The following is a 57,671-nucleotide window of genomic DNA, read 5'->3' on the forward strand; positions in this document are numbered from 1 at the left end:
TTTAAGCACAAAATATAAATCGGAATTCCTCGCAAATATGTCTCATGAATTGCGTACCCCGCTTAATTCAATCCTTCTTTTATCGCGTCTGATGGCTGAAAATCCGGAAGAAAATCTAAGTGAAGATCAGATCGAGTCAGCCAAAGTAATTCAGAGTTCAGGAAGCAGTCTGCTTACCTTAATTGATGAAATTCTTGATCTCGCCAAAATAGAATCCGGGAAAATGACACTGGAATATCAGGATGTAGAAATCAATGATATTGTAAAAGATTTGAAAAATCTTTTTAATCCGGTATTCCAGGAAAAAAGACTTCAGTTTAACCTGCAGATTGATAATGAGCTGAACAGCACAATTGAAACCGATCGTTTAAGAGTAGACCAGGTTTTGAGAAACTTATTATCAAATGCTTTGAAATTTACCACCGAAGGAAGCATTGATTTACATATCAGAAAGGATGGGAAGAAGAAAGACTTTATTGTATTCTCTGTAAAAGATACAGGAATCGGTATTGCGGAAGACAAGCAGAGAATTATTTTCGAAGCATTCCAGCAGGCAGACGGTTCTACCAGAAGAAAATTTGGCGGCACCGGTTTGGGGTTATCTATCAGCAGGGAAATCGCAAGGCTTCTGGGTGGTGAGCTTACTTTGGAAAGTAAAGTGAATGAAGGAAGCGAATTCTGTCTTAGTATTCCGGTAAGAGCAATTACTGAATCTGAAATCGCACCAATGGAAACCGATCAGGATCTCGTGGAAATCATCCGCGAAGATGTTGAGGAAATAAAAAATATCCTCGATGATGGGGAAGAAGAGTATTATAATACAATCAATTCTCTTGAAATTCCAGACGATGTAGATGATGACAGGGAAAATATTAAAGATGGCGACAGAGTAATCCTTATCATTGAAGATGATACCAATTTTGCTAAAGCGCTTTTAAAATATGCCCGTATGCAGAATTATAAGGCTGTAGTGGCTGTAAGAGGTGATCATGGTATTTCTGCTGCATTACAATACCGTCCTCTTGCTATTTTACTGGATGTGCAGCTCCCGGTAAAAGACGGGTGGCAGGTAATGGATGAACTTAAATCAAATCCTGAAACCAAACATATTCCGGTGCATATGATGTCGGTACTGCATGTTAAAAAAGAAAGCCTCATGAAGGGAGCTATTGACTTTATTAATAAGCCGGTAGCCCTGGACCAGATGACCGAAGTTTTCAGAAAAATTGAAGAAGTGCTCAGCAAGTCTCCGCAGAAAGTACTCATTGTTGAAGAAAATGAGAAACATGCCAGTGCGCTTTCTTATTTCCTTGGTAATTTCAACATCTCGTTATCGGTGCAGAACAATGTAGAGGACAGTGTGAAAGCATTGACTACCGATCATGTAGACTGTGTGATTCTTGATATCGGATCTTCAAAAGGAAATGAATACGAAATCATTGAGTCCATAAAGAGTTATGAAGGCCTGGAAAACTTACCGATCATCATATTTACGGAACGGAATTTGTCTAAATCAGAAGAATTGAAAATAAAGCAGTATGCAGATTCTATCGTAGTAAAAACGGCACATTCTTATCAGAGAATTCTGGATGAAGTAGGCTTGTTCCTTCATTTGGTTGAAGAAAAAAACAATTCTCTTGAAACCGTAAGAAGTAAAACCCTGGGATCTTTAACCGAAGTATTAAGCGGTAAAAAAATACTGATCACCGATGATGATGTAAGGAATATATTTTCACTCACAAAAGCACTCGAAAAATATAAAGTAGAAGTAGTGGTGGCCATGGACGGAAAGCATGCCTTGCAGCAAATTAAAGAACATCCGGACGTAGACGTTATCCTGATGGATATGATGATGCCGGAAATGGATGGCTACGAAACCATAAAGCAGATCAGAAAAATGCCGATGTTTACAAGACTTCCGATTATTGCCATCACTGCAAAATCAATGATCGGGGAACGTGAAAAGTGCATTACTGCCGGAGCCTCGGATTATATTTCGAAACCGGTGGATATCGATCAGCTATTATCTTTACTTAGAGTTTGGTTATATGAAATGTAAACAGCTAAAATTCTGATGAATAAAAAAGTTTTAATTGTGGACGACGATCCGCGAAATATATTTGCCTTAAGGCTCACCCTGAAATCCCGTGGATATCGGATTGAAAGCTGTACAATGGCTCAGGAAGCTATTGATATCCTGAACAAAGACAATCAGTTTACCGTCGTCCTCATGGATATGATGATGCCGGAGATGGACGGTTATGAAGCCATCAGGATTATAAAAAGTACCCCTTCTATCAGTGAAATCCCTGTAATTGCCGTTACGGCACAGGCTATGCCGGAAGACCGCCAGAAATGCCTGGATGCCGGAGCATACGACTATGTATCAAAACCGATAGATGTGGATCAGTTAATCAATGCCATAGAAAAATTACCGTAAATGCTGGAACCTAGTATCATAAAAGATGAAGAGGTAGAATACTTGATTAAAGATGTTTATGATATGTATGGCTACGATTTTTCCGAATACAGCAGAGCGTCTTTTAAACGCAGGGTAAATCGTATCTGCCTCATAGATCGCTTCACCAGCTTTGCAGAGCTGCGGTACACCATTCTTAATGACCCGGAATATCTGAAGCGTTTTATAGAAGAAATTACAGTGAACGTTACCGAAATGTTCCGCGATCCGTTATTCTTTAAAGCCTTAAGAGAAAAGATACTGCCCCAGCTGGGAACGTATCCGTTGATAAGAATCTGGGTGGCCGGATGCTCTACCGGAGAGGAAGCGTATTCCATAGCTATTCTCCTCAAAGAAGCCAATCTTTATCATAAATCACTCATCTACGGAACAGATTTGAACCCTTCGGTGCTGGAAACGGCAAGATCCGGTGTTTTCCCATTGCAACAGATGAAATTATACTCGGAAAATTATATTTTATCCGGCGGAAAAAAAGACTTTTCGGATTATTATACGGCCAATTATGACAGCGTGAGATTTGATAAAAGCTTACAGGAAAAGTTGATTCTATCTACACATAACCTTGTTTCAGACAGCTCTTTCAACAGTTTTCAGCTGATTGTATGCAGGAATGTACTGATCTATTTTGACCGTGGCCTGCAGGAAAGAGTGTTCCGTTTATTTGATAACAGTCTGGAAAATTTAGGTTTTTTAGCATTAGGTGCGAAAGAAACACTAAGATTTTCTAAATTAGATGAAAATTATCATCAGGTTGATGATCAGAGGATCTGGAAAAAATTGGATCACAATTAATGATATCGAACAAAGAAAATAGTAAAGCAGAATTAATAGTTATCGGCGGCTCCGCAGGAAGTCTTAAGGTTATTCTTGAAATGATTAAAAACTTAAATGATCATATCAATGTTTCTGTATTGCTGGTGCTGCACAGAAAAGCACATTCTACCAATATCCTTCAGGCGCTCCTTCAGCAGCTGTCACCTTTGGAAGTTGTGGAAATAGATGATAAAACGGAAATTGAAAGCAATAAAATATACATTACCCCCGCAGATTATCATCTTCTTTTCGAAAATAAAAAAGTAATGTCACTGGACAGTTCTGAAAAAATGAACTATTCCCGTCCGTCGATTGATGTTACCTTCAAGTCGGCTGCTGAGATATATGGCGAAAGCCTTATTGGCGTACTTTTGTCCGGTGCTAATGCAGACGGCGTTGAAGGCCTGGAATACATCAAAAAAAATAATGGAAGGGTATGGATTCAGGATCCTGAAACGGCAGAAGTAGATTATATGCCCCGCCATGCTGTAGAAGCAGTAAAATATGACAAGATCATTAAGCCCCATGAACTCGCCGCATATATTAATCAATTATAAATAAAAGTAAATCCCTAACAACTAAGTAAAAATATGAACAAAAAGAAAATCCTGATTTTTGATGACGACACTACGATTCTTGAAGTGATCAGCATCATTTTTGAAGAAAATGGTTATCAGGTGGAAATTTCGGAAACTTCGCACGATATTCTGGAAAGAGTGGCTCAATATAAGCCCGATGTTATTCTTATGGATAACTGGATTCCTAAAATCGGCGGGGTAGAAGCAACAAAACTTCTGAAAAATCATGAAGACTTCAAACACATTCCAGTCATTTATGTAACGGCAAATAACGACATTGTAGCGCTTGCCAAGCAGGCTCAGGCAGATGATTATGTCGCTAAACCATTCAATCTTGAAGATCTTGAAGAAAAGGTGGCCAATTTTTTACAGTAAAAAATGACAAAAATCTACACTATTCAGTAAAAAATAATCCCGGTATCAGATACCGGGATGTTCTTATTTATACCATTTGAATTTGCTGGGAGTCATTTCCTCTTAAAGATTTTATCCTTTCCAAAATAAAGTCCATACTGCATTTCTCATTGTTGATCTCAGTAATTATTGAGGTCAGAAACAATTTCAACCCCGGTTTCGATAATATTTTTTTAGTAAAAGTAGGAGCAACAATTGTTTTCTTAGAAACTAAATTTTCTGTGAGGGCATATTCTTTTTCCAGATCGATGTCTATATCAAACTGAGATTTAACAGATATCGTTAAATATTTTTTGATCATCCTTTTTATTTCCGGGTTTTGTGTCATCTTAGTATTTTTTTTATATCATATAAAATATCTGTGCCACAAATCATCATATAATCATATTTAGCATTTTATTATGATAAATGATATAATGCTTAAAATGAAAAACGGATAATGAGCATTATGCTTCATTATCCGCCAGCTAAAATAAGGATTATGATTATTTTCCGCCGCCACCGTTTTTCTCAACATCGGTTTTGGTATTTTCTTTTACTTTCTGATTTCCGAAACGCTTTACAAACGAAATAGATGCACCGTACCAGTCCCATTTAGAAGAGCTTCTTACAAAGCCCTGCTGGTTGTAGGTAGTGGCATCATAATTCGGACGCTGGAAAATATTCATCAGCTGAAGGCTGACTTCCATCTGTGTTTTCGGGAATATTTTGGTTGCTGAAATATTATGAAACACATTCGCTCTGTTAGTGGTGGAATTCCCATTATTCTGGTTTGATATTTCCACCCAGGCACTCAGGTTAATATTTTTATTAAAAAGATTAGTATACGACAGGTTGGTAGAAGCACTCAGATAACTTATGTACGCATTGCTTTTGATCCCGTTTTTTGCGTTAAAATCGCTGTTGTCTATATAATACCATCCGAGTCCGAGATTTACGGTAAATTTATTCTTAAAAAACGTCTGGTTGGTATTTGCATAAAGATAATATTTATGAACTTTCCCGGTAAAGTTGGAAGGTTGGGTAATATTAATTGTTTTCTCTTTGCCATCCACAAGAATATTTTCTTTAAGATAATCTGTCCAGTAATCCTGATCCGTAAACATATACCTTGCAGAGATAAAATATTTCTTCAGGATTCCGAGTTTCATATAAAGCCTGTCACTGGGATTAGGATTCAGCTCAATATTTCCCCTGCTGTAAATTCCGTCTGTATTTGGGGTCATAAACGGGTTGAATTCTGCGTACCATGGTCTCCAGATATTTCGGTTATAGGTTAAACTTAGATCATATTTGTCGGAGAATGTATATTTCACCAAAATATTAGGAAGAAAACTTCCGTATCCGTCTTTTCTGGAGGCACCTCCGATATCCTGACGAATTCTGTAATCAATATATTCATAACGAAGCCCGATTCTGGTTTCCAGCTTTTTAAAAAATGTTCTGCTATAGTTGGCGTATAGCGAGGTAATCTGATCTTCATAATGAAAAACGTCATTAGAGCTTAGACCGCTCAGCATACTGCCGTATAAATTATTAGGAATTACATTATTATTGAAATTTACTTTACCGCCGACTTCAAAACTGGCACCGCTTTTTCCTAGGGGCTGTGTATAGTCGATCTTTGCATAATAATTCCTGTTTTCAGTGTCTGTGATTACTCCAAGATCCTTTGTAGATGATCCGTCTGCAACGGAGAAAATATTATTGATAAAGTAGCTGTCTTCAGATTGGCCGTAGTAATTGGTACCCAGGTTCACATCCAGAATCTTATTCTTTTCTTTGTCATACCATTTGTAAAATATATTGGTTCCTAAATTACGGTTGAGCCCGATTGAGTTTTGATTTTGCTCATATGAACTGTCAAAAATATTGTTGATAAAATCTTTTCTGTCTGCTTCGGAATTGGAAGTAGAATTACTCTGATAATATTCAAGGATAACGCCCACGGTATTTTTGTTGTCAATCTCAAATTCTGAGGTGGAAGAAACCGAAGGGCTTTTGCTTCTGCCGATCATATAGCTGTCGATCTGGTTGGTAGAATTGTCATCATACCAGGTATAAAAGCTGGAGTTCTTCTGAACGTAGGTATTGTCACTATAGCTCCCGATAAGAGTCTGCGTAAAGTTTTTCTTGTGATAATTCAGGTTAAAATTGGTGTACTGGGAATTTTTTGTGTTCTGCCTGTTATTCAGCGTTATGCTTCCTTTCATCCCTTCATCATCGCGCTTTTTAAGAACAATGTTAATAACGGTTCCGGTTGCCTCATAACGGGAAGACGGGCTTGTAATTACCTCTATCTTCATGAGATTATCTGCCGGAATGGTTTTTAAATATTCTTTCAGCTCCTTTCCTGTAAATACAGATTTCCTGTCGTTGATATATACTGTTACAGATTCTCCTTCCGCCTTTATTGCATCATTATTGTCAATACTTACCAGTGGGGTCATTCTCAGGACATCCCAGGTTGTATTTCCCGCAAGAATCGAACTGTTGGCAACATTGAAAACAGTACGGTCTACCTTAGATTCCACAGTGGGTTTTCTTACCGTTACGGTTACTCCTTCGATTTCCTTTTCATTCGTTTTTATCGTGTCTTTTTCTGTTTGTGCAAATGTAAAAATGCCTGCCAGTAAGGCGATCGGTATTAAAATGGTTTTCATTTAAAACTAGGTTTTACATATAAGACACCTTAGTGTGGGTTATTGTTACATCGCTAGAATTAATTCTACCACATATTTTATAAAAAATTAAAGATGTAAAAGATCCAGAACGATTGATGTTATGTGTATTAAAATAAGGATTCTTATTAAACATCTCATTACATACTTGTTATAGTAATAAAATAATAACCTCAAAAAAATGATGTTTCAAAGGTATTGAAGAAAAGTTTGAATTAAATTTTTGAATAATTTAAAATAAAATTAAAGACAGATGAATTGCAGTAAAAACATCGGTCGAAATATCATCCATTGTTTTTATAAAAAGTTTTTGAATAACACTTACATGAATCATCATTAAAAAATATCTTATTTTTGCTGAAATTAGGATGGCCATGAAGAACGCGATCAGCTGGACTCTCGTTTTATTTCTTCTCATATCAGTTTTAAACAATTGTCTCAACAATTCGGTGAAAAAAGAAGTCCGGGAACATACTGTTTTTATGGATAATCTGAGAAAGTTGTATTCCTCAGGAGACCCTTCAAAATGGCCAAAACCGATTCTTGATCCCGAGTCTGTTCCTACGTTTGCTGAGATCGGCCATCTGCCGGAAACTCCTTTTCCTTCCGACAATCCTTATTCTGCTGAAAAAGAATTATTGGGTAAAACATTGTTCTTTGACCCCCGTCTTTCCAGGTCGGAGCAGATTGCCTGTGCTTCATGCCACGATCCGGAATTGGGATGGTGCGACAGCAGAACGCTCTCCTTTGGCCACGACCGGCAGTTGGGAGTACGGAATGCAATGAGTATTATTAATACGGCTTATGCTAAAAATTTGTTTTGGGATGGACGCGCCGGTTCGTTGGAGGTGCAATCTAAAATGCCGATCGAAGACCAGCGGGAAATGAATGGCCATATGGATCTGGCGGCCGGTAAAATTGCTGCGGTAAAAGGATATCAGATCTTATTTGAAAAAGCCTTTGGCGATAAAACCGTTACAAAAGAACGTATTGCAAAAGCAATTGCTACCTTCGAAAGAACAGTAAAAAGTTCTGCCAGTAAATTTGATCAGTTTATTGACGGCAAAGCAGATGTTTATAGTGACGATGAACTCATGGGACTTCATCTTTTCAGGACGAAAGCACAATGTATCAATTGTCACAATTCTGGATATTTTTCCAATAATACATTTGAAAATATAGGAACAGCTTTATTAGGCGAAAAAGGGGAGGACCTCGGGAGATATCTGGTAACAAAAAATGCTGATGATGCCGGAAGATTCCGTGTTCCGGGACTGCGCGAAGTATCCCGTACGGGGCCTTACTTGCATAACGGATCAATGACTACATTACAGGAAGTCATACAGTTTTACAGCAAAGGAAATCCTGAATATTCCCAAAAACGCGCTACAGTACATGAAGGTATACTGCTGAAATCTGAAAAATCCGGAATGGTGCGGATGCTTGAGTTATCTGACAGGGAAGTCGCACAACTGGAAGCCTTTCTGAAAACTTTATCTTCTAAACCCGAAAAGGTAACCCTCCCGGAATTGCCAAAATAAAAAAGCAGCCGTACAAAATTGTAAAGCTGCCTCCCCTAAGATTAATTTACTAATTGTAATTTTTTAACTATATATATTTTGCTTCTTCTTTGAGAAAAGAGAGCACTCCCCGAAGAGGGAGCGTCTCTCACATAAAATATTCCCTTTACTTTTTATTGATGCCATTCAGCATGTCACTGCTAATGGATGATTGTCTTGAGTAAAATTAATTATTAAGAATAATATATTAGTTAGATTGATTTAATTAAGCAAAAAATACTTTTAATTAAACTAACTAAAGAATAAAATTCTTTATATTTGATACTGTAACTCTATTTAAAGAATATTATTCTATGGACCATCTCGACGATAAGGATTTGCAGCTGCTCAGATTGCTTCAAAACGATTCAAAACTGACTGTAAAAGAACTTGCAAAAGAAGTCAATCTTTCACCATCTCCTGTTTTTGAAAGAGTAAAGAGGCTTGAGCAGGAAGGGTATATTAAAAAATATGCGGCCATCCTTGATGCCGAAAAGCTTAATCTAGGCTTCACAGTATATTGTCAGCTAAAATTAAAAAGCAATGACAGTTATCTTGCCGTGGAATTTGAAAGAGAAATCTTGGAAATCGAAGAAGTGGCAGAATGCTACAGTATTTCAGGAGATTTTGATTTCCTGCTCAAAGTATATGTAAAAGATATGAAGCAGTATCAAAATTTTGTTTTCAATATTCTTGGAGCCGTGCCTTCCATCGGAAGTACACACAGTACTTTTGTGATGGCTCAGGTAAAAAATACGCACGGACTGACGATTTAAAACAATTCACCATAATGCCAAGAATTACCGCAAAAATAAAGAGACTCCAATTTTGAAGTCTCTTCATCGTATCATATGAAAAAGTAATGTTATCTCAAATAAGAAAATTTTAATAAAAGATTTTTCTGTTTTCTATTCTCACAAGGTTGCTGTTGTGCATTTTTTTTATGGTTCTTATCACCGTTTCCACACGGAGGCCGGTAAGATTGGCAAGCTGCTGCCTGGTAAGCGGGACCTGAAAAGAATATTTATGGTCGTTACTGCTGCCTTTCAGGCAATCCATCACGGTTTTGATCTTAAATATAGGATCGGAAGAAGAAATATTGAAAAGCATAATATACTTGTTGTACAGAATATCCGCAAGACACTGGAACATCTTTGAAGAAACATCCGGATTATTCTTCAGAAGATTGATAAAATCCCGTTTGGGCAGCTTCAGGATTTTGCACGGTGTTTTGGCAGTAGCATTGGTAGGATAAAGTTTGTCATCAAATAAAAATGATTCTCCGAAGCTCTGACCCTCTGTAAGAATGTTTTGGGTAAATTCTTTGCCGTCTTCATGATAATTGTTAAGCTCTACAATACCGCTGGCAATCTGATAATAAAACTTAGGCATATTTCCTTCATGAAAAATCGTTTCGTTGATTTCATAGGTTTCGTAAAACCCTCCGTATGCTCGTAATAAATCTTCACTAATTATCATATATTAAATATTATAGTTCAACAATGAATTTTAGTTGAATGCGTTTTAATAAAATCAAATAACAAACCACAAATGAGAAACATTGGTAAAAAAAATACCACATTTATGCGCTTTTTTCAAAGTTTTCAGGATAAATGATAAAAAAAAAAAGAGGCCTTTAAAAAAGACCTCCTGATAATATCTGAACTTTGCGTTTACATTGCTTTGCTGTTAAGGTTGGTATCGGCCACCTTAGTCAACAGTTCATCACATTTTTTTTCTTCATTTAATGTTTCAAGAAGATTTTTAAGGCAATCTTCTTCCTGCAGTACTTTTGCAAATGCAGCAAGCGTTCCGTATGTTGCAATTTCATAGTGTTCTACTTTTTGTGCTGCAGCAATGATTCCGGCATCTCTTACAGTTCCGGGTTCAGTTTCTTCGATAATGCTTTTTGCCTCATCAAGAAGTCCCTGCATAGCATCACACTTTTTAGCCTGCGCTTTTTTGCCCAGTGCCTTAAAACATTCTTCAAGTCTTACTACCTGATTTTCTGTTTCTGCCAAATGATTTTCGATAGATGTTTTCAGCTGTTCATCTGTAGCATTTTTCATCATTGTAGGTAAAGCTTTTACCAATGCTTTCTCTGCCCAGTAAATATCTTTTAACGAATCTTCAAAAAGATCTTTTAGTTCTTTAGCTGCACTTTTTTTAGCCGGAGTTTTTGACGCTGATCTTGCAGATGCTTTAGAAGCCGTTGTTTTAGAAGAAGTGGTTTTGGAAGGAGTTGTTTTAGAAGCCGTAGCCTTTGCCGCTGTTTTTTTAGCTGCTGTTTTAGTTTCCATAATAAATTATTTAGTGATTATTGATTGGTGATGAATCTGCAACTATAAGACCATCTTTGTACAAAACGCTTTTGTGTGGTATCTAAATATTTTTGAATAAATGAAAAAGGTGTTGAAACAACGATGTTATAAGTATGTATTAAACAGCGAAATAAAAAATATTTGTGGCTATAAGACCTAAATGACAGACTTATATTAATATAAAGAATCTGACTCATCAATATTGAAGAGCCAGGAAATGTAAACGAAGCGGAGAACAATTAACATTGACTTAGTCATTAAAAATCAAGAAGGCCTTCGGCAAGCAGCTTCCACTGTATCTTTGAAATACCGAGCATTCCACCTGCGGCAATCATTAAATTTCTTACTTTATCAAAAAAACCGGCGTTAAAATTTGGTTTTTCATTCCTGGCGTAAACTCCTACTTTTAAGATATTGCCTTCTTTAGCGATCATAATATTTGATGTTGCCGAACGGCTGTAAAAATGGGCGATTTGTCCCTTTGGCTGATTAGGATCTTTTGAAGGTCTGCACGAAATGATATACGATTCGAAATGGTTTATTTCTCTGTGGGCAATATTGGCAATTTCTACCCAGTCATAACCATCCGCCTCCTGACTGCCCGGGCCAGGAATGCCGATTCTTATGAAATCTCCCCGTTGAGGCATCCTATCAACCGGCTGCCCGGATTCACTAAAATGTTTAAATTCAGCTGATGCCTTCCCGCAATAGTCTTTCCATTTATTAATAGAGAAAAAACGTTTTTTGAGAATTTCAAATTGGGCATCCGTTTCGGTATCTTTATATTGTTTTGTACTTTCAGTATCATGAAATCCGCCGCTTTTCTGGACGGGAACTCCCGGAATATTTTTCGCTTTCATACGATCATCTTGTTGGTGTTTAACAAATATAATATTTATAACATAAAAATCTTATGAGCATAATCACAATAACACGATTTCACAGTTGAGTGTAATCATAGTTTTTATTAATTTTATTTTCGATATTCGTTCAGATCAAACGAATAAGCGTAAAGTTTTATAAATTATGAATGGAGTAATCATACAGTATTTCCATTGGTATTACCATGGTAAACTTTGGAATGAATTTACAGAAAATGCCGAATATTTAAAAAGCCTCGGAATTACGGCAGCATGGCTTCCGCCGGCTACAAAATGTAACCTGGGGCTGGAAGGAAGAGGCTACGATGTGTACGACCTGTATGACCTGGGTGAGTTTGATCAGAAAGGCGGAATACCTACACGATACGGAACAAAGGAAGAATATATAAATGCTATTGAAAAAGCGCATGAGCAGGGAATTGCAGTATATGCCGACATTGTTCTCAATCACAGAATGGGAGCTGATGAAAAGGAGAATATCAAAGTTCATCAGGTTGATGAGGATGACCGTAACAAAATTATTTCTGATACGTTTGAAGTAACGGCACAGACAAAATTTACCTTTCCGGGAAGACAGGGAAAATACTCGGATTTTATATGGGATTACCAATGTTTCTCAGGTATAGATATCGTTGAGAAAGACGGTAAAGAAATAACCGGCATTTTTAAAATTCATAACGAATATGGTACCGATTGGACAGATGCCGTAAGCCATCAGTTGGGAAATTACGATTATCTTATGGGAGCGGATGTAGAATACCGGAATCCTCATGTAATCCAGGAAATGAAAAACTGGATCAAGTGGTATCTGGAAACTACCAAAGCAGACGGATTGCGCCTTGATGCACTGAAACATCTGTCATCTGATTTTCTGAAAGAATGGATAACCTATATAAAAACAGAATTAAATCCTGACTGCTACGTTTTAGGTGAATTCTGGAAAGATGATGCCGAAAAGATCATTCGCTTTTCTGATAAAATGAATGATCTCATTTCCTGTTTTGACGCGCCTTTGCATTATAATTTTTTCAAAGCTTCGGAAGAAGGAAAAGACTATGATCTGAGCCGTATTTTAGAAGGCAGTTTCTTACAGGAAAGACCGGTTTTTTCGGTTTCCTTTGTCGAAAATCATGATACCCAGAAGCTGCAGGCTTTGGAGTCTACTGTCCTTGATTGGTTCAAACCGCTCGCCTATGCCATTATTTTACTGTCCGAAGATGCTTACCCATGCATATTCTATCCAGATCTTTTCGGAGCAGAATATACCGATACCGTAGACGGAAAAGAAGTGCATATTGTGATGCCTAAGATTGAAGCCCTTCCGAAGCTGCTTCTGGCCAGACAGCAGTTTGCAACAGGTGAGGAGATTAAATATTTTGATCATCCCAACTGTATTGCGTGGGTGAGAAAAGGCACCGGTCAAAAATTCGGCTGTGTGACCGTCATTTCAAACGGCGATGAAGGTTTTAAGGAAATAGATCTCGGAAAAGAAAATGCTGATGCAAAGTTTAAAGATTTTCTCGGTCACAGAAAAGAAGAAATAACGACAGATGAAAACGGAAAGGCTGTATTTTATGCAGATCCCGGTTCAGTAAGTGTTTGGGTAAAAGCAGAGGAAATATAGAATTTCAAAAATGAATATCAAATTTAAAATAATGCTTTCATCCCATAATAACCGGTTCTTCGTTACAATCATCACAGGCCATTAAAAATATAAATAATATATTTGTAAGAAATAGACACTGAAAAATATTTTTATGGATGATATCAGGATGATTGTAACGGATATGGACGGTACTTTTCTCAACTCCGAACATAAAGTAAGCCCCGACTTTCCGGAAGTATATGAAGAGCTTAAAAAAAGAAATATTTTATTTGTGCCGGCCAGCGGAAGACAGATGATGGGAATTACCAAATATTTTGGAAACCTTGAAAGTGAAATGGCCTTTATTGCAGAAAACGGCGGTTACGTGATATACAGAAATGAGGAACTTTTTGCTGATAAAATGGAGCAGGAGCACATCACTGAAATTATAAAGTCCATCCGCAATATTCCCGGAGCAAGAGCCGTTTTATCGGGGAAGAAAAAAGCCTATGTAGAAACCGATGAAACTGATTTCATTGAATATATCTCGCAATTTTATACTAACAATGAAAGGGTAGAAGATCTTACCTCAGAAAGTGATGACAGCATCTTTAAGATTGCCATATATCATCCCGAAGGTTCCGAATTAAACGTTTATCCTTTTGTAAAACATTTTGAAAAGTATGATTTGGAAGTTGTGGTTTCAGGTAAATTCTGGCTCGATATCATGAACAAGAATATCAATAAAGGAAATGCATTGGAGAAACTTCAGAGCGCACTGGATATATCACCTCAGCAAACCATGGCGTTCGGAGACTATATGAATGATATTGAAATGCTGAAGAACTCGAAATATTCTTACGCCATGAAGAATGCCCATCCTTCGGTAAAGGAAGCTGCCAGTTTTGAAGCGTGTTCCAATGATAATTTTGGAGTACTCAAGATCATCAAAAATTATTTGAATAAAAATTAATAAATAAAAAGAAGCTGTTTCAAATTTGAAACAGCTTCTTTTCTGATTGGAAAATATATTATAATTAAGATTCGGTGCCTACTAATCCGTAGTTCATTGTTGCCGGCTCTTTACCGAACAGACACGAGAAGATATTCTGAAATTCATGAATATACTTACATCTGATCGAATTTCCGTAGATTTTCAATCCGTCTACGATTTTTCTTGAGCTAAGGTCAAAATCGTATTTGATAAAAGCTTCCGGTCTTTCGTATCTGATGCACTGATCGGAGCTGTAGGTTCTTGAAAAACCGAATTTTTCAAGCCACTCCTCAGTAATCTGGATCGGCTTTATAGATTTTGCCGGAACAGAGAAACTGTGAATGTCATTTTCTATTTTCACAAAATAATCTTTTTCATTATCCTGGAAGATCTCAGTAATATTATAAATCTGATTTCTGTACTCTACTAAGTTTTTGATTTTTAGATCTGCAACGTTCATGATATTTTGTGTGTTTGAGTTATTATTCAAAATTGGGTGAATGTGTTGTTTTAATATTTACAAATACTATGCCTTATGTTTTGAATAATATTTCATTATAGCATTCATCTAATATTTTTTTATCTTAAAACAGCCGTACAACTCCCTTCTACAGGCAGATTAACAATATAAATATTAATTCCTTAAAGTTAAAAACGTGGTACATGTGTGGTACATGAAAATTTATTGTTTTTTTAATTTGTCAAATTTAGGTGATATATAAATTTACGATATATAAAGCTCTTCGCATATTTATATTTTTCTTAATGCAAATTTTTACAGGAAATCAGTAAATTTATTTCTTAAAATCGTTGAATGATACAAAACTTTCCATTTTATCTGGTACTGATTATTATTATTGTCCTTCTAATAATGCTGGCTAATAAAATCAAGGTAGCCTATCCTGTTCTGCTTGTCATAGCAGGCCTTATTATAAGCTCCATACCAAATATTCCTGTTATAAAAATTGATCCCGAACTTATATTCATCATTTTTCTTCCGCCTTTACTGTATGAGGCGGCATGGGCAATTTCCTGGAAAGAACTGTGGAAGTGGCGCAGAATTGTAGGAAGTTTTGCATTTCTTGTGGTTTTTCTTACTGCAACTACAGTAGCTTTTGTAGCCAATCATTTTATTCCTGGGTTTTCTCTCGCTCTAGGCTTTTTATTGGGCGGAATCGTCTCGCCGCCGGACGCGGTGAGCGCAGGTGCGATCCTTAAATTTGTGAAGGTTCCAAATAGAATGTCTTCAATCCTTGAGGGCGAAAGTCTTTTGAATGATGCTTCCTCACTGATCATTTTTCGTTTCGCCATGATTGCTGTTGCAACCGGTCAGTTCATCTGGCACGAAGCCGCACTCAGCTTTTTGTGGATGCTGATTGGAGGAATCGGTATTGGGATATTAATCGGATGGCTGTTTATGAAAGGTCATAAATTTCTTCCTACGGATGCCAATATGGATACTATTCTTACCATCGTAGCACCTTATCTAATGTACATTGCTGCCGAGGAAGTTCATAGTTCCGGTGTATTGGCGGTAGTGAGCGGCGGACTTTTATTATCAAATAACCGTCACCGGTTTCTTAGTACTTCCTCACGGCTTCGCGGCATCAATGTTTGGGAAAGTCTCGCTTTCGCTTTAAACGGAATTGTTTTCATTTTAATAGGCCTGGATCTTCCCGAGATTGTCTCCGGACTGGAAGGTGTCAGTATTTCATCAGCTATCGGATACGGCTTGCTGGTTACGGCTGTTCTTGTTCTCGTAAGGCTTTTATCTGCCTACGGGGCTGTAGTGGTAACTCTCATTGCAAGAAATTTTATTACTGTTGCCGATGACAGGAATCCGGGTTTTAAAGTTCCTGCTATTTTGGGATGGACGGGGATGAGAGGAGTGGTATCTTTAGCAGCAGCTCTTTCTATTCCTGTAAAGTTATATGAAGGCGGGCCGGATTTTCCTCAGAGAAATCTCATTCTCTTTATTACATTCATTGTTATTCTTACTACCTTGGTTGTTCAGGGTCTTACGTTACCGCTTATTATCAGAAAAGTTGATCTTCCTGAATATGACGACCATCTTCCTGATGAAGAAGCAGAAGATATGATCCGGCGGGAACTGGCTAAACTGACTGTTCAGCATTTAAGTGATAATTATACCGAGCTGCTTGATAAAAGTGTATTCCTGCAGCAGGTTCATGAAAAGTGGAAAGGTAAAATTGAAAAAGAATCGGATATTAAACTTTCCTCCGAGACCAAAAATGCTTATCTGAAACTTCTTGATGCCCAAAGAGCATGGCTTATTGAGCAGAATCATGATGAAAAGCAATATTTTGATGAAGATCTTATCAGGAAGCACCTCATGAAAATAGATCTGGAGGAGGAAAGGATTTTATTGATTCATTAAAAACATCAAAACTTTTTGCAGGTACTCATCTTCTTTAAGTACTTTATTGTACGATTGTCTTGCATATACCGGAGAAAGTTCATAATTGCCGGGTTTGGAATTGATATCTTCATTCTCAATATAATTAAGATGGCGGGTATAATCTTTAATAAGTTTATTAATAGTTCTTCTTTTTATTTTACATAAGGTATTGTTCTTTATCTTCTGCAAAGAATTAAGAATAAAAGATTTGTCACCGTGGAAGTTTACAACGTTTTTCACAAAGGAAAGATTGTGATTATCCTGCATTACAGAATGTTCATCTTCAAAAATCATTTCGTTAAAGGTGTTAATGGTTTAAAAATAGTTCAAAACACTTAAGGTCTGATTATAAAAAATCAATTGACGGGAATGGAAAAAGACTTCCACAGCACCTTGATAAGGCCGTCTTTCGGATAGGTAAAGTGAGTTGACATCATGTTAATTTTTAATGTTGGTGTGTAATGGTAAGATAGTTCTTGGTTAAAATTTCATATTCAAATATCTAACCAAAAAGTATTTTATTTTTAAAAATATTAAATATTTGTAAGAAATCCACTCAAAATTGTAACAATTAACATTATAAATACAACTTTGTGGTATTTATCTTCATGAATAGCTAAATATTAGAAATAAAAAACCTCTCTGATCAGGAGAGGTTAGAATAAAATTGACTATGTATTGAGTGTACTCAATCTATTTGTTGTTTTCCAGCCATTGAAGACGTCGCTGATCGGGTAAATGTTTAACACTGAAATTTTCAAAAACAGCATTAAATCCGTTTCCGTCCGGACAGGCTGCCATAAGTCCCACCATTACAGGAGAATTATCCTGAAGGTGGGCATTACGCATCATGATATAGTTTTTATCATCAAAAGAGTAGAATATTTCAACGGCGTCAAGCCTTCTTACGGCTTTTATCCAAACCTCCGAAGGTATTTTATCAAGTGTTATTACACTCCAGTCGCTGGTGGTATGTGTTACTACGGTACTCAGATTATATTTTCCGTCTACATATTCAATTCCTGCTTTAATATAATTTTCCTTATCAACTCTCAACATGAGTCCTGCCTGGTCGAATCTGGCTTTGTAATTTCCTTTTATTTTTACTTTCGCTTCAAACTCTCCTCCGTAAATAGTGTATAAAAAGGGTGCATCATCAACGGTAAAACCGTAATGTGAAATCCTCCAGTAATCGCTTTGCGGCGTCACAGACATATTCAGCATATTATTCTTAATTTCCCATTTCGCAGGTTCATTGAACCATATCATCTTCTCCAGTGTCTGGGCAACCGCTTTATTCATTGCGCACAATACAAAAAAACTTAAAAATATTCTCTTCATTCTCTTTAGGATAATTTCCGTAGCTGTAATTATTATTAATTTAGCAAAATTATCATTTAAAGGTATTGTGCTCAATACTGAAAAATAACCATTTTATGGAGATTGTAAAAAAACTTAATCAGGTTTTGCTTCAAAAACAAAACAGCGGTAAACAATGTTTGATGGATCCTGAAATATATAAAGCTATTGCTGAAGCCTATACCAAAACCGAAAAGTCAGTTGCAGTACTCAGTGATATGCAGCTCAATAAAAGCTATATCTTCAGTTCAGGAACAGCGCTGGAGCTGGGTCTCAATTTTCCACAATATCCTACAATTATAGATTCTATCTGGGAAGAAGAGATACTTAAAAAAATTCATCCTGATGATAAGCTTAAAAAATATGTTCATGAACTTAGATTCTTTACATTTTCAGAGTCAATGGAACCTGATCACCGTTCGGATTTCAGTGTATTTTCCAGACTCAGAATGAGAGATAAAAACGATACATATAAATTCGTTACCCATAGAATGTTTTACTTTTTCTCACCATTTAATGGAATGCTGCGATTCGCTCTTTGCCTTTACAATATTGATTTTGATCAGCAGCACCTCTCATCATCTTCATTTTTCATCATCAATTCTGTAAAAGGGGAAATAACAATAGAAGACAAAATGAATTATAATAATATTCTTTCGCAACGCGAAATGGAGGTTCTCAAATATGTTGGCGAAGGATTTACAAGTAAAGAAATTGCAGGGATTCTCTCAATAAGCGCCAACACAGTCAACAGGCACCGGCAGAATATTCTTGAAAAACTCAATGTGAAAAATTCTGTAAGCGCCTTTAATGAAAGCATTATTAAATCATCTGATAAAATTTAAAACACTTAAAATCAGTGTATTAAATAAAAATAATGGTATTGTGATTTTTGTCTTTTTCATTGTATTTATGGGTATCTCTTGAAGATAAACACTGTTATTATGATTTTTTAATAGAAATTTTTTATTGGAGTTAAAATTTCCCGATGAAATAAAGATTTTTTTTTAAATTAATGTTATATTTGTTATAACAACTACTAACATTACAAGGATGAACATTAATTTTTTAACAGCGACTTTCAAAGATTTTGAAAATATCCCGGGCATGAATATGATGGAACGGGCAGACATTTATTATGACTTTCTAGAGTACATGAAAAAAAACGGACACCGCTACAGACTGCAGAATAATACAGGATGTAGCTCTGTTATGAGTGTAGGCGCGGAAGAAGTAACAAAAGAATTCGTAAGTTTTGTCACCAGTGACTATTTAGGATTCACCCAGCATCCCAAAGTAAAACAGGCAGCTATTGAAGGCATAGAAAAATATGGCACCGGTACTGCAGCGACACCGCTTATCGGAGGCTACTATTCGTATCATAATGATTTGGAAGAAAAAATATCCTCATTTTTTGGAAGAACACGGGACGAAGCAGTAATATTTACCACAGGATATACAACAAACAGTGCAACTTTACAGATTCTGCTCCAGAAAGAAGATATCGCTATTCTGGATATGGCAGTCCACGCCAGTGTTTATGAAGGATGTATTCTTACCAACAGAAAAACGTTCCCTCACAATAATATGGATGCCCTCGAGCAGATTTTGAAAAAATCTGAAAATCAGTTTCGTACAAAATTGGTGGTCATTGATGGTGTCTATTCTCAGGATGGAGACATTGCACCTATTGAAGAAATTTATAAATTAGTAAAAAAATATAATGCCTATCTGATGATTGATGACGTGCATGGTGTAGGGATTTTGGGAGAAACAGGAAGAGGGACAATTGAAAATACGGGGCTGCTTGATAAGATCGACATCATTACAGGAACATTCAGTAAAACATTCGGCAATCTTGGAGGATATGTTATCACCAATAAAACACTGGCCAATTTTATAAGATTCCAGTCCCGTCAGCAGATATTCTCTGCAACAACACCTCCCGGAACGGCAACAGGAATTATTAAAGCTATAGAATTAATAGATGAAGAACCGCATTGGCGTGCAAAACTTTGGGAAAATATCAATTATTTTAAAAAAGGGCTGGACGATTTGGGATTGGATACGGGAACTACATGTTCGGCAGTTATACCTGTGAAAATAGGCGATCCTCATATTACTGGAGATGTCGGTAAAATGCTGCTGGATCGAGGGATTTATACAAACCCTATTATTTATCCTGCTGTTGCAAGAAAAGATGCACGGATAAGGATGAGTATGACGGCAACACATGAACGCGAACATCTTGATAAAACACTCAATGCATTTGAGGATATCAATAAAAAATTGCATATTGCGAAAAAATAATAACAAATGGCAAGAAAAGTTGTACAAGGCCCTATTAGGGATAAAGAAAAGACAAAACAAAAACTGCTCGGGGCAGTCGGAAAAATTTTAAGAACAAAAGGATATTCAGGATTAAAAGTAAGTAAAATAGCTGCTGTAGCAGGTTTTGATAAAAAATTGATTTATGAGTATTTTGGGAGTACCGAAAAACTGATTGACGAATATATCAGAACCCAGGATTACTGGAGCAAGATGAACCAGGATAATATTGAAGTTGACATATCAGACGGAGGAAGAGAACTTTCCAAAATGGCTATTCTCAACCAATATGAGCATATCAAGAAGAACAAAGAGCTTCAGAAAATTATCCTTTGGGGACTTTCGGAAAGCAAGCCTATCCTTAAGAAGATAGCAGACGAAAGAGAAGAGATGGGAGAAATGCTTTTTAAAAATATTGTAGATCCGTATTTTAAGGAAAAGTCGACAAGATACCGTGCCATTGCAGCCCTTCTGGTATCAGGAGCATATTATCTAAATCTTTACACAGCACATAATGCCAGTATGTTTTGTGGTATCGATCTGAAGTCTGAAGAAGGAAGAAAAGAAATCGAAAAAGCAATTGCCGAAATCATTGATTTCGCGTACGATGAAAAATAATGATGAGAAAAAATTTCCCATTGACCAATAATAAGTTTTTGTGGATAACTTGAAATTGAAAATTTTCAAATTACAACTATATTTCTTACTTTTGGCCAATGGAAAATTTTATCGTATCTGCACGAAAATATCGCCCACAACAATTTGATACTGTTGTCGGGCAATCTCATATTACGGATACTTTAGAACATGCAATCGGAGAAAATCAGCTTGCTCAGGCTTTATTATTCTGTGGACCAAGAGGGGTAGGAAAAACGACCTGCGCGAGAATTCTGGCAAGAAAAATCAACGAAAAAGATGGTTCTGTTTCAGATGACGGCTTTGCTTATAATATCTATGAGCTCGATGCTGCCTCAAACAACTCGGTAGATGATATCAGGGAACTGATAGATCAGGTACGTTTTGCACCTCAGGTTGGCAAATACAAAGTATACATTATCGACGAGGTGCATATGCTGTCTTCTGCAGCTTTCAATGCTTTCCTTAAAACCCTTGAAGAACCACCGGCTCACGCCATCTTTATCCTGGCAACAACCGAAAAGCATAAGATTATTCCTACAATTTTATCACGATGTCAGATTTATGATTTCAAAAGAATTACTATTGAAGACATCCAGGGGCATCTCAGAAATATCGCTCAAAAAGAGAATATTCAATACGAGGATGATGCGCTTTATCTTATTGCCCAGAAAGCGGATGGCGCACTGAGAGATGCACTTTCTATTTTTGACAGACTTTCCACTTTTTCACAGAAAAATATCACTTTGGCAAAAGCTGCCGAAGTACTGAATATCCTGGATTACGATCAATATCTTAAAATCGTTGATCTGGCTAAAGACGGTAAAATTCCTGAAGTACTTTCTGCATTTAATGAGATCGTAAAAAAAGGATTTGATCCGCATATCTTTATTGCAGGACTTGGAAATCATTTCAGAGATCTTATGATGGCCCAGAATGCTTCTACCATCGACCTTATTGAAGTTGGCGAACAGACGAAAACAAAGTTTGTACAGCAGGCTCAAAACTGGAATGCACAACAGCTTATTGATGCGATAGAAATCTGCAATCACGCAGATATCAATTACAAAAATTCCAAAAACCCTAGGCTTACGGTAGAAATTGCCCTCATGCAATTGGCTTCCATTACTGCCGGCGTGGATATTTCAAAAAAAAAAAGTTTATAATATTAGCACCTTTTCTCAATGAAAAGCAGGAAATAAAAACTCCTGCCAAAATCATTGAGAAAAAGGAAGAGCCTGCTCAGGTTCAGGATATTATTAAGCCCCAGGAAACTGAAATAAAGAAAACTACAAAGCCTTTAACAAAACAGGTAATTGCTTCAGGATTCAGCATTAATGCTCTTTTAAACAAGGAAGACAAAACTGAAGAAGAAGAAACCGTTGTCGTAAAGACGGAAACCCTTCCACAAAACCATTTTACAGAAACAGATCTGCAGGCAGAATGGAACTTATTGCTGAAACAATTACAGAAGAAAGATACATTTGTATTCAATGCCATCAAATCATTCAAGCTAATAAAATCAGGCGAAAATCAGATTACCGTTTTATTTCCATCCGATTCTGCAAAGGTGGAATTTGATAAGGTAAGCAGGGAGTTTTTTAATCATTTTAAAACAAAGGTTCATAACTTTTCCATTGAAATCATTTACCAGCGTGATGTTGAAAACCTGAAAATAGAAGTAATGACCAAAAGGAAAATCTTTGAAAAATTCGCTCAGAAAAATCCTCTGCTCAAAGATCTTGACGACCTCATGAGATTTGACCTTACCTAATTATGTAGATTTTATAATTTCAAGTATCCTATTTAAATAAATTTTATATATTTGTCAAATATTTGACCTGAAAATAATTTTTCAACAAAAGCAAGATTGCAGAAAAGCTTACAAATAAACGATCAGCATTGGAAAATACAGTAAAACCATTTCTATCTGTTCTCATGCCCGCTATTTTTTTTAGCGGTCATTTCTGCTTTTCCCCATCTTATTACAGAAATTCAGAGAAAAAATATCGATTTTACTATTGGTATTGCTAGCTGAATTTCTTTCCAAAAAATAACAGGAGTACGATAGCCTGATTTCCTGGTCCCATTAAATTTTTTAACGGCGTTTTTTAGAAAGAATTATAAAGTAAATTTATAATGCAATTGCTATGGCTATATATCAACAAAAAGGATAAAATAAATAAGAATAATGAATTTAAAAGAATTAAAGAACGACTGGATTAATGATTTCTCGCAGCCTTTAATGATTGCAGGGCCATGCAGTGCGGAAAGCGAATCCCAGATGCTGGAGACCGCAAGAAGAATCAGAGAGACACAAGCTAATGTGCCTATTTTTCGTGCAGGAATATGGAAACCCCGAACAAAACCGAACGGATTTGAAGGTGTAGGAGTAATAGGGCTCAACTGGCTTAAAAAAGTAAAAGAAGAATACGGATTTAAAACAGCTACTGAAGTGGCCAATGCACACCATGTTTTTGCTGCTCTTGAAGCTGATGTGGATATTTTATGGATTGGAGCACGTTCTACCGTAAACCCTTTCACGGTACAGGAAATTGCAATGGCACTGAAAGGAACAGAGAAAACGGTTCTTGTCAAAAATCCTGTAAATCCTGATCTTGCCCTGTGGATAGGCGCCTTGGAAAGACTTTTAGGCCAGGATATTAAAAACCTTGGGGTTATTCACAGAGGATTTTCAACCTACCAAAAAACAAAATACAGAAACAATCCCAACTGGCAGATTGCTTTGGACTTTAAAAGCCAGTTTCCGGATATTCCAATGTTGATCGATCCTTCACACATTTGCGGAAACAGGACCGGTCTAGCAGATATTACCCAGGAAGCGCTTAACGTAGGCTATCAGGGTGCTATTATTGAAACTCACGCTCACCCGGACGAAGCATGGAGTGATGCAGCACAGCAGATTACACCGGAAGTTTTGGCAGAACTTATCGGTAATCTCAAAGTAAGAAGTACGGACCTTGCAGGTTTTGAAGGGGAAATGGGAAGACACAGAACCTTAATTTCCGATATCGATTTTCAATTGATTGAACTGCTTTCCCAGAGAATGAAAATTTCAGAGAAAATAGGAAAACTGAAAAAAGAAAACGACATTGCTATTTTCCAGCCGGAGCGTTGGAAAGTCATTACGGAATATGCAACTCAAAAAGCTGTTGAAACTGGTATGTCTAAAGAATTTATTGAAAAAGTATTTAAAACCATCCATGAAGAATCAATAGAGGTTCAGAATAGTATCATGATTGACAGGTAGTCATTTACACATATATATTTAGTGATTCAGGGGCTGGGAATTCAGGTGATGTTGCAAAACATTAGCCTTAATTCTTAGCCCTAATTTCATATATTTGCATTAAGTTATAATATGAAAGGAAAAATCATTAAATCTACAGGAAGCTGGTATCAGGTTCTGGAAATGGAAACCGGCAGAATCTTCGAAGCAAGAATCCGCGGTAAATTTAAGCTTATAAAAACCAGGCTTACCAATCCGCTGGCTGTTGGAGATTTTGTGGAATTTCAGCTGGAGCAGGATGATATTGCATGGATCACAAAGATTGAATCCCGCAGAAATTACCTGATCAGAAAATCCGTCAACCTTTCAAAAGAAGCTCATATTATTGCTTCCAATATTGATCTGGCCTGTTTTATTTTTACTTTAAAACACCCGGAAACCTCTCTGGGATTTCTGGACAGGTTCCTTGCCTGCTGCGAAGCTTATAATATTACGCCGCTCATTCTATTTAATAAAATTGATGTTCTTCATGAGGAAGAGATCGAAATTGTGAAAGATGTGGAATTCCTGTATAATGAAATCGGGTATGAAACGCTTGAGATCTCATCGTATTCCAGATTGAATCTCGATCAGCTGCAGGAAATACTACAAGACAAGACTTCTGTATTCTTCGGTCATTCCGGCTGTGGAAAATCTACTTTGGTTAATGCCTTACAGCCAGGACTTAATTTAAAAACATCAGAAATATCTGATACCCATCTTAAAGGAAAACACACCACTACCTTTGCGCAAATGCATTTTTGGGATTTTGGCGGAAATGTGATCGATACACCGGGTGTCCGCGAATTTGCCATGATCGACATCGAAAAAGAGGAGGTACAGCATTACTTTCCTGAAATTTTCAAAAAAAGGGAGCAGTGCAAGTTTCACAACTGTCTTCATATCAATGAGCCAAAATGTGCCGTAATTGACGGTCTCGAAACAGGAGAAATTCAGCATTCGAGATATGCGACTTATATTAAACTCATGGAAGAAGCAGAAGAAGCAGTTCAGAAATAATTCATTTTAATTTTAAAAATAATTGATATTTGCCGGTTATTGATTCAAAATGAAGCAATAAAGATCTGGTTATGTATCGTTTGTGATTTATTCATGATTTTTTATGATAAGAATCTCGTGAAAGTACGGTCAATAAAAAACCCAGCCGAAGCTGGGTAAAAACTAATAACCATGAAAACTCAAATTAAACATGAGAATCGGAATATAAGAAACAATTACTGTGCCAAAGTTTTGTTTACGATTTCTTAACAAATGTTATTTTAATGTTAAAATTTGTTTAAAATTTAACTAACGAATTTTTTTTGTATTTTTGCGCCATTAAAAAAATATACATATATGTCTAACATTACATTCACCATGATTAAGCCTGATGCTGTTGCAGACGGACATATCGGTGCTATATTGGGTAAAATTGCTGAAGGAGGTTTCAAAATTAAAGCTTTAAAACTTACACAGCTTACCGTAGCTGATGCTAAAAAATTCTATGAAGTACATGCTGAAAGACCATTCTATGGAGAATTGGTTGAATTCATGAGCTCAGGACCAATCGTTGCTGCAGTTCTTGAGAAAGAAAATGCCGTAGAAGATTTCAGAACATTAATCGGCGCTACCAATCCTGCTGAAGCTGCAGAAGGTACGATCAGAAAAATGTTTGCAAGAAGCATCGGAGAAAATGCGGTACACGGCTCAGATTCTGACGAGAATGCTCTTATCGAGGCAAGATTTCACTTTTCAGGAAGAGAGATTTTTTAATTAAAAGAAATTACTTGAAATAAGAATCCGGAGAATGTTGTTCTCCGGATTTTTTTGTTCTAAAAGCAGGGGGTCTGATAATCAGCTTCAAACCATGATCAGTAAAAGAAATTAAGTATAAATACGCAATGGTAAATTACGTATTTATACGGATGGCTTCTTCATAATTTTTCACGAATTTTACATCATAATTCAATAGGGAGTTACATAGTAAAAAAGTCTTAAAATTAATAACCATTAAAGACTCCGATTTCAGCAAAGAAGAAAGGCAGCCTGTAAGGACTGCCTTTTTGTCATATTCTTTTAAAAAAAAATTAAATCTTTAGAAGTTCTATAGTTCTTTCCGGACTTTCTGCCGAAAAAACGGCATTCCCTGCCACAAGAACATCTGCTCCTGCTTCAAAAAGTTTTGAAGCATTGTCAATATTTACACCACCATCGATTTCAATAAGAGCGGTAGAATTGTTACTCAGAATGAGGTCTTTTGTTTCTGCAATCTTTTTATAAGTATTTTCAATGAATTTTTGTCCGCCAAATCCTGGATTTACGCTCATCAGTAATACCAGATCAACATCTGCAATAATGTCTTCCAACATAAGCACCGGAGTAGAAGGATTGAGCACAACACCTGCTTTTGCGCCCAGACTCTGAATGTGATGAATGGTTCTGTGAAGATGGGTACACGCTTCATAATGTACAGATACAAGATCAGCACCCTGATCGATAAACTCTTCAACATATTTTTCCGGTTCCACAATCATAAGATGTACGTCTATAAATTTTTTGGCGTACTGCTGAACAGTTTTCATAACGGGAAATCCGAATGAAATGTTAGGAACGAACCTTCCGTCCATTACATCTACGTGGAACCAGTCGGCCTGTGAATTGTTTATCATTTCAATATCTCTCTGTAAGTTTCCGAAATCTGCGGCCAACAGGGAAGGAGCAATAAGCTTAGTTTTCATTTTTACTTTTTTACTTCCTGCAAATATAATTATAATCAAAAAAATACAGTTAAATCTTATCCGTGTCTTTATAAGATACAGATTAAATCTGACTGTACTTCATATTTTAATCAAAAGATTCTGACCCGTAAAGTAATTATTTATTTTTTCTGAACAGAATATGGTCTAAACTTATTCTTCCTGACCCGTAAACGATAAGGGTAAATAACAAAATCAAATAATAGAGAGGAATTTCAAAGCCATTATCGCCGGCTTCGAAACCATTTCCCCAGTGTACGGTAACGATTGCAACAACCATGGTAACCATTAACGGAATAGAAATTATCCGTGTAAACAGCCCCAGTGTAAGAAGAACAACACCTGAAATCTCTGTTCCGGCAGCAAGGTAAGCATTGACAAGCGGAAAAGGGATATTGATACTGCTGAACCAATCTGCAATAGAATTGATATCTCGAAGTTTCATCATGGCCGGATTATAAAAGCCATAGGCTAAAATTAGCCGGATTAATAATAAAGGCAAATCACTTAATTTACCTGCTGCCTGGTAATATTTTTCTATCATAATGTTTTTTTAATTGTTTTTAAATCCAAGAATGAGATTGTTCCGTAAAGCAAAATCAATAAATGTATCAATTACTTTTTCAGTTTTCCCGGTATCATTCTCATATTTAGAAAAGAGATTTTCAAGATCAAAAATGCTTGTTTCCTCTTCGTTTATTCTGATCAGCATTTCTACTAATGCAAAAGATAAATCATTGAATTTAACCTGTTTTGTATAATAATCCCTGTGGATAGATACAAAATACTGTTCTTTATCTTCCTGAGTAATTTGTTTAATCTTTTTAATGTGTACAGGGTACTGCAAAGGCAATATTCTGATTTCGGGATTAGGTATCAAAATATCTTTTTTGGATAAACGCGTTGTTTTAAATTTCTCTACCGGCAGGTCTTCCATCATAAAAACATCAATTTCCAGCCATTCATATTGCAATAGTTCTTTGAGAAAAGGAAATTCTTTTTTAAAAGGGAAAGGATTTTTTTCATAAAATTCGCAAAACTCCGAAGGTAGCTTCCAGATTTGTGGTGTTTCGCATTTGTGATTTTCAAAAAAATAAGCAACAGATTTTTTCCACCGTTTTTTACCGATAAGCTTTCGGGCAATAGGAAAAGCTGTTTTCATGGTATCTTTTATAATATTGTAAACCAATCTCCTGTAATGAAAAGTATGCTCCTGAATACTTGTTTCAGGCTGGTCTCTTCCTGTTCTGCAATACAAACCCAAATCTGTCTGTAAAGCAAAAGTTTTATTGGGTATCAGTTGCATAATTGAGTGGTTTTAATGCACTTTTTTTAATTCGCTGCAGGTTTTCAATTTCATTCTGAAGTTCTGACAGCTCAGGAATATTAAAATCACGCTCCAGCAATACCGGTACGTCCCGCTGCAATTGCTGCATGGTAAAATCAAAGAGATCATACACAGGATCAATGATTTCGGCGCCATGGGTGTCAATTATTAACTGTGGGTTTACCTGGTAATGTCCCGCCATGTGAATATATTTCACCTTATTCAAAGGCATTTTTTGTATAAAATCTTTGGCATCATAATGATGGTTAAAAGCATTTACATACACATTATTTACATCCAGTAGCATTTCACAGTCTGCTTTTCTTACAATTTCATTAATAAAATCAGCCTCTGTCATTTCTGCCTCCAAAACAGTGTAATAGCTTCCGTTTTCAAGAATTAACCGTCTTCCTAATATATCCTGAACCTGCACGATGTTTTCTGTCACACGATCAATGGCATCCTGCGTAAACGGTATAGGCAAAAGATCATACAAGTGGGCATTGTCAACCTTTGAAAATGTTAAATGTTCTGAATACAAAACAGCCTGAGTTTCTTCCAGGAATTGTTTTACCTTTTTTACAAATGAAACATCAATACCTTCCGGACTACCGATGGATAAAGATAAGCCGTGGCAATACAAAGGGTATTTTTCCAACACCTTATTAAGTTCCTGTTTCCAGTATCCTCCAATACCAATCCAGTTTTCGGGAGCAACTTCTACAAACCCGGGTTTTAAAATTTCTCCTGATAAAAATTCTTTGGAAAATTCTTTTCGATAACCGATTCCTACCATATTAATGAATTAAAAAAAACCGGTATCATTGCAGATACCGATTTTTTAATGAAAAATTATTTAGCAGCCTTTTTTTCTGCTTTTGCTTTTGCTTTAGCTTCTTTTTTCATTTTTTTGTCACCACATTTTCCTTCGCCGCATTTTCCTTCTTTTGTTTTGGCGTCAGCTTTTTTGTCTCCACAAGTAGCCTCTTTGGTTTTGCTGTCTGCTTTTTTGTTTCCGCAGGCTGCTTCAATACTTGTAGCTGTTGTAGTTTTTACTGTTGCGAAAGTTGTAGTGGTTCCTGTAACCATTGCACCTAATGTAAGTACACCTACCAAAATTGATTTGTTTTTCATACTGTATAATTTTATTTAATTGAGATTATATTCATAGCAATCTCTGTATATTAATACCAGAATAGAAAAAAAATCACCCTGTGAGGAGTGATTTTTTTTAATAATTTATGTAAATTATTGATTTTCAATATGAAAAATTACCATTATTTTTTTTAATCAGAGATTTAATCTGCTCAATACACTTGTATTTTTGATTTTGTGCATTGTGTTTTGTAGTATATCCGTATTCTTTCTGAATTTGAGAAATCGTTTTATTTTTAAGATATACATCATGAATGAACTTTTGACAGTGCAAACTTATCTGGTCAATATATTCTTCCAGTTTTTCAACCTTCGATATTTCTTCTTCTACGGTATCATCAATTTCCAAAAGAAAATCGGTACTCAGAATATAATCTAGAGAGGTACGTTGACCGTCAGTTTTTTTAGTCTTCAATACTAAATTTTTAGTGACTGCATAGATGTATGTTTTTATAGATGCGGAAAGGATGAAATTTTCCTGCCTCAACTTTTCTAAAAATACAATCATAACATCCTGAAAGACATCTTTGGCATCATCCAAACTTCCTTTATGGGAAAGTACCATTTTTTTTACAGTAGGGAAGTAGTATTGATAGAGCTGCATAAAAGCCGAGTTGTTTTCAACCTTTAATTCATCAACAAAATTCAAGTAGACATCACTGCCACTTATTTGATTATTTTTTTCCATGTAAGTATTTGTGTTTTTTATGCAGTTGGATTTATTTCACTGAATAATTATTTTAAATGAATAGATAATTTTAAATTTTCAACTTTTTAATGATATTTCAGTTTCATTTCCGGCTGAATCTTGAGGAGCGTTTCATAGATAAGACTGATAACATTTCCTACATCTTCTTTGGAAACCATCTCTACCGTCGTATGCATATAACGTAAAGGCAATGAAATCAAAGCACTCGGAACTCCGCCGTTGGAATGGGCAAAGGCATCCGTATCGGTACCTGTCATTCTGCTTGCTGCCGCCCTCTGATAAGGAATTTGCTTTGTTTTTGCCGTTTCAATGATCAGTTCACGGATCGTATGATGAACGCTTGGTGCAAAAAATACTACCGGGCCCGCACCGCACTTTTGGTCACCCTCCTTTTTCTTTTCAATCATCGGGGTGGTGGTGTCGTGGGTAACATCTGTCACAATGGCAATATTAGGCTTTATAGTGTCAGCAATCATATCAGCACCATAAAGGCCTACTTCTTCCTGTACAGAATTGGTAATATATAAACCAAAAGGAAGCGTTTTTTTATTTTCCTTTAAAAGTCGCGCCACTTCAGCAATCATAAATCCGCCGATTCTGTTGTCTAAAGCCCTGCATACAAAATAACGGTCATTCATTTCGAAGAACTCATCTGGATAGGTAATCATACAACCTACATAAATTCCCATTTCTTCCACTTCCTTTTTGGAAGTGGCTCCACAATCGATGAATATATTTTCAATTTTCGGTGTCGGTTCATTCTGGTTGGTTCTTGTATGAATAGCCGGCCACCCGAAAACTCCTTTTACAATTCCGTTTTCTCCGTGAATGTGTACGACTTTGGAAGGAGCAATGGTCTGATCTGAACCTCCGTTACGGATCACATAAATAAGTCCGTCATCGGTAATATAATTTACATACCAGGAAATTTCATCAGCATGGGCTTCTATGACTACTTTAAATTCTGCTTCAGGATTGATAATACCGTAACAGGTACCGTAATGATCCACCTCGATTTTATCAACATACGGTTTGATATAATCCATCCATACTTTCTGTCCTTCATGCTCATAACCGGTGGGAGAAGAGGTGTTTAAATATTTTTCTAAAAATTTCAGAGATTTCTTATCAAATTTCATAAAAAAGGAATGATTTTTGCGTTTTAATTTTTTTCTAATAGGTGTAAAAATAATGAAATTTAGCAAGATTATTTGTCTTTATCTTTTAATTTTTAGCGTGAGTGTTTTTGGACAGAAAGACTCTGTTATTGCAAAGCCGTTAAGCCAATATCCTCAAGAACTTTTAAAGGTAGACGAATTTGGAAATAAATATTTTTATGATGAAAGGCAGAAGGCAAAGATTTACGAGATCAATGGCGAAACGGTAGTAGTGATGGATGAGCTTATTTTGCTCAATAAGCCTCGTTTTAATAATCAGTTAGACAGAAATTATTATTATTTTCTTAATAAAAAATTATACCGGGTTTATCCTTTATTTTTAACCGCACTGCAGCAGTACAGGGATATTCAGGGCGAAATGAATAATCTCGACAGTAAAGCAAAAAGAAAATACATCAAAGACCGGCAGAATATCCTTGCCGACCAGTATGAAAAGCAGCTCAGGGATCTTACAACAACGGAAGGACAGGTTTTTGCAAAGCTTATGAACAGGGCTACCGGCAAAAACGTCTATGAAATTATAAAAGAACTGAGAGGAGGATGGAGCGCATTCTGGTGGAATGTAAAAGGTAAAATGGCAGATATCGACCTTAAAGATAAATATGATCCCCACGCCAACAGAACCGATGAGTATCTCGAATCACTGCTTCAATCGAACTGGAATTCGGGCTATTTGCAGCCTTATCCCGGAGCAGCCAATTTTAAAGTCTACAAATAATAATCAATATAAAAAATTCCTGTAAAAAAAGATTTACAGGAATTTTTCTTTCAGTTTGTCAAAAACAATTTTATCAATGGGGAGCACAAAAGGATTGTCGGCTCTTTCGATATCGATCCATTCTGTTTTTTCAATGCACGGATCCAAAATAAGAAAATCTTCTTCATTGATGATATTCACAATATAGTAAACGGTAAACAACTGCTCATTCTCTCTGAACCGCGAAACCAGGAAGTTTTCCTGCGTGTAAAAATGTTCTACTATTTCAATTTTTACGTTCAGCTCCTCATCAAATTCACGGTGCAGGCAATCTAATAATCCTTCCCCAAACTCAAGCCCGCCACCCGGAAATTTCATTAAAGGTTCACCTGCATATTCTTCAAATAAAGTCAAAACTTTTTTATCCTTTACTGCACAGGCATACACCCTAATGTTTATCTTGTCTATCATATATCATAATTTGTAAAGCTAATGTAAGAAATTATGCGTAAAAGGGCAATATGAAAATAGGTTATGGCTTATAGAATCCATCTTGATCCGTGTTTTAGGTATAAATACCCTAACCGTTTGAATTAATTCAGATTTTGATTATGTTTTAAGAATAAACGTTAAACCAAAATAGCCGTTACAACAGACAATATTAAACTGACATTTAAGAAAAAACACCAAATACAATTTAAACTATTTGTTAAATTATTATTAATCAGAAGTTTGTATTGCTTATTAATTATCGTTTAAAAAACCGCGAAACTACAATTATTTTTCAAACGACCAAAAAATAAAGCTATTGCATTTTATCTCTATTATAGAATATTTTTGCCATAAAGCCAACAATAATGAAACGAGCTTCTATAAAAGATATCGCGAGAATTGCAGGAGTTTCCGTAGCTACGGTATCATATGTCCTTAACAAAAAAGAAGGAAGCCGGATCAGCGAAGCTACCCAGAAAAAAATACTGGAAGTTGCACAAAGCATCAATTATACGCCCAATAAGATTGCGAAAAGTCTTAAAATGAGCAAAAGCAAACTGATCGGCCTTATCGTAGCAGATATTTCCAACGACTTTTATTCTAATATTGCGCGCAGTATTGAAGATGAAGCCATGAAACTCGGATATACGCTTCTGATTGGCAGCTGCGATGAAAATCCTGAAAAATTTGCAAAGCTTACCGAACTATTTTCAGAACAGCAGGTAGACGGAATGATTGTAGCTCCTGTGGTAGATTCTGATGACGCAATCAACAAGCTGATAAGAGAAGAATATCCTATTGTAACGATTGACAGATACCTGAAAAATATAGATCTTCCTGGTGTTATGATCAATAATTTTGAAATTTCTGAACAGATCTGCAATCATTTGCTTTTAAAAAATTTTGATGAACTAATATATGTGGGATACGATACCGAACTTCCACATCTTCTTGACCGACAGGATGGCTTTGATAAAAGAGCCGAAAAATCCGGAACCTCTATCAAACGGATTTTAACAGGAATTCATCACATTACGGAGGAAGTTCACCAACAGCTCAGGGATAATCTTGACCTTTCAAAAAAAACAGCTATTTATTTTTCAAGCAATAAACTGGGAATTGCGGGGTTACGGTACCTTATCGATAATAATATTAAAGTTCCGGAAAATGTTTCCCTTGTTGCTTTTGACGAGACGGAAGCCTATTATCTTTTTCCAACAGAAGTAAGCTTTGTAAGGCAGCCGTTGGAAGAACTGGCCCGGGAATCCGTAAAGTTGCTGGACAACCAGATTAACAGCTATGCAAAAGAAGGCAGAAGAGTAACCTTTAAGGCAGAATTTATTGAGCGCAGTTCTGTAGAGTAATAAAAAATAATGATGACAGATAAAAAACCTTATATATTGTGTTTCGGAGAGGTATTGTGGGATATCTTTCCGGAAGGTTCCAAAGCAGGTGGAGCGCCATTTAATGTGGCTTATAATGTCCACAAAACGCGTGTTGACGTACAGGTGCTCAGTAAAACAGGAAATGATGATCTTGGCAAGAAACTACGTGAGCAAATCCGCAATTGGGGGATTTCTACACAGCTGATCCAGGTCGACGAAAATCATCCCACCAGTACGGTAATCGCGAAAATAGACGAACATAACGAAGCAACCTACGAAATCATCAACGATGTAGCATGGGATCATATTCAATATTTTCCTGAATATAATGAATTGGTTTCGAATGCCGAAGCTTTTGTATTCGGAAGTCTTTCTTCAAGAAACGAAACGACAAGAAATACATTACTGAAGCTTCTTGATCATGCAAAGCTTAAGATTTTTGACGTTAATTTAAGGCCGCCATTTATTGATGGAGAATTAATTAAAACGCTTCTGCATAAAGCGGATGTCGTTAAAATAAATAAATCTGAACTGCAACAGATTCTGGAACTTACGGAAGAACAATACTCAACGGAAGAAGACGCTGTGAAAGCAATTCAGAGACATTTTGCTGTTGACGAAATTGTCTTAACCAAAGGCAGTGAAGGAGCAAGATATTTTGTTGGCTACAAAAGCTATACGCTCCCGGCTGTTCCGATTACAGTTGCTGATACAGTAGGAAGCGGGGATGCCTTTCTTTCAGGATTTATTGCGAAAAGAATTTTTAATGAAACACCGGAAGAGATCCTGAAAAATGCCGTTTCTCTGGGTGCATTCATCACTTCAAAATATGGTGCATGTCCCGATTACGATTACTCTGAATTTGAAGAGTTTAAAGCAAGGCATTTTAATTAAATATTTACGGTCTAAAAATGTAAATCATGAAAAATTTAAATAAAAAACTGTAATAATTAAGAGTAATATTCGTTATATATTGAACCAACAAAATTAAAACGATATGAAAAATTTAAAGAAACTAACAAAGACAGAGCTTAAATCAGTATATGGCGGAAAGCCAAGAGAGTACTGTGTTTACTGCGAAAGATTAAACAAAACAGTCTGCAGTACGGTGCCAATCGCACAATGTCCTTAACAGTCAAGCCGCTTTACAGCGGTTTTTTTATTTTATCATTAAGCAAAACTCACAGGAATTTTATTTCAAAAATTAATACATTTGATATCTAATTAAAACTATAGTGAATCCTATTTTAGATGTCGTTGTACGGTCACTTTGTGTCTATCTTTTCATGGTAATTGCCATTCGTCTTTTTGGCAAAAATCAGCTTTCACAGCTCAATGCAGGAGATGTTGTTCTGCTGTTACTTATTTCCAACGCGGTTCAGAATGCCATGGTTGGCGAGAATACCTCACTGCAGGGAGGTCTTATAGCAGCACTCGTTCTTTTTATTGCCAATTTTATTGTTAAAAGATTAATGTTTTCGAACAAAAAATTCAGCAGTTTTCTCGAAGACGATCCTGTTATTTTAATAAAAGACGGAAAAGTAGAACAAGAAGCCTTAGATAAAGTAAAAATCAGCAGGGATGAGCTTGATGAGGCGGTAAGGGAACATGGCGTAAACGGAATAAAAAATGTAAAATTATCTGTTCTTGAAGTAGACGGAAATATCAGTGTAATATCTGAAGATGAACAAAGTAAACAGACTCATTATACAAGAATAAAAAGAAAATATAAACGCAAATATCATTAATCATCAGTTTTATTAATTCAAATTTAAATATCATCTGTACAGCTTAAAAATTGCCTTTGGCACCAACATTGTTGCTTCAATCAGGAATTTGAAAAGTGAAAAAAATGAAAGGATTGATTAAAATTGTTGGGATTACAGCAGTTATGATGATGATGACTTCATGTATTGTTCATGAACATCACGGAAGAAGGGGGATGCCTCCGGGACAAGCAAAGAAAGTCTATATTTATGAAAAAAGAGGGCCGGGTCACGGTCATGGGCATCACAGAGGACATGGACGTCACAGGTGAAAATTGAAAAAAAATAATAAGCATCGGATTTTCCGGTGCTTTTGCTTTTATATTTAAAATTAAAGTTGATTTTAATTGCAGTACACGAAAGTAGAGACAGATCTTCAAAATAATTTGGCATCCGGCTTGTAAGTTATACATCAATCACAAATACCGTTTTTATGAAAAATTTATCCAAAATGTTATTGGCGCTGGCTCTGTTTGCTGCGGTTTCATCATGTCTGCCAAGACCTCCGGCTCCGCCAAGGCCTCCGGAACCACCGCACAGAAGATAGAAAGAAGCCCGGAAATTTTCCGGGCTTTATTATATATTTACAGTCTTGTTTTCTTAGGATTTAAAAGAGTATTAAAAATCATCACTTCCGTTCCGAATTTTGCTTCTACACGTTCTGCAATATTCTTCAGCTCACTCTGTACAAAATCTTCCCGCAGTTGATCACTGTCAAAAACCAACAAAAGATTGTAATTCTTTCCTTCATCAATATAATCACTATGCACTTCAGAAAGGATGTATTTATTAACGTCCATTAAGTTTTCAGTCATGAGTACCAATGTTTCGTCGATATAATTTTCCCATTCTTCCAGATTGTTTTTCGTACAGTGGAAAGTTATGCTTAATACACTCATATTTTATGATTTTTTTAATATTTTGAGTAAAATTCTACAGCAAAAATCGGCAAATTTTTCGTAAATTAGCCCGTTAATAAAAATTCAAAAAAAATAATTTTCAGACATACAGCTAAGGGTCTGACTGTCATTATAATAAAATTTGTTTATGCAAAAAGAAGGAGAAAGACTGATTCCCATCAACATTGTTGATGAAATGAAGTCGTCTTATATCGATTATTCGATGTCTGTTATTGTTTCAAGGGCGTTACCTGATGTAAGAGACGGCTTAAAACCCGTTCATAGGAGAGTACTTTACGGTATGTATGGATTAGGGGTTTTTTCTAATAGAAAATATTTGAAATCTGCTAGAATTGTTGGAGACGTTTTAGGTAAATACCACCCTCACGGAGATTCTTCTGTATACGATGCAATGGTAAGAATGGCTCAGGACTGGAGCCTACGTTATCCTCAGGTAGACGGCCAGGGTAACTTCGGTTCTATGGACGGAGATCCGCCGGCAGCAATGCGTTACACCGAGGCAAGATTAAAAAAGATTTCTGATGAAGTACTTTCAGACCTGGACAAAGAAACGGTAGATTTCCAGAATAACTTTGACGACAGCTTACAGGAGCCTACAGTTTTACCTTCAAAAATTCCTAACCTTTTAGTAAACGGAACTTCCGGTATTGCAGTGGGGATGGCCACCAATATGGCACCGCACAACTTATCGGAATCTGTAGATGCCATCTGTGCTTATATTGACAACCGGGAAATTACTATTGATGAATTGATGCAGCATATTATTGCTCCGGATTTTCCTACAGGAGGTATCATCTACGGATATGATGGTGTAAGAGATGCTTTCCATACAGGAAGAGGAAGAGTAGTTCTTCGAGCCAAGGTTGCTTTTGAAGAAATTGGGAACAGAAATGCCATTATTGTAAATGAAGTTCCTTATCAGGTAAATAAAGCTGAAATGATTGCCAGAACGGCAGAGCTCGTAAAAGAAGAAAAGATTCCGGGAATCTATGAAATCAGGGACGAATCGGACAGAAGAGGTCTTCGTATTGTATACGAGCTTAAAAATGATGCGATTCCGAATGTCGTTTTAAATCTATTATATAAATATACTTCGCTTCAGACATCTTTCAGTGTTAATAATATTGCTTTGGTACATGGAAGACCGGAACAATTAAACCTGAAAAACATTATCCACCATTTTGTGGAGCACCGTCACGAGGTTATCGTTAGAAGAACCCAATTTGAGCTTAGAAAAGCAAAAGAAAGAGCTCATATTTTGGAAGGTTTCATGAAGGTAATCGGAACGCAGGATTCATTAGATAAAGCCATTTCCATCATCCGTCACTCTGCAAATCCGCAGGGCGCAAAAGAAGGATTAATTGAAGCATTTGAGCTTTCTGAGATCCAGGCTCAGGCCATCCTTGATTTACGTCTTGCCCGCCTTACAGGAATGGAGCTCGACAAAATCCGTGATGAGTACGATGCCATTATGAAAGAAATTGCAGATCTTGAAGATATTTTAGCGAATGAACCTAGAAGATTCCAGATTATTAAAGATGAATTAATAGAGGTAAAAGAAAAATACGGCGACGAAAGAAGAACGGAAATCGACTATTCAGGAGGTGAAATGTCTATTGAAGATATTATCCCGAACGAATCTGTGGTACTTACCATTTCTCACGCCGGATATATCAAGAGAACTTCACTTTCGGAATACAAAATCCAGAGCAGAGGAGGAGTAGGCAACAAAGCCGCAACCACCAGAGATTCCGACTTCCTTGAATATATCGTATCTGCAACCAATCACCAGTACATGCTGTTCTTTACAGAAAAAGGAAGATGCTACTGGCTGAGAGTATTTGAAATTCCTGAAGGATCCAGGACAGCAAAAGGAAGAGCGGTTCAGAATTTGATTAACATCGAACCGGATGATAAAATCAAAGCATACATCAGAACCAATAACCTTAAAGATTCTGAATATGTAAACCAGATGAGTGTAGTAATGGTTACCAAAAACGGTACAATTAAAAAAACATCTCTGGAAGCATATTCAAGACCGAGAGTAAATGGAGTAAATGCTATCGAAATCAGGGATAATGACCAATTGTTGGGTGCTTATTTAACAAACGGTACTTCCCAGATCATGATTGCCACGAAAAATGGTAAATGTATCCGTTTCCCGGAAGAAAAAGTAAGAGAGGTAGGAAGAGGATCTATCGGGGTACGCGGAATTGCCATGGAAGATGATGATGAAGTAATCGGAATGATTGTAGTAAATGATGTAGAAAAAGAAACCGTTCTCGTAGTATCTGAAAAAGGATACGGAAAAAGAACTGCGGTGGAAGACTACAGAATTACCAACAGGGGTGGAAAAGGTGTTATTACCCTGAACATTACAGAGAAAACAGGAAACCTGATTGCTATCCAAAATGTAACGGATGAAGACGGGCTAATGATCATCAACAAGTCCGGAGTTGCCATCAGAATGGGAATGGATGAAATGAGAGTAATGGGAAGAAATACACAGGGTGTACGATTGATCAACCTTAAGAAAAATGATGAAATTGCTGCTATTGCAAAAGTGGCAATGGATAAAGAAGTAGAAGATTCTGAAGAGAATGAAGAAATAGAAGGAACTGTAGCTGATAACCACGAAAACGACACAGAAACTCCGCAGACAGATAATACTGCTGAAGACCATGAGAATTCTGATTCGGAAGAATAAAATTGTATAATTAATATAAATAGTGATTATGAAAAAGCTAATTTTAGGGATGGCTATCGTAGCCTCAGCTTTTGTTTTCGGACAGAAAGGTGACGCGAACGCTCAGCTACAAGAAGCTAACAAAGCAGCAATGGATGCGTATAATGCAAAAAACTATGCTGTGGCAGCTCCTAAGTTTATAGAAGTTTATAACTTACTTAAAACGAATGGGCAGGACAATAAAGTATATATGTATTATGCAGGTCTTAATTATGCTCTGGCAAATGATATTCCTCAGGCTACAAAAATATATACGGATCTCATTAACTCGGGGTACACCGGTGTTGAAACAACGTATACTGCAAAAGATAATAAGACAGGACAGGTTTCCAGCTATGACAAAAATACATGGGAATTATTAAAGAAGACTGCCTCTAAAGACTATTCAGATTTTAAAACTGAACAGACAAAGAGTGTTGAAACTGACCTTTATGAAACTTTAGCTACTCTTTTGCTCAACGACAAAAAAAATGACGAAGCATTAACAATCATTGAAAAAGGACTTGCTAAATTTCCTAATAACGCTAAATTAAAGGAATATCAGGGAACAGCATTGTATGCATCCGGAAAAACTGATAAATTTTTGCAGAATCTTAAGGAGCAGCTTGCTAAAAATCCTAATGATGCTACCAACTGGTACAACCTAGGAGTTCTTCAGTCAAAAAATCCTGAAACGGTGAATGAGGCTATTGCTTCTTTCCAGAAAGCAATTGAACTAAAACCTGATTTTGCTAATGCATATCAGAATCTTGTTTATACCGTAATCGGAGACGATGAAAAAGCAGTAAATGAGATCAATGCACTGAGAAAAACAAAACCGGACGATGCTACCAAACTTATTGAAGCCAGAAAAGAAAGATTCAATAAAGCGGTACCATATGGAGAAAAATGGCTGCAGGCAATGCCTAATGACATTACTGCCGTTCAGACTATGAGAGATATCTACAATACAACTAAAAATACGGCTAAAGCTAACGAAATGAAAGCTAAAGAAGCTGAACTTCAGGCTAAACAGCCAAAGTAATGAGTTTGTAAAATAAAAAACCGAAGCCTTAGCTTCGGTTTTTTTTATGCGTATTTAGATTAATCAATAATTATTTATCCGAGAACAGTAACTCCCTTCTGAATCATGTCGTAAATAGCATCTCTTCCGTTATCAGGCTTTACATTAACAGCTCTTGTGCCGTTAAAATGAAGACAGGTAACGTATCCGCTGTTTACAGCATCAATACAGGTAAATTTCACACAATAATCCATTGCAAGACCTACAATTTCCAACAGTTGAATATCGTGATATTTTAAAAAATCATCCAGTCCCGTTTTCATGAAATGATTATTATCCTGGAAGCCGCTATAACTGTCGATTTCAACATTTTTACCTTTTTGGATAATATGGGTTACCTTATCTCTGTTGAGATCTTTGTGAAATTCTGCACCGAAAGTACCCTGAATACAGTGATCCGGCCACATAAACTGAGGAACACCGTTTAAAATAATACTTTCGCCAACCTTTCTGCCATTGTTGCTGGCGAAACTTTTATGATTGGCAGGATGCCAGTCCTGAGTCAAAACAATCTGGTCATACTCATTTTCTTCCATCAGGGCATTGATGTACGGAATTACCTCATTAGCTCCCGGAACCGCCAGTGCGCCGCCTTCACAAAAATCATTCTGTACATCTACGACTATTAACGCTTTTTTCATATTTAGAATTCTCGAATTTTTGATAAATTTACAAAAACTAATATCAAATAATTATCCAAACCAGATTTATCGGACAAATAGACATTTTTATAAATCCATACAATCCGGTTCCATTAGAATTATATGTAAATTATTAATAAAAAGAAAAATGAACGATATACAACAAAAAAGGTTTCCGATAGGAGTCTTTGAAGAACCCGAAAATATCTGTGACATAAAACTCGATGAGTATATAAAAGTCATCAAAGATTTTCCGGGAAGATTAAAAAGCCTGATTGAAGATTTCTCAGATGACCAACTTGACACCCAATACAGGGAAGGCGGCTGGACCGTACGACAGCTGGTCAATCATATTGCAGACAGTCATATTAACAGTTTTATCCGCTTCAAACTTGCTCTTACGGAAGACAATCCTACGATTAAACCTTATGATGAAGCAAAATGGGCAGAACTTCAGGACAGCCAGAATATGCCGGTTAAACCTGCCATGAGAATGATTAAAGGCACACACCAGAGGTGGACAGCATTATTGAAAAGCATGACCAATAAGCAGTTTGAAAGAACCTTCCATCATCCCGAGCATAATAAAAACTATGATCTCAGACATTGTCTTGCCTTATATGTGTGGCACTGCAATCATCATTTTGCTCATATCGAAAACCTGAAGAAAGATAAAGGCTGGTGAAAAAAAGTCTTCATAATCCTGCGCATTTTGATGAAATTACACAAAGAATCCGTCGGCTGAACCAAAATTCTGTGGCTATCTGGGGAAAAATGGATGTATGCCAGATGATGAGACATTGTAATTATGTGCTGCAGGTCCCCCTTCAAAAAATAGAACTTCCGGAAATTAACCGGCTTTTTGCGATGATAGGAAGAGTAACCAAATGGGAGATTCAGATCTTTAATAACGGAATTCCCAGAAACATGCCTACTTTTCAAAAACTTATTATTAATTTTGATTGTGATTTTGAAGAAGAGAAAGAAAATCTTTTAAAAACGCTTGATGAATACAGAATCTGTTTTGAAAATAATAATCTTCCAGACCATCACGTCCTTTTTGGTACAATGAAAGAAAAAGACTGGGGATTTCTGGAATACAAGCATCTTCATCATCATCTAAAACAATTTAACGTATGAGTTTTTTTGACAAAATATTCGGAGAAAAAGAACAGGGTTCTGAAAAGAATCAAATCTGGAAATACATAGAATCTGAAGAAGATCTTACAAAAGCAATCGAAAGTTCCTTTAGCGGAAAGATTGCCATATTCAAACATTCCACAAGCTGCTTTATCAGCAAAACAGTTCTGAAAAATTTTGAAAAAGAAATCGAAAGTTCAGGCCACAAACCGGAATTATATTTTTTAGATTTGCTGGCCCACAGGTCAATATCAAACAAAATTGCATCGGATCTTGATATAAGGCATGAAAGTCCCCAATTACTGGTGATTGAAAACGGAAAAGTGGTTAATAGCGCTTCACATCAACATATATCAGCAGACCAAATTGTATAATGAAGAATATTAATAATTATTTATCCAAGGTTCTGGATGTTCCTTTAGAAAAGGTAAATCTCTGCAGCCTGCACTACGAAGTAAAGAAAATACCGAAAAATCAGTTTCTTCTTCAGTATGGTGAGATCTGCAGGTATATTTATTTTGTCGAAAAAGGACTGCTTAAAATGTATTCTATCGACAAAAACGGTAAAGAACACATTATACAGTTTGCTCCGGAAAGCTGGCTGATCTCAGACCGCAGCAGCTTATATTTCAACGAAAAATCCGTTTACTATATTGAAGCGGTTGAAGATTCGGAAGTGCTTCTCCTTCATCCTGACTTTATCAATAAGCTTATCGGTGAATTTCCGAACAGTCTTGAGAAAAGCGATATTCTTCTTCAGAAACATATAAAAAGTCTGCAGGACAGAATCAATTCTTTACTGGGTGAGACCGCAGAAGAACGGTATATGAAATTTATTAAAATGTATCCGGATCTTCTGATGAGAGTTCCTCAATGGATGATTGCTTCCTATCTTGGGATCACACCCGAAAGTCTTAGCCGGGTACGCAAGGAACTTGCAAGGAAAAATTTTGTTCCTGACAGTAAATAACTATATAACTGTTATTTTCGCCAACCATTATTGAGAATCCTGGTCGTATGATCAGGATCATACATTTTTATTTTCATATGAATTATATTTGTTGATCACAACACCAAATATAAATATTATGAAATTGCCTTATTGCAACACATTGCATTCTGCAGTACTACAAAGCAGATCTTTATTAATCGCACGTCATTTTAAATGATATCTTAAAGTCAACTGCATATAGTTGATCTTTCCTATACCTCTGATAAAAAACATACCCGTTTATTAGTTAGCGGGAATTTTTTATTATGAATCCAATATATTTAATGTTTTTTGTTTATTTCAATGGGAATACATGATTTAATACACAATTAATATATAAGTATCAACAAGGAGCAATCTGCATCCGTAAAAATAAACTTACCAATTATATTACTAGGAATGCTATTATTTAACTCATTTAAAAACGCCTAATATGGTTATTAGAGAAGAAATTCTGCATTCAGTAGGAGCTATCACAAGACATTACCAGCCTTCCGAGATTATTTTTAATGAAGGCGATATACCCAAATATTATTACCAAATCGCATCGGGTGAAGCAAAACTCAATAATTACACGGATGACGGTAAAGAAATCATACAAACACTTCTGGAAGAAGGGCAGAGTATAGGAGAATCATTGCTTTTTCTGGATAAAGTATATCCCATAAGCGCCGTAGCCATTACAAAATGTTCTGTATTGAGGCTTCCTAAAAGCATTTTTTTAGATCTTATAAAGCTGTATCCTGAGATTTCTTTTAATATGAATAAAACAATTTCTCAGAAGCTTTATTTTAAGCTGATTATGTCGCAGAACCTTTCATCGCAGAATCCGATGGCAAAGCTCAAAGTACTTATGGATTATCTGAAAAGCTTCCAGAAGGAACAGTCACCGTACTCTTTCAGAATTCCCCTTACAAGGCAGCAGATGGCAAGCCTTACCGGTCTTTGTGTAGAAACTGCAATCAGGACCATAAAAATGATGGAAAGAGATAAAATTGTAAAAATTAAAGACCGTAAAATTTTGTATTAAACTTGTTTTGTTATCAATTTTTTACGATATTTTCCTTAAAAAAATAACTGTAAAAAATGAAAACGATCAGCTGCATGAATATTGAACCCGATATTCTTTACTCATACGGAGGCGAAATAAAACTTTACAAACAACACGATGTCATTTACAGAGAAGGAGACCATGCGACGTTTTATTATCAGATCGTAAAAGGAAAAATAAAACTGAACAGTTATAACGAGGAAGGCAAAGAATTCATTCACAACATCATCGGTGAAAAACAAAGCTTCGGTGATGCTATGATTTTCGTGGAAAAATTTTATGTAATGAATGCCATATGTCTTTCCGACACTGAAATCATAAAACTGCCAAAAAACAGATTTATTGAGCTTCTCAAAAACAATCCGGAAATATCGCTTGAAATGAACGCATGCCTGTCACAGCGCTTATATTTTAAAGCCATTATGCTGCAGAGCATGTCTTCACAAAATCCTATTGTCCGTCTCGAAGGATTACTGAACTACCTGAAAAGTTACCACGAAGGAGATTGTGCTCACAGCTTTGCTGTTGAGCTTACCCGACAGCAGATTGCCAATCTTACGGGACTCCGCGTAGAAACAGTGATCAGAACCCTGAAAAAAATGGAACATCAGGGTAAACTTAAAATAAAAGAGCGGAAAATTTTATATTAATCCCTTTTAACATGACTTGAGTCATAAAATTGTGAATTATTCTAACGTACATTTGAGTTAATTAATTCATCCATATTTCCTAAAACCTCCCAGACGAGGTACGTATAAAGCTCTTTAGCTTTTATGTTCATGCAAATTAACCAAAAACCCATTGCTGTCTAATACTAGTCACGGCCGGCAATACCATCACTTAATATTAATAAAAAAAATTCAGTTATGAACACTAGAAATTCAAGAAATCGTAGAGGAAACTCCGATTCATCAAGCAATCTCGAAGAAATTTATCAATTAGGGTATGACCACGGTTATAACGATGCGTCCCAGGACGAAGAATACGATGATGATTTCTCGGAGTATGAAGATTACTTTGACGAAGATTATGATGATGAAGACGAAGATTACGACGATGATGATTATGATGAAGATTACGATGATGAAGATTATGACGATGACGACTACGATGATGATGACGACGATAATAGAGGCAGAGGCAGAGGAAGATCAGGAAACGGAAACCAGCAGAGAGACAGCCAGGGAAGATTTACTTCCGGAGGCGGAAGAGGCGGTTCCCGTGGAGGATCAGGACGTGGTTCTGGTTCTGGTTCAGGATCAAGTTCTGGAAGAGGCAGAAATTCCGGCGGGTCGGGTAGGTCTGGCTCAGGATCAGGAGGAAGAGGCAGATCTTCAAATTCATCAAATTCAAATAGTGACAATTATGATCACAGACATGATAATCCTGGAAGACCAAGAGGAAGCAGAAACGGTGGCGGAAGATCTTCAGGATCTGGTTCAGGTTCCGGCTCAAATTCAGGAAGATCAGGATCGGGATCCGGTAGCGGCAGAGGCGGCTCAAGATCAGGAAATAATAGCGGTTCAGGTCGAGGTTCCAATTCAGGTTCTGGCAACGGATCATCAAGAAGAGGTTTTGCTTCAATGAGTAAGGCAGAACGTACGAGAATTGCTCGTATGGGCGGACAGGCCTCTCACGGTGGCGGAAGATCTTCAGGTTCGGGCAGATCTGGATTTGGAGGCAGACGTAATAATTCATAATTCTTTTTCCATGATTACCTCTTTATTAATATTTTAAAGGGGTAATCTTTTTAAAAATCAAACACCAATTTCACATTATGGCAACAAAATCATTAGATAATAAAGATAACGGTACTTCAGGTACAGATACTTCATCAGCATCCGCTACAGGAGCTGCCGGATCAAAAAAATTGGCTTCGGTAGACAATGCTACCGTAGATAAAAATGAAATGAACAGCTCACCTTTACACAAATTTTTTGTTTCTGCACTTAAAGATGTGTACTACGCAGAGAATGCAATTATTGAAGCGCTGGGCAAAATGCAGGAAGCTGCTACTACCGATGAACTGAAAGAAGCATTCGAAGACCATCAGTTACTGACTCAGAAACATGTAAGCAGGCTTGAAAAGGTTTTCAAACTCATTAATGAAACGCCTGAGAAAAAAGAATGCAAAGCCATTAAAGGGATCATTGAAGAAGGTGAAGAAATCATCAAGTCTACAGAAGAAGGTTCTATGACCCGTGATGCCGCTTTAATCATCGCTGCACAAAAAGTAGAGCATTACGAAATTGCAACGTATGGAGGTCTCGCCCAGCTGGCTATTACTATGGGACACGATAAAGCAGCCGATCTTCTCGAAAAAACGTTACAGGAAGAAGAAGATACAGATTATGAACTTACAGAAATTGCTGAAACTTACATCAATTTTGATGCGGAACAGGAAGATTAACTAAAAAATATAAAGCCATATAGAGCTTCTATGTGGCTTTTTTTAAATAAAAAAATATTAAATGATTTAAATTTTATTATCTGTGAACAGCAATGTTTATAAAATGACAACAATATATACCGGAAACCGCAAAAAGGCCTTAAAGTTGTTATAAAAGAGTAGCGGATTACCCGTTTCTCACAAACTTAGAACACCAATCACAAAATATAAAGAATTATGAAAGACAACACATCAGACAATGAAAAGCTAAACCAGCTGGAATCTCATATGAATTCCAACGAAAACGAAAAATTAACGAGCAATCAGGGACTGAAAATCAATAACGATCAGGACTCCCTTAAAGCAGGCGACAGAGGTCCTACTTTACTTGAAGATTTCTTTTTCAGAGAAAAAATCACACACTTCGACCACGAAAGAATTCCGGAAAGAGTAGTTCATGCCCGTGGATCCGGGGCACATGGCGTATTTAAACTAAACAAAAGTCTTGCAGAATATACAAGAGCCAACTTCTTGTCCGAAGTAGGTAAAGAAACGCCTGTTTTTGTAAGATTTTCAACGGTTGCAGGCAACAGGGGAAGTACAGATCTTGCAAGAGATGTCAGAGGCTTTTCTGTAAAATTCTATACAGATGAAGGAAATTATGATCTCGTGGCGAATAATATTCCTGTTTTCTTCATTCAGGATGCTATTAAATTTCCGGATCTTGTACACGCCGTAAAACCTGAACCTCACAATGAAATACCGCAGGCACAATCTGCACACGATACCTTCTGGGACTTTATTTCTTTAATGCCTGAAAGTACACATATGATCATGTGGCTTATGAGCGATAGAGCAATCCCGCGAAGCTACAGAATGATGGAAGGATTTGGGGTACATTCCTTTAAATTAATCAATGATGAAGGAAGAGCACATTTCGTAAAATTCCATTTTAAACCAAAATTAGGAGTACACTCTGTGGCATGGGACGAAGCACAGAGAATTTCCGGAGTAGATCCTGATTTCCACAAAAGAGATCTTTGGGAATCTATTGAAAACGGACTTTTCCCGGAATGGGATTTCGGGGTACAGCTGATTCCTGAAGAAGATGAATTTAAATATGATTTTGATCTTCTTGATCCTACCAAAATAGTTCCTGAAGAAGAAGTACCTGTACAGCTCATCGGAACATTAACACTCAATAAAAACCCCGAAAACTTTTTTGCCGAAACAGAGCAGGTGGCATTCCACCCCGGCCATATCGTTCCGGGAATTGATTTTACCAATGATCCGCTTCTGCAGGGAAGATTATTTTCCTATACAGATACCCAGCTTATAAGATTAGGCGGTCCGAACTTTCACGAGATTCCTATCAACAGATCAGTAAAAAAAGTCCACAATAACCAGAGAGACGGCTATATGAGACAGCAGATCGATCAAGGCAAGGTAAGCTATGAGCCGAATTCCATTGGAGGAGGATGCCCATTTCAGGCTATGATGAAAGACGGAGGGTACGTATCTCACGGCTCAAGAGTTTCGGGAGAAAGGGTACGAGAAAGAAGCCAAAGTTTTGTAGATCATTATTCACAAGCCAAATTATTCTACAACAGCCAGTCTGCACCGGAAAAAAGGCACCTTGAAAATGCGCTAATATTTGAACTTTCAAAAGTAACAATTCCGGCAATCAGAGAAAGAATGGTAGGTCAGCTTGCTTTTGTAGATAAAAAGCTTGCGGCAAAAGTTGCAGCAAAAGTAGGTGTGGAAGTGAAAGAACTTAATTTCCCTAACCAAAGCATTCCGGCAGATGTAGATCCTTCTACATTACAAAGCGAAGAAAGAGAGCCTACCACTAAAATTTCTGAAGCATTAAGCATGCAGAATACCATTAAAAATACCATCATGGGCAGAAAGATCGGCTTCATCATGGGAAATGGAGCAGATGCAGCTGCAATCAACGATTTAAAAACAAAATTGGAGGGAGAAAATGCCGTGGTAGAGATCATCGGTACAAGCATGGCTCCCGTAAAAGTAAATGACGGATCATCGCTTATTCCTAAACATTCTATAACAAGCAATTCAAGCGTTTCCTTTGATGCTCTTTACATTGCGGCAGGAGAAAATTCTACCAAAGAATTACTGACTCCCGAAAATAAACAGCCTGCTCTGAATTATATCAACGAAGCATACAAGCACTGTAAGGCGATTTATTTCGGAGAAGGAACAGAACCTCTTTATATGAACAGCAATATCAGCATGAAAGATCATATCGATCCTGCTATTGTCATCGCTGAAGATGAGAATCCATCGGATAAATTCATTACAGCCATTGCCAATCACAGAGTCTGGGATCTTGAAATAGAAAGAAATGCCCAAAAATAAATATTCATAAAATCACCTTCACACCACTAAATATTAAATTATGAAAGCAGCAGTTATTCACGGACCGGGCCTTATCAAATGTGATACAGTAGACGATCCGATAATTAAAGATTCGAGAGATGTTATTCTAAAAGTTACTTCAACGGCCATCTGCGGAAGTGATCTTCATATGTATTCCGGAGGAATTCCCCAGGCAAGACCAATGGTTATGGGACATGAATTCATGGGAATCGTAGAAGAAGTAGGACAGCACATCACCAATCTTAAAGTGGGAGACAGAGTGGTTGTTCCATTTCCTGTTTCCTGCGGAAGCTGCTATTTCTGTCAGCACGATCTTCCTACAGCCTGTGAGCACAGCAACCCTGAGCATTACGGACCTGAGGGCGGAATTGTTACCGACAAAGGCGGTGCACTATTCGGATATTCAGATTTATATGGAGGATATGATGGAGGACAGGCACAATATGTAAGAGTTCCTTATGCTCATTTTGGACCTAGAAAAGTTCCGGATAATCTTACCGATGAACAGGTTCTTTTTCTTACCGACATTTTTCCTACCGGATATACCGGAGTAATGTGGGGCGAGCTAAAAGGAGGCGAAACGGTAGCAATCTTTGGCGCAGGACCTGTAGGTTCTATGTCGGCAAAATCAGCTATTCTGCACAATGCAAAAAAAGTAATTGTAATCGATACCCAGCAGTACAGGCTGGATCAGATCAAAAATCTTACGGGCTGCGATACCATTTTATGGGAAGATGGTCAGAGTGTTATAGACCAGATTCGTGATATGACAGATGGAAGAGGTGCTGATCTCTGCATTGAAGCTGTGGGCTTTGAACCGGACAGAAACCTGCTGGACCGTGCAAAAGCGGTCATCAATTTCGAAAAAGGTTCTATTAAGGTGCTGGAAGCCTGTATGAGTGCAGTAAGAAGGGGAGGAATTGTTTCTATCCTGGGCGTCTATCCGGTAAATTATGATAATTTCAAACTTGGACAGATTTTTGATAAAGGTATTACTATAAAGGCCGGCCAGTGCAACGTTCATACCATCATTGATGAATTAATGGACCATGTACAGAGCGGCAGAGTAAAACTGGATGACATTATTACTCACCGTCTTTCCCTCGAGGATGTTTCTAAAGGATATGAAATCTTTGATAAAAAGCAGGACGGATGCGTAAAAGTTGTCCTTGATCCATGGAAGCCCTCTGGTTTCTAAACAAATACACACTAACACACTAAATATTAGAATTATGGAATTTCAAAAAAATCTTCTGGAGTACATCAGCCAGTCTTTAATGACTACTGATGAGACTATTTCAGTAGCAGAAAGCGTTACTTCAGGCTGTTTACAGCTGGCTTTCTCTCAGATGCCGAATGCCTCAATGTTTTATAAAGGCGGACTTACAGCCTATACATTGCAGGAAAAAGTAAAATTATTAAATGTTGATGCGCACGAAGCGGAAGAATGCGATTGCGTTTCAGAAAATATAGCAGAAACAATGGCCCTGAATGTTGCAAAACTTTACGAATCCGACTGGTCAATTGCAACCACAGGCTACTGTACACCCATCCGCAATTCTTCATACAAAATTTTTGCATTCTTTTCATTCTCTTATAAAGGAGAGATTGTTTTAACCAAAAAGCTTGAACTCCATCCTAAAACACAGGCTTTAAATGCCCAGCTGTATTATACAGAATTTATTTTAGGGTGCTTTAAAAGCGAGATCAATCAGTTACTAATCCTAAAGTAAGATAATGAATAAAAAAAATGAATATGCGCTGGTTACGGGAGCAACCAGCGGGATCGGCTATGAGCTTGCAAAACAGTTTGCAAAGAACGGATACGATCTTGTAATGGTCGCCCGCAATCATGACGACCTGAAAAAAAAGGCAGATGAATTCAAAAGCTATGGGGTCAATGTGATTACCATTGCTAAAAATCTATTTATTGAAGAAGATGCGTACTCATTATATTCCGAATTGAAATTAAACGGTATCAGTCCGTCAATTTTAGTGAATGATGCAGGACAGGGCATTTACGGGAAATTCCAGGATACGGATATCCATAGGGAAGTAGATGTTGTGAATCTGAATATAGTTTCCGTACTTATTCTTACCAAAATGTTTTTGAAAGACCGCTTACCAAAGGGATCAGGAAAAATTCTCAATCTTGCGTCCATTGCAAGTAAAGCGCCCGGTCCATGGCATTCGGTGTATCACGGAACGAAAGCATTTATTCTCTCCTGGTCGGAAGCTATCAGGGAAGAACTTAAAGATACGGGAATAACCGTTACAGCACTTTTACCAGGACCTACCGATACGGATTTCTTCAACAAAGCAGATATGAATGAAAGTAAAATTCTGGAAGACAGAGACAATCTTGCATCACCGGAAGAAGTGGCCATTGATGGTTTTAACGCTTTAATGAATGGTGACGATAAAGTAGTCTCAGGATTAAAAAATAAACTGACCGTAGCCATGTCTAATATTGCTACAGACAGTATGGCTGCCCATCGAATGGCAGAAATGCAAAAACCGGTAAATGAAAAGTAGATTATTATGGGGAACTTAAAATTAGAAAATAAAAAAGTACTGATTACAGGAGCAGACAGTGGAATCGGTAAGGCAGTAGCTTTACTTTTTGCAAAAGAAGGAGCAGATATCGCCATTATTTATTATTCCGATGACAAAGATGCGGAAGAGGTAAAAGCAGAAATAGAAAGCCTGGGAAGAAAAGCTTCTATCCATAAGGGAGATGTTAATGACACTCAGTTTTGTGAAAAAACAACCCAAAAAGTAGTTTCAGAATTCGGAGGCATTGATATCCTGGTTAATAATGCAGGAACACAGGTTCCGGCAGATGATATTACTGATTTGGAGGAGGAAAATATCAGAACAACGTTCAATTCCAATATTATAGGAATGATTCTTCTCACCAAAATCGTTTTTCCTCATCTGAAACAAGGCAGTTCCATTATTAATACGACATCAGCAGTAGCTTATCAGGGACATGAACAATTGTTGGATTACTCGGCTACAAAAGGAGCAATTGTCTCTTTCACGCGTTCACTCGCTTTGCAGTCCAAACCAAAAGGCATTCGTGTTAATGCCGTAGCACCGGGGCCTGTAGCAACACCACTTACCAAAGAAACTTTTGGCGAAGAAGATGATGATCCGAACAAGCCGCCTTTCGAAAGAAATGCAACGCCGGAAGAAGTAGCGACCAGCTTTCTTTTCCTTGCCAGCGATGATGCAGCACAGATTACCGGTCAGGTACTTCACCCTAACGGTGGCATCGTAGTTAACGGGTAACGATAAAAAAAACAATAATAATTTATGAAAATTACAGCTTTATTGCTTGGAATCATCGGTCTTTTCGCCATTTCATCATGCAGATGTGATTTTGACGAAGACGAGCCTAAAAACAAGTATGACGGAAACAAATCCGACACCCATAAAAACAAAAGCAGTGCAGAAAATGATGCGCTGCGGATACAATAAGTTTAACTAAAATTCTAAGACATGCACAGAGACGGGGCAAGAAAAAGTATATGGCAGGAAGAAATAAGAAAATTTTCCTCGGAAGCCGACCTTCATCAACTCTATGATGTTGCTGTAGTGGGTGGAGGAATTACCGGTATTTCAACCGCTTTAAAACTGCAGCAGGCCGGAAAAAGATGTATTCTCCTGGAAGCTGCCAATATCGGTTTCGGAACAACCGGCGGAACAACCGCACATCTTAATGATTTTTTTGATACGACCTCTAATAAGGCCATCAGTGACTTCGGACAGGATAATGCGCAACTGTTTGCAGATACAGGTCAGGAAGCCATACAAATTATAGAAAACAACATACAGCAATATGGAATCGACTGCGATTTCGAGAAAAAAACCGCTTACCTTTTTGCACTCGATGAAAAACAGCAGAAAGAACTTAAAGATATCGTAGACGGAGCGGAAAAAGTAGGACATAAAATGACCTTTACAGATGAAATTCCTTTTCCGATACCATTTAAAGAAGCTGTGACTATTCCTGATCAGGCGCAGTTTCACCCGGTAAAATATATCAAAGGACTTTGTGAAGCGTTCATCAGCTTAGGCGGAGTTATTCAGGAAGAATGCCGTTGTGAAAGCCATGATGAGCAGGAAAATTATGTAGCTTTAGAAACATCACAAGGAGAAATTAAAGCTAAAAATGTAGTGTATGCCACTCATATTCCTCCGGGGCTCAGTGTTCTTCACATTACCAATGCACCTTACAGAAGCTATGCGATTGCCTTCAGTCTGAAAAGTGGAAACTACCCAAAAGATCTCGGATATGACCTTCTTGATCCTTACCATTATTACAGAACCCAGGAAATTGACGGTCAGACCCTTCTTATCGCAGGAGGTGAAGACCATAAAACGGGGCATGAAGAAGATACGGGAGAATGTTTTTCACGGCTGGAAAACTATGTCAGGAAATATTTCGATGTAGAGACGGCTTATTACAGCTGGTCAAGCCAGTATTACGAGCCGGTGGATGGATTTCCGTATATCGGAAAACTTCCGGGGAGCAGCGGTAAAATTTTCACTGCAACAGGATTCAGAGGAAACGGAATGATATTCGGAACGATTTCCTCGCAGGTTTTATCAGATCTTATTATTACGGGAAGCAGTAAATATGAAAATATTTTCAGTCCGTCAAGAATAAAACCGATTGCAGGCTTCGCTGATTTTGTAAAAGAAAACGCCGTGGTTGCCTATGATTTTATTAAGGACAAGCTTTTTGCTGAAAAGATCAATTCGCTTACACAAGTAAAAGAAGGTGAGGCAAAAGTTGTGAAATATGAAGGTGAATCATACGCTTTATACAAAGAAACCAATGGCAAAATACATCTGGTAAAAAGTACATGTCCTCATGCGAAATGTGAAGTTCGGTGGAATAGTGCAGAGCTTAGCTGGGATTGCCCATGTCATGGCTCCAGATTTAATATTAACGGAAAACTTCTGACGGGACCTACCGTAAAAGATCTTCCGCGTGTAGATACTGATTCTGAAATTTAATCGAAGGTATTATGTCTAAAAAAGGTTTTTTATATCAGAACAGCTTAAGCATCGTTTTGATTATATTTATGATTTTATGTCTTGCCTCACAGTTCTTCACAGGTTGGAAAACTGATAATAAAGAACTTGTGGAAAATGGCAGTGCTGCATTAAGTCTCGGACAATATATTCACAGCGGCCATTTTATCCAGGCAACATTTGAAAATTGGGAAAGTGAATTTCTGCAGATGATGCTGTATGTTTTGCTTACGGTATCATTACGACAGAAAGGTTCCAGCGAATCAAAATCCCTTGAAGGAGATGAAGATGTAGATAAAGATCCTGTTCCTCATGCTGATGCACCGTGGCCGGTTAAAAAGGGCGGCATCTGGCTGAAGATCTATAAACACTCTTTATCGCTGGCTTTTGCGCTGCTGTTTATCATCAGTTTTTCGCTTCACTTTTACGGAAGCCTGAAGGATTATAATGAAGAGCAGATCTCAAAAGAAAAACCTACGATTACTGCAACAGAATATATCACCGAATCACGTTTCTGGTTTGAATCTTTCCAGAACTGGCAAAGCGAATTTCTCGCAGTAGCCTCTCTGGTAATTCTCTCCATATGGCTTCGGGAAAAAGGTTCTCCGGAATCCAAACCGGTAGATATGCCTCATAATGAAACACCTTAGTTTCCTCAATTCGGATTAAAAAAAGGGCTGCATCACAAGATACAGTCCTTTTATTTTTTTTATAACTGAATTTAAGTTAAACTTGTGCTTTTCCCTCGACACCGTCGGAATTATCAGTGGTGTTTCCCGTAACGGCTGCCGTAACAAAATTAACAAGGCTTACCAGCTTACCTACTTTGGTATCCCAATAGTAAGATTCTGTAGGTTCTACACGGATGATGGAAACATTCGGATCATCTTTACCATCCTCAAACCAAGCCTTTGCCATTGGTGACCATTTATCTTCAATCGTTGAACGGTCTTTATAAATAGTAGCATCACCGAATACCGAAAGATACTGATAGTCGCCATTGTTCATAAAGAACAGCTGAACTCTTTTATCGTCTTTAATTTCAAAATTCTTGTTGCTTGTATCACTGCTGATGAACCATAGATTTCCTTCATCATCTGTTTCCTGCAACGTCATTGGTCTTGAATTGATCGGAAGCGTCTGCAATTCTGTGCAGAACATACAGATTTTTGAGCTTTCTGATAAATCTTTGATTTTTTTAACAGCGTCCTGGTGTGTTAGATTTTCTGTTGACATAATTTAATATTTTAGTGATTTGATAAATAAAAATTACTGTTTACTATTCAAAAATCCGACCATAGTGAACCGCCGATCCAAAAATTGTAAACAATCAGTTTGTTTACACTAACTTAAATATAACATTCAGTTATGCTTTGATGAGAAAGCCAGTATAAGCTTAATTAAAGCGTTAATCAACGATCCACTAGTGCAATTCCAAGCTTTAAATATTAATGAATAGTTTTATGATATAAAAAGATGCAGGAGTTTTATAAAAAACGTACGTATGTTTCAGTCAAAAGATGCGCACGTTTTAGTGAAAAGATACGGACGATTTACCAGATCGTTTTAAATGCCGTTTTTCATCAGTAAAAAGGACTTCAGCATTTACCATAAATAATTTCTGATTCTGAAACTTTCTCAGTATTTTTACTGAACTTTTAATTTTAAAGAAAATGATTCAATACTTAGATAATATTCATCACAAAGATTCCAAAAACTTTTTTCTCATCGCAGGTCCTTGTATTATTGAAGGCGAAGATATGGCGCTTAAGATTGCCGAAAAAGTAGTAGAACTTACGAATAAATACAATATTCCGTACATTTTTAAAGGAAGCTTTAAAAAGGCCAACCGAAGCAGGGTAGATTCTTTCACGACCATCGGGGAAGAAAAATCACTTGAAATTCTTAAAAAAGTAGGGGAGACTTTCAACATTCCGACGACAACGGATATTCATGAAAATGAACATGCTGCATTAGCTGCACAATATGTAGATGTACTGCAGATTCCTGCATTCCTGGTTCGCCAGACCGATCTTTTGGTTGCTGCAGCAGAAACCGGAAAATGTGTGACCCTAAAAAAAGGACAGTTTCTTTCACCGGAATCCATGAAGTTTGCAGTTCAGAAAATTACAGATTCTCATAATCAGAAAGTCGCGATCATCGAGAGAGGAAATTCATTCGGATATACTGATCTCATCGTTGATTACAGAGGAATCCCGACCATGAGAAACTATGCTCCCGTTATTCTTGACGTAACGCATTCTTTACAGCAGCCAAACCAAAGCTCAGGAGTTACGGGAGGCCGTCCCGATCTTATTGAAACAGTAGCCAAAGCCGGAATTGCCGTAGGTGCAGACGGGATTTTCATCGAAACGCATCCAACACCGGAGACTGCATTGTCAGATGGAGCCAATATGCTGAGACTTGATCTTCTTGAAGATCTATTACAAAAATTAACAAGGGTAAGAGAAGCAATTTTATAATGAAAAAACTTTTAATAACAGTAGCGCTGTCCGTTTCAGCCATTTTTTATTCGCAAAAAAAAGATTCTTTACAATTTTCCTTACCGGAAAAATATAATCTTCACTTAGAAGAAAAGCAGGAAAATGATCAGATGATCATGATGGAATATATTCCTAAAGGTCAAAACTGGGATAATTACGATATTATTGTAACTAAAATAGTTAGTAAAAATTTAGCAAAAATACCATTGCAGACTTTTTTCGATAACAATAAAAAACTCCTTCAGTCGAAGACCAAAAATCTTAGAATTAAAGAATTATCCAGAAATAAAAATGGCGAGCGGGAATATATTCTTTTTACAGCGGAAGCCGATTCTTATGTAGATTCGCAAACTACCGAATCTCAGATACAATATTATACAAAAGGTGAAAATGATGTATTCATGTGTATTGCCGCAATAAAAGAAAAGAATTTACCTAAAGAACTTGTAGAAGAATGGTCAAAAGTTTTTCTGCAAAGTCAAATTATAAAATAAAAGTTATAACTTAACCGTTTGAAATTTTAAAACATTTCTTTTGAAAAAACTAGTTTTACCCTTGAGCCTTATGGTTCCTGCATTAGTATTCTCCCAGGTAAGAAAAAAGAAGGATACGATGAAAACCGCCAATATTGAAGAAGTGGTGTTTCAGAAAAAAGTGACAGGAAGAACCAATGATCTTACCACTGTGAAAATTTCGGCTAAAGATGCCCAGAATGTTGCGAGTATTTCCGGAGGTATTGAAGGAATTATCAAAACATTACCCTCTGTAAACTCCAATACAGAGCTTTCTTCACAGTATATGGTTCGTGGCGGAAACTACGACGAAAACCTGATTTACATCAATGATATTGAAATTTACAGACCTTTCCTGATTAGAAATTCACAGCAGGAAGGATTGAGTATCATTAATCCGGATATGGTTTCTACAGTAAACTTCTCTGCCGGTGGTTTTGAACCGAGATACGGCGATAAAATGTCTT

At 36.9% G+C, this 57,671-nt stretch carries 64 protein-coding genes (2 of these 64 only partly in view); 45 read left to right on the top strand and 19 right to left on the bottom strand.

From position 1 onward, the window contains the following. The 5 genes in view from HHL20_RS07065 to HHL20_RS07085 are tightly spaced (at most 33 nt apart) and all read left to right on the top strand, a layout consistent with a single transcriptional unit that may run on beyond the window. Window positions 1-2,059 carry the 3' portion of a response regulator gene (locus HHL20_RS07065; RefSeq protein ID WP_169230454.1) on the top strand. The gene continues 1,559 nt to the left of window position 1, outside the view, so only the last 2,059 of its 3,618 coding nucleotides appear in the window; the start codon falls outside the window, past its left edge; the stop codon is at window positions 2,057-2,059. 15 nt (window positions 2,060-2,074) lie between these two features. Further along, window positions 2,075-2,440: a response regulator gene (locus HHL20_RS07070; protein WP_185194798.1), complete on the top strand. Its 366-nt coding sequence runs from the start codon at window positions 2,075-2,077 to the stop codon at window positions 2,438-2,440. Beyond that, the gene (locus HHL20_RS07075) at window positions 2,441-3,271 is read left to right on the top strand and encodes a CheR family methyltransferase (RefSeq protein WP_169230455.1); all 831 of its coding nucleotides are present in this window, start codon (window positions 2,441-2,443) and stop codon (window positions 3,269-3,271) included. It abuts the gene before it with no gap. Beyond that, entirely contained in the window at window positions 3,271-3,849 is a 579-nt protein-coding gene (locus HHL20_RS07080; protein WP_169230456.1) for a chemotaxis protein CheB, read from the top strand. Before HHL20_RS07075 ends, HHL20_RS07080 begins: the two co-directional genes overlap by 1 nt. A 33-nt stretch (window positions 3,850-3,882) precedes the next feature. Next, window positions 3,883-4,245, top strand: coding sequence for a response regulator (locus HHL20_RS07085; protein ID WP_169230457.1), 363 nt, complete (start codon window positions 3,883-3,885; stop codon window positions 4,243-4,245). Between the two features lie 67 nt (window positions 4,246-4,312). Here the strand turns inward: HHL20_RS07085 and HHL20_RS07090 are convergent, their stop codons facing one another. Both HHL20_RS07090 and HHL20_RS07095 read right to left on the bottom strand, forming a co-directional pair. Then, window positions 4,313-4,612 (bottom strand): hypothetical protein, encoded by a 300-nt coding sequence (locus HHL20_RS07090; RefSeq protein ID WP_169230458.1) that lies wholly within the window; start codon window positions 4,610-4,612, stop codon window positions 4,313-4,315. A 157-nt stretch (window positions 4,613-4,769) separates the two neighbouring features. Then, complete coding sequence (locus HHL20_RS07095) at window positions 4,770-6,947, bottom strand: outer membrane beta-barrel protein (protein ID WP_169230459.1); 2,178 nt, start codon at window positions 6,945-6,947, stop codon at window positions 4,770-4,772. 392 nt (window positions 6,948-7,339) lie between these two features. Here HHL20_RS07095 and HHL20_RS07100 point away from each other — a divergent pair, with 392 nt between their 5' ends. Together HHL20_RS07100 and HHL20_RS07105 are read left to right on the top strand one after the other, a co-directional pair. Then, complete coding sequence (locus HHL20_RS07100; RefSeq protein WP_228463122.1) at window positions 7,340-8,506, top strand: cytochrome-c peroxidase; 1,167 nt, start codon at window positions 7,340-7,342, stop codon at window positions 8,504-8,506. A 332-nt stretch (window positions 8,507-8,838) separates the two neighbouring features. Continuing rightward, window positions 8,839-9,300 (top strand): Lrp/AsnC family transcriptional regulator, encoded by a 462-nt coding sequence (locus HHL20_RS07105; protein ID WP_169230461.1) that lies wholly within the window; start codon window positions 8,839-8,841, stop codon window positions 9,298-9,300. Between the two features lie 109 nt (window positions 9,301-9,409). On the opposite strand, the gene HHL20_RS07110 is transcribed toward HHL20_RS07105, so the two are convergent. From HHL20_RS07110 to HHL20_RS07120, 3 genes are all read right to left on the bottom strand, one after another. Then, window positions 9,410-10,003, bottom strand: a complete 594-nt coding sequence (locus HHL20_RS07110; protein WP_169230462.1) for a Crp/Fnr family transcriptional regulator — start codon at window positions 10,001-10,003, stop codon at window positions 9,410-9,412. A 194-nt stretch (window positions 10,004-10,197) separates the two neighbouring features. Then, entirely contained in the window at window positions 10,198-10,824 is a 627-nt protein-coding gene (locus HHL20_RS07115) for a YciE/YciF ferroxidase family protein (RefSeq protein WP_169230463.1), read from the bottom strand. Window positions 10,825-11,102: 278 nt separating this feature from the next. Beyond that, on the bottom strand, window positions 11,103-11,705 hold the full coding sequence (locus tag HHL20_RS07120; protein WP_169230464.1) for a hypothetical protein: 603 nt from the start codon (window positions 11,703-11,705) through the stop codon (window positions 11,103-11,105). Window positions 11,706-11,871: 166 nt separating this feature from the next. On the opposite strand from HHL20_RS07120, the gene amyA reads away from it, so the two are divergent. Both amyA and HHL20_RS07130 read left to right on the top strand, forming a co-directional pair. Continuing rightward, window positions 11,872-13,350 (top strand): alpha-amylase, encoded by a 1,479-nt coding sequence (amyA, locus tag HHL20_RS07125; protein ID WP_169230465.1) that lies wholly within the window; start codon window positions 11,872-11,874, stop codon window positions 13,348-13,350. A 133-nt stretch (window positions 13,351-13,483) separates the two neighbouring features. Beyond that, on the top strand, window positions 13,484-14,284 hold the full coding sequence (locus HHL20_RS07130; RefSeq protein ID WP_169230466.1) for an HAD family hydrolase: 801 nt from the start codon (window positions 13,484-13,486) through the stop codon (window positions 14,282-14,284). Between the two features lie 64 nt (window positions 14,285-14,348). On the opposite strand, the gene HHL20_RS07135 is transcribed toward HHL20_RS07130, so the two are convergent. Further along, window positions 14,349-14,765, bottom strand: coding sequence for a hypothetical protein (locus tag HHL20_RS07135; protein ID WP_169230467.1), 417 nt, complete (start codon window positions 14,763-14,765; stop codon window positions 14,349-14,351). A gap of 354 nt (window positions 14,766-15,119) precedes the next feature. On the opposite strand from HHL20_RS07135, the gene HHL20_RS07140 reads away from it, so the two are divergent. Further along, window positions 15,120-16,703 (top strand): Na+/H+ antiporter, encoded by a 1,584-nt coding sequence (locus HHL20_RS07140; protein WP_169230468.1) that lies wholly within the window; start codon window positions 15,120-15,122, stop codon window positions 16,701-16,703. On the opposite strand, the gene HHL20_RS07145 is transcribed toward HHL20_RS07140, so the two are convergent. Together HHL20_RS07145 and HHL20_RS07150 are read right to left on the bottom strand one after the other, a co-directional pair. Then, complete coding sequence (locus tag HHL20_RS07145; protein ID WP_169230469.1) at window positions 16,689-17,018, bottom strand: hypothetical protein; 330 nt, start codon at window positions 17,016-17,018, stop codon at window positions 16,689-16,691. The two genes, HHL20_RS07140 and HHL20_RS07145, sit on opposite strands and share 15 nt — an antisense overlap. Before the next feature lie 399 nt (window positions 17,019-17,417). After that, entirely contained in the window at window positions 17,418-18,065 is a 648-nt protein-coding gene (locus HHL20_RS07150) for a DUF1349 domain-containing protein (RefSeq protein ID WP_169230470.1), read from the bottom strand. 95 nt (window positions 18,066-18,160) lie between these two features. On the opposite strand from HHL20_RS07150, the gene HHL20_RS07155 reads away from it, so the two are divergent. The 8 genes from HHL20_RS07155 to HHL20_RS07190 all read left to right on the top strand — a co-directional run bounded on the left by HHL20_RS07155 (window position 18,161) and on the right by HHL20_RS07190 (window position 26,109). Then, window positions 18,161-18,928, top strand: a complete 768-nt coding sequence (locus tag HHL20_RS07155; RefSeq protein ID WP_169230471.1) for a response regulator transcription factor — start codon at window positions 18,161-18,163, stop codon at window positions 18,926-18,928. Window positions 18,929-19,136: 208 nt separating this feature from the next. Continuing rightward, a complete protein-coding gene (locus HHL20_RS07160; protein WP_169230472.1) occupies window positions 19,137-20,393 on the top strand; it encodes an aminotransferase class I/II-fold pyridoxal phosphate-dependent enzyme in 1,257 nt (418 codons plus the stop codon). A gap of 6 nt (window positions 20,394-20,399) precedes the next feature. Beyond that, complete coding sequence (locus HHL20_RS07165; RefSeq protein ID WP_169230473.1) at window positions 20,400-21,029, top strand: TetR/AcrR family transcriptional regulator; 630 nt, start codon at window positions 20,400-20,402, stop codon at window positions 21,027-21,029. A gap of 98 nt (window positions 21,030-21,127) precedes the next feature. Beyond that, entirely contained in the window at window positions 21,128-22,213 is a 1,086-nt protein-coding gene (gene dnaX / locus HHL20_RS07170; protein ID WP_169230474.1) for a DNA polymerase III subunit gamma/tau, read from the top strand. A 287-nt stretch (window positions 22,214-22,500) separates the two neighbouring features. Continuing rightward, window positions 22,501-22,821: a hypothetical protein gene (locus HHL20_RS07175; protein WP_169230475.1), complete on the top strand. Its 321-nt coding sequence runs from the start codon at window positions 22,501-22,503 to the stop codon at window positions 22,819-22,821. 417 nt (window positions 22,822-23,238) lie between these two features. Further along, on the top strand, window positions 23,239-24,318 hold the full coding sequence (locus HHL20_RS07180) for a chorismate mutase (RefSeq protein WP_169230476.1): 1,080 nt from the start codon (window positions 23,239-23,241) through the stop codon (window positions 24,316-24,318). Between the two features lie 111 nt (window positions 24,319-24,429). Further along, on the top strand, window positions 24,430-25,356 hold the full coding sequence (gene rsgA / locus HHL20_RS07185; RefSeq protein WP_169230477.1) for a ribosome small subunit-dependent GTPase A: 927 nt from the start codon (window positions 24,430-24,432) through the stop codon (window positions 25,354-25,356). 336 nt (window positions 25,357-25,692) lie between these two features. Then, window positions 25,693-26,109 (top strand): nucleoside-diphosphate kinase, encoded by a 417-nt coding sequence (locus tag HHL20_RS07190; RefSeq protein WP_169230478.1) that lies wholly within the window; start codon window positions 25,693-25,695, stop codon window positions 26,107-26,109. A 314-nt stretch (window positions 26,110-26,423) separates the two neighbouring features. Here the strand turns inward: HHL20_RS07190 and rpe are convergent, their stop codons facing one another. From rpe to chrP, 7 genes are all read right to left on the bottom strand, one after another. After that, entirely contained in the window at window positions 26,424-27,074 is a 651-nt protein-coding gene (gene rpe, locus HHL20_RS07195) for a ribulose-phosphate 3-epimerase (protein ID WP_169230479.1), read from the bottom strand. A 136-nt stretch (window positions 27,075-27,210) separates the two neighbouring features. Then, on the bottom strand, window positions 27,211-27,636 hold the full coding sequence (locus tag HHL20_RS07200) for an HvfX family Cu-binding RiPP maturation protein (RefSeq protein ID WP_169230480.1): 426 nt from the start codon (window positions 27,634-27,636) through the stop codon (window positions 27,211-27,213). Between the two features lie 9 nt (window positions 27,637-27,645). Continuing rightward, a complete protein-coding gene (locus HHL20_RS07205) occupies window positions 27,646-28,398 on the bottom strand; it encodes an HvfC/BufC N-terminal domain-containing protein (RefSeq protein WP_169230481.1) in 753 nt (250 codons plus the stop codon). Beyond that, window positions 28,379-29,215 (bottom strand): HvfB family MNIO-type RiPP peptide maturase, encoded by an 837-nt coding sequence (locus tag HHL20_RS07210; RefSeq protein WP_169230482.1) that lies wholly within the window; start codon window positions 29,213-29,215, stop codon window positions 28,379-28,381. The genes HHL20_RS07205 and HHL20_RS07210 overlap by 20 nt, the downstream gene beginning before the upstream one ends. A 56-nt stretch (window positions 29,216-29,271) precedes the next feature. Continuing rightward, window positions 29,272-29,553, bottom strand: a complete 282-nt coding sequence (locus HHL20_RS07215) for an HvfA family oxazolone/thioamide-modified RiPP metallophore (RefSeq protein WP_169229171.1) — start codon at window positions 29,551-29,553, stop codon at window positions 29,272-29,274. Window positions 29,554-29,677: 124 nt separating this feature from the next. Continuing rightward, a complete protein-coding gene (locus tag HHL20_RS07220; RefSeq protein ID WP_169230483.1) occupies window positions 29,678-30,262 on the bottom strand; it encodes an RNA polymerase sigma factor in 585 nt (194 codons plus the stop codon). 86 nt (window positions 30,263-30,348) lie between these two features. Beyond that, window positions 30,349-31,422, bottom strand: coding sequence for a chryseobasin maturation metalloprotease ChrP (gene chrP, locus HHL20_RS07225; RefSeq protein ID WP_169230484.1), 1,074 nt, complete (start codon window positions 31,420-31,422; stop codon window positions 30,349-30,351). 52 nt (window positions 31,423-31,474) lie between these two features. On the opposite strand from chrP, the gene HHL20_RS07230 reads away from it, so the two are divergent. Further along, a complete protein-coding gene (locus HHL20_RS07230; RefSeq protein WP_169230485.1) occupies window positions 31,475-32,179 on the top strand; it encodes a DUF4294 domain-containing protein in 705 nt (234 codons plus the stop codon). Window positions 32,180-32,212: 33 nt separating this feature from the next. Here HHL20_RS07230 and HHL20_RS07235 read toward each other — a convergent pair whose 3' ends face one another. Then, on the bottom strand, window positions 32,213-32,629 hold the full coding sequence (locus HHL20_RS07235) for an NUDIX domain-containing protein (protein ID WP_169230486.1): 417 nt from the start codon (window positions 32,627-32,629) through the stop codon (window positions 32,213-32,215). 386 nt (window positions 32,630-33,015) lie between these two features. On the opposite strand from HHL20_RS07235, the gene HHL20_RS07240 reads away from it, so the two are divergent. The 5 genes from HHL20_RS07240 (at window position 33,016) to HHL20_RS07255 (ending at window position 36,073) form a co-directional block, all read left to right on the top strand. Continuing rightward, complete coding sequence (locus HHL20_RS07240; RefSeq protein WP_169230487.1) at window positions 33,016-34,014, top strand: LacI family DNA-binding transcriptional regulator; 999 nt, start codon at window positions 33,016-33,018, stop codon at window positions 34,012-34,014. Window positions 34,015-34,023: 9 nt separating this feature from the next. Further along, window positions 34,024-34,929, top strand: coding sequence for a carbohydrate kinase family protein (locus HHL20_RS07245; RefSeq protein WP_228463123.1), 906 nt, complete (start codon window positions 34,024-34,026; stop codon window positions 34,927-34,929). Window positions 34,930-35,032: 103 nt separating this feature from the next. Beyond that, window positions 35,033-35,167: a bacteriocin-like protein gene (locus HHL20_RS19785; RefSeq protein WP_449386644.1), complete on the top strand. Its 135-nt coding sequence runs from the start codon at window positions 35,033-35,035 to the stop codon at window positions 35,165-35,167. A gap of 103 nt (window positions 35,168-35,270) precedes the next feature. Then, entirely contained in the window at window positions 35,271-35,783 is a 513-nt protein-coding gene (locus HHL20_RS07250) for a DUF421 domain-containing protein (RefSeq protein WP_169230488.1), read from the top strand. Between the two features lie 104 nt (window positions 35,784-35,887). Continuing rightward, on the top strand, window positions 35,888-36,073 hold the full coding sequence (locus HHL20_RS07255) for a hypothetical protein (protein ID WP_169229172.1): 186 nt from the start codon (window positions 35,888-35,890) through the stop codon (window positions 36,071-36,073). Window positions 36,074-36,385: 312 nt separating this feature from the next. Here HHL20_RS07255 and HHL20_RS07260 read toward each other — a convergent pair whose 3' ends face one another. Further along, window positions 36,386-36,700 (bottom strand): DUF4286 family protein, encoded by a 315-nt coding sequence (locus HHL20_RS07260; protein WP_169230489.1) that lies wholly within the window; start codon window positions 36,698-36,700, stop codon window positions 36,386-36,388. Window positions 36,701-36,848: 148 nt separating this feature from the next. Here HHL20_RS07260 and gyrA point away from each other — a divergent pair, with 148 nt between their 5' ends. Both gyrA and HHL20_RS07270 read left to right on the top strand, forming a co-directional pair. Beyond that, complete coding sequence (gene gyrA, locus HHL20_RS07265) at window positions 36,849-39,428, top strand: DNA gyrase subunit A (protein ID WP_169230490.1); 2,580 nt, start codon at window positions 36,849-36,851, stop codon at window positions 39,426-39,428. Window positions 39,429-39,456: 28 nt separating this feature from the next. Beyond that, window positions 39,457-40,491 (top strand): tetratricopeptide repeat protein, encoded by a 1,035-nt coding sequence (locus HHL20_RS07270; RefSeq protein WP_169230491.1) that lies wholly within the window; start codon window positions 39,457-39,459, stop codon window positions 40,489-40,491. A gap of 74 nt (window positions 40,492-40,565) precedes the next feature. On the opposite strand, the gene pncA is transcribed toward HHL20_RS07270, so the two are convergent. Then, on the bottom strand, window positions 40,566-41,171 hold the full coding sequence (gene pncA, locus HHL20_RS07275; protein ID WP_169230492.1) for a bifunctional nicotinamidase/pyrazinamidase: 606 nt from the start codon (window positions 41,169-41,171) through the stop codon (window positions 40,566-40,568). Between the two features lie 148 nt (window positions 41,172-41,319). Here pncA and HHL20_RS07280 point away from each other — a divergent pair, with 148 nt between their 5' ends. The 16 genes from HHL20_RS07280 (at window position 41,320) to HHL20_RS07355 (ending at window position 54,838) form a co-directional block, all read left to right on the top strand. Further along, on the top strand, window positions 41,320-41,856 hold the full coding sequence (locus HHL20_RS07280; protein ID WP_169230493.1) for a YfiT family bacillithiol transferase: 537 nt from the start codon (window positions 41,320-41,322) through the stop codon (window positions 41,854-41,856). Further along, window positions 41,853-42,311, top strand: coding sequence for a DUF1569 domain-containing protein (locus HHL20_RS07285; protein ID WP_317165967.1), 459 nt, complete (start codon window positions 41,853-41,855; stop codon window positions 42,309-42,311). The genes HHL20_RS07280 and HHL20_RS07285 overlap by 4 nt, the downstream gene beginning before the upstream one ends. Next, a complete protein-coding gene (gene ytxJ / locus HHL20_RS07290) occupies window positions 42,308-42,685 on the top strand; it encodes a bacillithiol system redox-active protein YtxJ (protein ID WP_169230494.1) in 378 nt (125 codons plus the stop codon). The genes HHL20_RS07285 and ytxJ overlap by 4 nt, the downstream gene beginning before the upstream one ends. After that, entirely contained in the window at window positions 42,685-43,281 is a 597-nt protein-coding gene (locus tag HHL20_RS07295; protein ID WP_072882874.1) for a Crp/Fnr family transcriptional regulator, read from the top strand. Before ytxJ ends, HHL20_RS07295 begins: the two co-directional genes overlap by 1 nt. A gap of 454 nt (window positions 43,282-43,735) precedes the next feature. After that, window positions 43,736-44,332 (top strand): Crp/Fnr family transcriptional regulator, encoded by a 597-nt coding sequence (locus tag HHL20_RS07300; RefSeq protein ID WP_169230495.1) that lies wholly within the window; start codon window positions 43,736-43,738, stop codon window positions 44,330-44,332. 56 nt (window positions 44,333-44,388) lie between these two features. Continuing rightward, window positions 44,389-45,003, top strand: a complete 615-nt coding sequence (locus HHL20_RS07305; RefSeq protein WP_228463125.1) for a Crp/Fnr family transcriptional regulator — start codon at window positions 44,389-44,391, stop codon at window positions 45,001-45,003. Between the two features lie 216 nt (window positions 45,004-45,219). Beyond that, complete coding sequence (locus tag HHL20_RS07310) at window positions 45,220-46,053, top strand: KGG domain-containing protein (protein WP_169230496.1); 834 nt, start codon at window positions 45,220-45,222, stop codon at window positions 46,051-46,053. A gap of 77 nt (window positions 46,054-46,130) precedes the next feature. Continuing rightward, on the top strand, window positions 46,131-46,763 hold the full coding sequence (locus HHL20_RS07315; protein ID WP_169230497.1) for a ferritin-like domain-containing protein: 633 nt from the start codon (window positions 46,131-46,133) through the stop codon (window positions 46,761-46,763). Between the two features lie 216 nt (window positions 46,764-46,979). Continuing rightward, the gene (locus tag HHL20_RS07320; protein ID WP_169230498.1) at window positions 46,980-49,121 is read left to right on the top strand and encodes a catalase; all 2,142 of its coding nucleotides are present in this window, start codon (window positions 46,980-46,982) and stop codon (window positions 49,119-49,121) included. A 40-nt stretch (window positions 49,122-49,161) separates the two neighbouring features. Next, complete coding sequence (locus HHL20_RS07325) at window positions 49,162-50,340, top strand: zinc-dependent alcohol dehydrogenase (protein WP_169230499.1); 1,179 nt, start codon at window positions 49,162-49,164, stop codon at window positions 50,338-50,340. Between the two features lie 34 nt (window positions 50,341-50,374). Then, window positions 50,375-50,875, top strand: coding sequence for a CinA family protein (locus tag HHL20_RS07330; protein ID WP_169230500.1), 501 nt, complete (start codon window positions 50,375-50,377; stop codon window positions 50,873-50,875). 4 nt (window positions 50,876-50,879) lie between these two features. Further along, complete coding sequence (locus HHL20_RS07335) at window positions 50,880-51,677, top strand: SDR family NAD(P)-dependent oxidoreductase (RefSeq protein WP_169230501.1); 798 nt, start codon at window positions 50,880-50,882, stop codon at window positions 51,675-51,677. A 6-nt stretch (window positions 51,678-51,683) separates the two neighbouring features. Then, window positions 51,684-52,436 carry an SDR family oxidoreductase gene (locus tag HHL20_RS07340; RefSeq protein WP_194306230.1) on the top strand — a complete coding sequence of 251 codons (753 nt, stop codon included), beginning with the start codon at window positions 51,684-51,686 and terminating at the stop codon, window positions 52,434-52,436. Window positions 52,437-52,460: 24 nt separating this feature from the next. After that, window positions 52,461-52,625, top strand: a complete 165-nt coding sequence (locus HHL20_RS07345) for a hypothetical protein (RefSeq protein ID WP_169230502.1) — start codon at window positions 52,461-52,463, stop codon at window positions 52,623-52,625. A 21-nt stretch (window positions 52,626-52,646) separates the two neighbouring features. Beyond that, window positions 52,647-54,170, top strand: coding sequence for an FAD-dependent oxidoreductase (locus tag HHL20_RS07350; RefSeq protein ID WP_169230503.1), 1,524 nt, complete (start codon window positions 52,647-52,649; stop codon window positions 54,168-54,170). Window positions 54,171-54,181: 11 nt separating this feature from the next. Then, on the top strand, window positions 54,182-54,838 hold the full coding sequence (locus HHL20_RS07355) for a DUF6766 family protein (protein WP_169230504.1): 657 nt from the start codon (window positions 54,182-54,184) through the stop codon (window positions 54,836-54,838). 76 nt (window positions 54,839-54,914) lie between these two features. Here the strand turns inward: HHL20_RS07355 and HHL20_RS07360 are convergent, their stop codons facing one another. Next, entirely contained in the window at window positions 54,915-55,424 is a 510-nt protein-coding gene (locus HHL20_RS07360) for a pyridoxamine 5'-phosphate oxidase family protein (protein ID WP_169230505.1), read from the bottom strand. Window positions 55,425-55,861: 437 nt separating this feature from the next. Between HHL20_RS07360 and kdsA the strand changes: the two genes are divergently transcribed. The 3 genes in view from kdsA to HHL20_RS07375 are tightly spaced (at most 40 nt apart) and all read left to right on the top strand, a layout consistent with a single transcriptional unit that may run on beyond the window. Continuing rightward, window positions 55,862-56,671, top strand: a complete 810-nt coding sequence (gene kdsA / locus HHL20_RS07365; protein WP_169230506.1) for a 3-deoxy-8-phosphooctulonate synthase — start codon at window positions 55,862-55,864, stop codon at window positions 56,669-56,671. Continuing rightward, complete coding sequence (locus HHL20_RS07370; RefSeq protein WP_169230507.1) at window positions 56,671-57,186, top strand: hypothetical protein; 516 nt, start codon at window positions 56,671-56,673, stop codon at window positions 57,184-57,186. Before kdsA ends, HHL20_RS07370 begins: the two co-directional genes overlap by 1 nt. A gap of 40 nt (window positions 57,187-57,226) precedes the next feature. After that, window positions 57,227-57,671, top strand: the beginning of a protein-coding gene (locus HHL20_RS07375) for a TonB-dependent receptor plug domain-containing protein (RefSeq protein WP_169230508.1). Its footprint extends 1,775 nt past the window's final position; only the first 445 of its 2,220 coding nucleotides appear in the window; it begins with the start codon at window positions 57,227-57,229; its stop codon lies off the right edge, out of view.

This window comes from Chryseobacterium cheonjiense, assembly GCF_012927265.1.
Classification (GTDB): Bacteria; Bacteroidota; Bacteroidia; order Flavobacteriales; family Weeksellaceae; genus Chryseobacterium; species Chryseobacterium cheonjiense.

Coding starts and splice junctions, on each gene's coding strand:
- HHL20_RS07070 (WP_185194798.1), top strand. CDS start 2,075: ATGAATAAAAAAGTTTTAATTGTGGACGACGATCCGCGAAATATATTT.
- HHL20_RS07075 (WP_169230455.1), top strand. CDS start 2,441: ATGCTGGAACCTAGTATCATAAAAGATGAAGAGGTAGAATACTTGATT.
- HHL20_RS07080 (WP_169230456.1), top strand. CDS start 3,271: ATGATATCGAACAAAGAAAATAGTAAAGCAGAATTAATAGTTATCGGC.
- HHL20_RS07085 (WP_169230457.1), top strand. CDS start 3,883: ATGAACAAAAAGAAAATCCTGATTTTTGATGACGACACTACGATTCTT.
- HHL20_RS07090 (WP_169230458.1), bottom strand. CDS start 4,612: ATGACACAAAACCCGGAAATAAAAAGGATGATCAAAAAATATTTAACG.
- HHL20_RS07095 (WP_169230459.1), bottom strand. CDS start 6,947: ATGAAAACCATTTTAATACCGATCGCCTTACTGGCAGGCATTTTTACA.
- HHL20_RS07100 (WP_228463122.1), top strand. CDS start 7,340: ATGAAGAACGCGATCAGCTGGACTCTCGTTTTATTTCTTCTCATATCA.
- HHL20_RS07105 (WP_169230461.1), top strand. CDS start 8,839: ATGGACCATCTCGACGATAAGGATTTGCAGCTGCTCAGATTGCTTCAA.
- HHL20_RS07110 (WP_169230462.1), bottom strand. CDS start 10,003: ATGATAATTAGTGAAGATTTATTACGAGCATACGGAGGGTTTTACGAA.
- HHL20_RS07115 (WP_169230463.1), bottom strand. CDS start 10,824: ATGGAAACTAAAACAGCAGCTAAAAAAACAGCGGCAAAGGCTACGGCT.
- HHL20_RS07120 (WP_169230464.1), bottom strand. CDS start 11,705: ATGAAAGCGAAAAATATTCCGGGAGTTCCCGTCCAGAAAAGCGGCGGA.
- amyA (WP_169230465.1), top strand. CDS start 11,872: ATGAATGGAGTAATCATACAGTATTTCCATTGGTATTACCATGGTAAA.
- HHL20_RS07130 (WP_169230466.1), top strand. CDS start 13,484: ATGGATGATATCAGGATGATTGTAACGGATATGGACGGTACTTTTCTC.
- HHL20_RS07135 (WP_169230467.1), bottom strand. CDS start 14,765: ATGAACGTTGCAGATCTAAAAATCAAAAACTTAGTAGAGTACAGAAAT.
- HHL20_RS07140 (WP_169230468.1), top strand. CDS start 15,120: ATGATACAAAACTTTCCATTTTATCTGGTACTGATTATTATTATTGTC.
- HHL20_RS07145 (WP_169230469.1), bottom strand. CDS start 17,018: ATGATTTTTGAAGATGAACATTCTGTAATGCAGGATAATCACAATCTT.
- HHL20_RS07150 (WP_169230470.1), bottom strand. CDS start 18,065: ATGAAGAGAATATTTTTAAGTTTTTTTGTATTGTGCGCAATGAATAAA.
- HHL20_RS07155 (WP_169230471.1), top strand. CDS start 18,161: ATGGAGATTGTAAAAAAACTTAATCAGGTTTTGCTTCAAAAACAAAAC.
- HHL20_RS07160 (WP_169230472.1), top strand. CDS start 19,137: ATGAACATTAATTTTTTAACAGCGACTTTCAAAGATTTTGAAAATATC.
- HHL20_RS07165 (WP_169230473.1), top strand. CDS start 20,400: ATGGCAAGAAAAGTTGTACAAGGCCCTATTAGGGATAAAGAAAAGACA.
- dnaX (WP_169230474.1), top strand. CDS start 21,128: ATGGAAAATTTTATCGTATCTGCACGAAAATATCGCCCACAACAATTT.
- HHL20_RS07180 (WP_169230476.1), top strand. CDS start 23,239: ATGAATTTAAAAGAATTAAAGAACGACTGGATTAATGATTTCTCGCAG.
- rsgA (WP_169230477.1), top strand. CDS start 24,430: ATGAAAGGAAAAATCATTAAATCTACAGGAAGCTGGTATCAGGTTCTG.
- HHL20_RS07190 (WP_169230478.1), top strand. CDS start 25,693: ATGTCTAACATTACATTCACCATGATTAAGCCTGATGCTGTTGCAGAC.
- rpe (WP_169230479.1), bottom strand. CDS start 27,074: ATGAAAACTAAGCTTATTGCTCCTTCCCTGTTGGCCGCAGATTTCGGA.
- HHL20_RS07200 (WP_169230480.1), bottom strand. CDS start 27,636: ATGATAGAAAAATATTACCAGGCAGCAGGTAAATTAAGTGATTTGCCT.
- HHL20_RS07205 (WP_169230481.1), bottom strand. CDS start 28,398: ATGCAACTGATACCCAATAAAACTTTTGCTTTACAGACAGATTTGGGT.
- HHL20_RS07210 (WP_169230482.1), bottom strand. CDS start 29,215: ATGGTAGGAATCGGTTATCGAAAAGAATTTTCCAAAGAATTTTTATCA.
- HHL20_RS07215 (WP_169229171.1), bottom strand. CDS start 29,553: ATGAAAAACAAATCAATTTTGGTAGGTGTACTTACATTAGGTGCAATG.
- HHL20_RS07220 (WP_169230483.1), bottom strand. CDS start 30,262: ATGGAAAAAAATAATCAAATAAGTGGCAGTGATGTCTACTTGAATTTT.
- chrP (WP_169230484.1), bottom strand. CDS start 31,422: ATGAAATTTGATAAGAAATCTCTGAAATTTTTAGAAAAATATTTAAAC.
- HHL20_RS07230 (WP_169230485.1), top strand. CDS start 31,475: ATGAAATTTAGCAAGATTATTTGTCTTTATCTTTTAATTTTTAGCGTG.
- HHL20_RS07235 (WP_169230486.1), bottom strand. CDS start 32,629: ATGATAGACAAGATAAACATTAGGGTGTATGCCTGTGCAGTAAAGGAT.
- HHL20_RS07240 (WP_169230487.1), top strand. CDS start 33,016: ATGAAACGAGCTTCTATAAAAGATATCGCGAGAATTGCAGGAGTTTCC.
- HHL20_RS07245 (WP_228463123.1), top strand. CDS start 34,024: ATGATGACAGATAAAAAACCTTATATATTGTGTTTCGGAGAGGTATTG.
- HHL20_RS19785 (WP_449386644.1), top strand. CDS start 35,033: ATGAAAAATTTAAAGAAACTAACAAAGACAGAGCTTAAATCAGTATAT.
- HHL20_RS07255 (WP_169229172.1), top strand. CDS start 35,888: ATGAAAGGATTGATTAAAATTGTTGGGATTACAGCAGTTATGATGATG.
- HHL20_RS07260 (WP_169230489.1), bottom strand. CDS start 36,700: ATGAGTGTATTAAGCATAACTTTCCACTGTACGAAAAACAATCTGGAA.
- gyrA (WP_169230490.1), top strand. CDS start 36,849: ATGCAAAAAGAAGGAGAAAGACTGATTCCCATCAACATTGTTGATGAA.
- HHL20_RS07270 (WP_169230491.1), top strand. CDS start 39,457: ATGAAAAAGCTAATTTTAGGGATGGCTATCGTAGCCTCAGCTTTTGTT.
- pncA (WP_169230492.1), bottom strand. CDS start 41,171: ATGAAAAAAGCGTTAATAGTCGTAGATGTACAGAATGATTTTTGTGAA.
- HHL20_RS07280 (WP_169230493.1), top strand. CDS start 41,320: ATGAACGATATACAACAAAAAAGGTTTCCGATAGGAGTCTTTGAAGAA.
- ytxJ (WP_169230494.1), top strand. CDS start 42,308: ATGAGTTTTTTTGACAAAATATTCGGAGAAAAAGAACAGGGTTCTGAA.
- HHL20_RS07295 (WP_072882874.1), top strand. CDS start 42,685: ATGAAGAATATTAATAATTATTTATCCAAGGTTCTGGATGTTCCTTTA.
- HHL20_RS07300 (WP_169230495.1), top strand. CDS start 43,736: ATGGTTATTAGAGAAGAAATTCTGCATTCAGTAGGAGCTATCACAAGA.
- HHL20_RS07305 (WP_228463125.1), top strand. CDS start 44,389: ATGAAAACGATCAGCTGCATGAATATTGAACCCGATATTCTTTACTCA.
- HHL20_RS07310 (WP_169230496.1), top strand. CDS start 45,220: ATGAACACTAGAAATTCAAGAAATCGTAGAGGAAACTCCGATTCATCA.
- HHL20_RS07315 (WP_169230497.1), top strand. CDS start 46,131: ATGGCAACAAAATCATTAGATAATAAAGATAACGGTACTTCAGGTACA.
- HHL20_RS07320 (WP_169230498.1), top strand. CDS start 46,980: ATGAAAGACAACACATCAGACAATGAAAAGCTAAACCAGCTGGAATCT.
- HHL20_RS07325 (WP_169230499.1), top strand. CDS start 49,162: ATGAAAGCAGCAGTTATTCACGGACCGGGCCTTATCAAATGTGATACA.
- HHL20_RS07330 (WP_169230500.1), top strand. CDS start 50,375: ATGGAATTTCAAAAAAATCTTCTGGAGTACATCAGCCAGTCTTTAATG.
- HHL20_RS07335 (WP_169230501.1), top strand. CDS start 50,880: ATGAATAAAAAAAATGAATATGCGCTGGTTACGGGAGCAACCAGCGGG.
- HHL20_RS07340 (WP_194306230.1), top strand. CDS start 51,684: ATGGGGAACTTAAAATTAGAAAATAAAAAAGTACTGATTACAGGAGCA.
- HHL20_RS07345 (WP_169230502.1), top strand. CDS start 52,461: ATGAAAATTACAGCTTTATTGCTTGGAATCATCGGTCTTTTCGCCATT.
- HHL20_RS07350 (WP_169230503.1), top strand. CDS start 52,647: ATGCACAGAGACGGGGCAAGAAAAAGTATATGGCAGGAAGAAATAAGA.
- HHL20_RS07355 (WP_169230504.1), top strand. CDS start 54,182: ATGTCTAAAAAAGGTTTTTTATATCAGAACAGCTTAAGCATCGTTTTG.
- HHL20_RS07360 (WP_169230505.1), bottom strand. CDS start 55,424: ATGTCAACAGAAAATCTAACACACCAGGACGCTGTTAAAAAAATCAAA.
- kdsA (WP_169230506.1), top strand. CDS start 55,862: ATGATTCAATACTTAGATAATATTCATCACAAAGATTCCAAAAACTTT.
- HHL20_RS07370 (WP_169230507.1), top strand. CDS start 56,671: ATGAAAAAACTTTTAATAACAGTAGCGCTGTCCGTTTCAGCCATTTTT.